At 30.3% G+C, this 43,776-nt stretch carries 39 protein-coding genes, 1 tRNA gene, 1 other RNA gene and 1 pseudogene; 34 read left to right on the forward strand and 8 right to left on the reverse strand.

Features of this window, described 5'->3' with window-relative positions:
• The coding region (locus HMPREF1984_RS11495; protein ID WP_021766502.1) for a hypothetical protein at positions 1 to 271 on the forward strand (271 nt) is incomplete at its 5' end.
• Positions 272 to 404: 133 nt separating this feature from the next.
• On the opposite strand, the gene HMPREF1984_RS03420 is transcribed toward HMPREF1984_RS11495, so the two are convergent.
• From HMPREF1984_RS03420 to HMPREF1984_RS03430, 3 genes are read right to left on the reverse strand one after another with little or no spacing between them, the layout of a single operon-like run.
• Complete coding sequence (locus tag HMPREF1984_RS03420; protein WP_021766503.1) at positions 405 to 995, reverse strand: hypothetical protein; 591 nt, start codon at positions 993 to 995, stop codon at positions 405 to 407.
• Positions 996 to 1,046: 51 nt separating this feature from the next.
• Positions 1,047 to 1,718: a YoaK family protein gene (locus HMPREF1984_RS03425; protein WP_021766504.1), complete on the reverse strand. Its 672-nt coding sequence runs from the start codon at positions 1,716 to 1,718 to the stop codon at positions 1,047 to 1,049.
• Between the two features lie 18 nt (positions 1,719 to 1,736).
• Entirely contained in the window at positions 1,737 to 2,261 is a 525-nt protein-coding gene (locus HMPREF1984_RS03430) for a nitroreductase family protein (RefSeq protein WP_021766505.1), read from the reverse strand.
• 131 nt (positions 2,262 to 2,392) lie between these two features.
• Here HMPREF1984_RS03430 and ssrS point away from each other — a divergent pair.
• Positions 2,393 to 2,596: non-coding RNA, 6S RNA (gene ssrS, locus HMPREF1984_RS11125), on the forward strand.
• Positions 2,597 to 2,906: 310 nt separating this feature from the next.
• On the opposite strand, the gene HMPREF1984_RS03435 is transcribed toward ssrS, so the two are convergent.
• Positions 2,907 to 3,569, reverse strand: a complete 663-nt coding sequence (locus HMPREF1984_RS03435) for a Crp/Fnr family transcriptional regulator (RefSeq protein ID WP_021766506.1) — start codon at positions 3,567 to 3,569, stop codon at positions 2,907 to 2,909.
• Between the two features lie 190 nt (positions 3,570 to 3,759).
• Between HMPREF1984_RS03435 and HMPREF1984_RS03440 the strand changes: the two genes are divergently transcribed.
• The 11 genes from HMPREF1984_RS03440 to HMPREF1984_RS03490 all read left to right on the forward strand — a co-directional run bounded on the left by HMPREF1984_RS03440 (position 3,760) and on the right by HMPREF1984_RS03490 (position 18,933).
• Positions 3,760 to 4,827: an asparaginase gene (locus tag HMPREF1984_RS03440; protein ID WP_036099622.1), complete on the forward strand. Its 1,068-nt coding sequence runs from the start codon at positions 3,760 to 3,762 to the stop codon at positions 4,825 to 4,827.
• Positions 4,828 to 4,996: 169 nt separating this feature from the next.
• Positions 4,997 to 5,347, forward strand: a complete 351-nt coding sequence (gene rplS / locus HMPREF1984_RS03445; RefSeq protein WP_036099624.1) for a 50S ribosomal protein L19 — start codon at positions 4,997 to 4,999, stop codon at positions 5,345 to 5,347.
• A 49-nt stretch (positions 5,348 to 5,396) separates the two neighbouring features.
• The gene (lepB, locus tag HMPREF1984_RS03450) at positions 5,397 to 6,914 is read left to right on the forward strand and encodes a signal peptidase I (RefSeq protein ID WP_021766509.1); all 1,518 of its coding nucleotides are present in this window, start codon (positions 5,397 to 5,399) and stop codon (positions 6,912 to 6,914) included.
• Positions 6,881 to 7,360: a ribosomal protein S18-alanine N-acetyltransferase gene (gene rimI, locus HMPREF1984_RS03455; protein ID WP_021766510.1), complete on the forward strand. Its 480-nt coding sequence runs from the start codon at positions 6,881 to 6,883 to the stop codon at positions 7,358 to 7,360. Before lepB ends, rimI begins: the two co-directional genes overlap by 34 nt.
• Before the next feature lie 90 nt (positions 7,361 to 7,450).
• Positions 7,451 to 10,102 (forward strand): valine--tRNA ligase, encoded by a 2,652-nt coding sequence (locus HMPREF1984_RS03460; RefSeq protein WP_036099636.1) that lies wholly within the window; start codon positions 7,451 to 7,453, stop codon positions 10,100 to 10,102.
• A 184-nt stretch (positions 10,103 to 10,286) separates the two neighbouring features.
• Positions 10,287 to 10,709 carry an NfeD family protein gene (locus HMPREF1984_RS03465; RefSeq protein WP_021766512.1) on the forward strand — a complete coding sequence of 141 codons (423 nt, stop codon included), beginning with the start codon at positions 10,287 to 10,289 and terminating at the stop codon, positions 10,707 to 10,709.
• 42 nt (positions 10,710 to 10,751) lie between these two features.
• The gene (locus HMPREF1984_RS03470) at positions 10,752 to 11,654 is read left to right on the forward strand and encodes an SPFH domain-containing protein (RefSeq protein ID WP_021766513.1); all 903 of its coding nucleotides are present in this window, start codon (positions 10,752 to 10,754) and stop codon (positions 11,652 to 11,654) included.
• 135 nt (positions 11,655 to 11,789) lie between these two features.
• Positions 11,790 to 12,557 carry a triose-phosphate isomerase gene (gene tpiA, locus HMPREF1984_RS03475; RefSeq protein ID WP_021766514.1) on the forward strand — a complete coding sequence of 256 codons (768 nt, stop codon included), beginning with the start codon at positions 11,790 to 11,792 and terminating at the stop codon, positions 12,555 to 12,557.
• A 37-nt stretch (positions 12,558 to 12,594) separates the two neighbouring features.
• Positions 12,595 to 12,798: a preprotein translocase subunit SecG gene (locus HMPREF1984_RS03480; RefSeq protein ID WP_021766515.1), complete on the forward strand. Its 204-nt coding sequence runs from the start codon at positions 12,595 to 12,597 to the stop codon at positions 12,796 to 12,798.
• A 194-nt stretch (positions 12,799 to 12,992) separates the two neighbouring features.
• Entirely contained in the window at positions 12,993 to 15,764 is a 2,772-nt protein-coding gene (locus HMPREF1984_RS03485) for a PD-(D/E)XK nuclease family protein (RefSeq protein ID WP_036099627.1), read from the forward strand.
• Entirely contained in the window at positions 15,757 to 18,933 is a 3,177-nt protein-coding gene (locus HMPREF1984_RS03490; RefSeq protein WP_084408405.1) for an exodeoxyribonuclease V subunit beta, read from the forward strand. The genes HMPREF1984_RS03485 and HMPREF1984_RS03490 overlap by 8 nt, the downstream gene beginning before the upstream one ends.
• A 63-nt stretch (positions 18,934 to 18,996) precedes the next feature.
• Here HMPREF1984_RS03490 and HMPREF1984_RS03495 read toward each other — a convergent pair whose 3' ends face one another.
• Together HMPREF1984_RS03495 and HMPREF1984_RS03500 are read right to left on the reverse strand one after the other, a co-directional pair.
• Positions 18,997 to 19,686 carry a hemolysin III family protein gene (locus HMPREF1984_RS03495; RefSeq protein ID WP_084408403.1) on the reverse strand — a complete coding sequence of 230 codons (690 nt, stop codon included), beginning with the start codon at positions 19,684 to 19,686 and terminating at the stop codon, positions 18,997 to 18,999.
• Positions 19,687 to 19,776: 90 nt separating this feature from the next.
• A complete protein-coding gene (locus tag HMPREF1984_RS03500) occupies positions 19,777 to 20,196 on the reverse strand; it encodes a MarR family winged helix-turn-helix transcriptional regulator (protein WP_021766519.1) in 420 nt (139 codons plus the stop codon).
• A 238-nt stretch (positions 20,197 to 20,434) separates the two neighbouring features.
• Between HMPREF1984_RS03500 and HMPREF1984_RS03505 the strand changes: the two genes are divergently transcribed.
• The 11 genes from HMPREF1984_RS03505 (at position 20,435) to HMPREF1984_RS03555 (ending at position 30,730) form a co-directional block, all read left to right on the forward strand.
• The gene (locus tag HMPREF1984_RS03505) at positions 20,435 to 21,094 is read left to right on the forward strand and encodes a MotA/TolQ/ExbB proton channel family protein (RefSeq protein ID WP_021766520.1); all 660 of its coding nucleotides are present in this window, start codon (positions 20,435 to 20,437) and stop codon (positions 21,092 to 21,094) included.
• Between the two features lie 50 nt (positions 21,095 to 21,144).
• Positions 21,145 to 21,564: a biopolymer transporter ExbD gene (locus tag HMPREF1984_RS03510; RefSeq protein WP_021766521.1), complete on the forward strand. Its 420-nt coding sequence runs from the start codon at positions 21,145 to 21,147 to the stop codon at positions 21,562 to 21,564.
• Between the two features lie 66 nt (positions 21,565 to 21,630).
• Positions 21,631 to 23,700 carry a TonB-dependent receptor gene (locus HMPREF1984_RS03515; RefSeq protein WP_232219680.1) on the forward strand — a complete coding sequence of 690 codons (2,070 nt, stop codon included), beginning with the start codon at positions 21,631 to 21,633 and terminating at the stop codon, positions 23,698 to 23,700.
• On the forward strand, positions 23,690 to 24,688 hold the full coding sequence (locus HMPREF1984_RS03520) for an iron ABC transporter permease (protein ID WP_021766523.1): 999 nt from the start codon (positions 23,690 to 23,692) through the stop codon (positions 24,686 to 24,688). Before HMPREF1984_RS03515 ends, HMPREF1984_RS03520 begins: the two co-directional genes overlap by 11 nt.
• A 3-nt stretch (positions 24,689 to 24,691) precedes the next feature.
• Complete coding sequence (locus HMPREF1984_RS03525; RefSeq protein ID WP_021766524.1) at positions 24,692 to 25,477, forward strand: ABC transporter ATP-binding protein; 786 nt, start codon at positions 24,692 to 24,694, stop codon at positions 25,475 to 25,477.
• A 12-nt stretch (positions 25,478 to 25,489) separates the two neighbouring features.
• Positions 25,490 to 26,383: an ABC transporter substrate-binding protein gene (locus HMPREF1984_RS03530; protein ID WP_021766525.1), complete on the forward strand. Its 894-nt coding sequence runs from the start codon at positions 25,490 to 25,492 to the stop codon at positions 26,381 to 26,383.
• 31 nt (positions 26,384 to 26,414) lie between these two features.
• On the forward strand, positions 26,415 to 27,335 hold the full coding sequence (locus tag HMPREF1984_RS03535; RefSeq protein WP_021766526.1) for a TonB family protein: 921 nt from the start codon (positions 26,415 to 26,417) through the stop codon (positions 27,333 to 27,335).
• A gap of 55 nt (positions 27,336 to 27,390) precedes the next feature.
• Positions 27,391 to 27,681, forward strand: a complete 291-nt coding sequence (locus tag HMPREF1984_RS03540; protein WP_036099630.1) for a DUF2470 domain-containing protein — start codon at positions 27,391 to 27,393, stop codon at positions 27,679 to 27,681.
• A gap of 58 nt (positions 27,682 to 27,739) precedes the next feature.
• Positions 27,740 to 29,863, forward strand: a complete 2,124-nt coding sequence (locus tag HMPREF1984_RS11130) for a radical SAM protein (protein ID WP_198011750.1) — start codon at positions 27,740 to 27,742, stop codon at positions 29,861 to 29,863.
• Positions 29,808 to 30,323, forward strand: coding sequence for a flavodoxin family protein (locus HMPREF1984_RS03550; RefSeq protein WP_021766529.1), 516 nt, complete (start codon positions 29,808 to 29,810; stop codon positions 30,321 to 30,323). Before HMPREF1984_RS11130 ends, HMPREF1984_RS03550 begins: the two co-directional genes overlap by 56 nt.
• A gap of 332 nt (positions 30,324 to 30,655) precedes the next feature.
• Positions 30,656 to 30,730: transfer RNA gene (locus tag HMPREF1984_RS03555), tRNA-Cys, on the forward strand.
• 197 nt (positions 30,731 to 30,927) lie between these two features.
• Here HMPREF1984_RS03555 and HMPREF1984_RS03560 read toward each other — a convergent pair.
• Positions 30,928 to 34,548: a hypothetical protein gene (locus HMPREF1984_RS03560; protein WP_021766530.1), complete on the reverse strand. Its 3,621-nt coding sequence runs from the start codon at positions 34,546 to 34,548 to the stop codon at positions 30,928 to 30,930.
• A 37-nt stretch (positions 34,549 to 34,585) separates the two neighbouring features.
• Positions 34,586 to 34,928, reverse strand: a pseudogene (locus tag HMPREF1984_RS11135) (ribonuclease HII); the annotation flags it as partial.
• A 346-nt stretch (positions 34,929 to 35,274) separates the two neighbouring features.
• Between HMPREF1984_RS11135 and HMPREF1984_RS03570 the strand changes: the two are divergent.
• The 10 genes from HMPREF1984_RS03570 to HMPREF1984_RS03615 all read left to right on the forward strand — a co-directional run.
• On the forward strand, positions 35,275 to 35,466 hold the full coding sequence (locus HMPREF1984_RS03570) for a hypothetical protein (protein WP_021766532.1): 192 nt from the start codon (positions 35,275 to 35,277) through the stop codon (positions 35,464 to 35,466).
• Positions 35,467 to 35,488: 22 nt separating this feature from the next.
• Positions 35,489 to 35,773, forward strand: coding sequence for a hypothetical protein (locus HMPREF1984_RS03575; RefSeq protein WP_021766533.1), 285 nt, complete (start codon positions 35,489 to 35,491; stop codon positions 35,771 to 35,773).
• Positions 35,774 to 35,803: 30 nt separating this feature from the next.
• Complete coding sequence (locus HMPREF1984_RS03580) at positions 35,804 to 36,484, forward strand: dTMP kinase (protein WP_021766534.1); 681 nt, start codon at positions 35,804 to 35,806, stop codon at positions 36,482 to 36,484.
• A gap of 1 nt (position 36,485) precedes the next feature.
• Entirely contained in the window at positions 36,486 to 37,721 is a 1,236-nt protein-coding gene (gene hisS / locus HMPREF1984_RS03585; RefSeq protein ID WP_021766535.1) for a histidine--tRNA ligase, read from the forward strand.
• Positions 37,722 to 37,770: 49 nt separating this feature from the next.
• The gene (locus HMPREF1984_RS03590) at positions 37,771 to 38,385 is read left to right on the forward strand and encodes a DarT ssDNA thymidine ADP-ribosyltransferase family protein (RefSeq protein ID WP_021766536.1); all 615 of its coding nucleotides are present in this window, start codon (positions 37,771 to 37,773) and stop codon (positions 38,383 to 38,385) included.
• Between the two features lie 11 nt (positions 38,386 to 38,396).
• Complete coding sequence (locus tag HMPREF1984_RS10880) at positions 38,397 to 39,428, forward strand: macro domain-containing protein (RefSeq protein ID WP_021766537.1); 1,032 nt, start codon at positions 38,397 to 38,399, stop codon at positions 39,426 to 39,428.
• A 27-nt stretch (positions 39,429 to 39,455) separates the two neighbouring features.
• Positions 39,456 to 41,231: an aspartate--tRNA ligase gene (gene aspS, locus HMPREF1984_RS03600; protein WP_021766538.1), complete on the forward strand. Its 1,776-nt coding sequence runs from the start codon at positions 39,456 to 39,458 to the stop codon at positions 41,229 to 41,231.
• 44 nt (positions 41,232 to 41,275) lie between these two features.
• On the forward strand, positions 41,276 to 41,494 hold the full coding sequence (locus HMPREF1984_RS03605; RefSeq protein ID WP_021766539.1) for a zinc ribbon domain-containing protein: 219 nt from the start codon (positions 41,276 to 41,278) through the stop codon (positions 41,492 to 41,494).
• Between the two features lie 41 nt (positions 41,495 to 41,535).
• A complete protein-coding gene (locus HMPREF1984_RS03610; RefSeq protein ID WP_021766540.1) occupies positions 41,536 to 43,053 on the forward strand; it encodes a PTS transporter subunit EIIC in 1,518 nt (505 codons plus the stop codon).
• A 191-nt stretch (positions 43,054 to 43,244) separates the two neighbouring features.
• The coding region (locus HMPREF1984_RS03615; protein WP_021766541.1) for an AAA family ATPase at positions 43,245 to 43,776 on the forward strand (532 nt) is incomplete at its 3' end.

The following is a 43,776-nucleotide window of genomic DNA, read 5'->3' on the forward strand; positions in this document are numbered from 1 at the left end:
GGCAGTAAGAACAACATTTGTAACTACTTTAGGATTAGGATATGAAAACGAACTTGGAAGAGTAGGAAATGCAAAAAATATGGCAAGGGTAGCATATACTAATGCAGACTGGTTTAACATAAGAGGAGAAAAGGATGACAGAAGAGGAAACTTCAAGGCAGACTTGAATCTTGGAATAGAAAATCAGAGAGTAGGAGTAACATTTAATGCCGGATATGATACAAAAGGTCACAATGTAAGAGGTGGAATAGGATTTAGAGCTATTTACTAATAAGATAAGAAAAAAGGCAGTGAAACTTAGGTTTCACCGCCTTTTTTTAAGAGAAAATCTCAAATTTTGTATAAGTTTAAGACACAGTAAAGGATAATACGGGTGTGTACAAAATTTTGTGTATCTATAACTTCTACTTACTGTCATTTTTATTGTCTTTATTTATTTTTTCCAGTATGGAAGCAAAGCCTAAGGTTAGACCATCAATAAAATCTTTATTTTTAGGATTTTCTTCATCAAATTTCCATTCATTTCCCTCTTTTTTAAACACAACTTCTACATTTTTTTCAAAATATTTTAAATCTTTCGAATTTAGTTTTTCTTCAAAGAATTCTTTTGAAAGGTTTTTAATTTTTGCTTCTGTATCTTCCTCTTTTCCATTTAACGCAGAAAAACTTAATTCCATTGCCTTCTGAAAATATTCAGGGAAATAACTTGCTAATTCAGGAATTTTTAAGTCAACATTCATAGTTGTAGTATCTCCTTCAACTTTTGCATTTGTAACTTTATAAGTTAATTTTTTATATGCATTTGCAAAAGCTTCAGACATTTCATCGTTAGGATTCGAAAAATTCTTAGTATTAGAAATAATTCCTGTTATATTGGTTGTTTCTCCAGATTGTAACGCATTTAAATCCTTTTCAAGGATTTTCTGTGCTTCAGGTTTACCGCAGCTAACAGTTAACAATAATGTTAACATAATAATAGTTAATATTTTTCTCATTTAAATCACTCCATTTATTAGTTTTATTATTTTTTATTTTTCAGGTAAAAATCATATATTATCTTTAAACATTACAGTAAAGACTATAAATAATATTCCACAGCATACTAGAAGGGCTTTTTCTGCAAGAAGTTCAGAAAAAAATGAACCTGCGATTGCACCTATCATAAAAAAGACTATTAGGCCATAATAAATTAAAACATTATGCTTGAAGTCACTATCTTTTGTAGTTAGATAGTGGTATAAGTTTTCCGTTCCGCTTCTGAGGTTTCCAGTGCACATTGTTGTTGCAGAAATATTTCCCCGAATCTTTCTGAAGGCCTGTACCTGAAGGGAACAGACAAAAGAAATCGCAATATTTACATAGACATTAAGTTCACCTTTAGGAACAAAGGAAGAAACAAGAAGAACCACTATTTCCATAAGGATTATAATCTGTCTCCAGTGGATTTTGCTATATTTAAATTTTTCTTTTATGTATTCGGCAATTAAAATACCAAGTCCAAAAGCTGCAATTGGAAGGAAATAAAATAGTGCCTTCATCCATTTCATTTCAATAAGCCTGAGGGCGAAAAATACCATATTTCCTGTCTGGGCATTTGCAAGAACCTTTCCTCTTATAGTAAACGTGTAGGCGTCAGTAAAACCACCTACAAGGCACAGCAGTAATCCAAGTCTGAAGGTTTCAGCTATCTTTTTTTTATTTTCTTTTTTATTTTCCATATGAATAATCTCGCATTATTAAAGAATAATTCTTACAAAATCATTTTTTCTAGGTTTAGGAGAAGGAAGCTCACAGTCACGATAGCCTAAAATACAGAATCCTATTCCAGCATATTTATCTTCCACTCCCCATTCACGAGCAAGATTTCTACCTTCTTCAGATTCAAAAATTTGTCTTGCCCTGTGAATCCAGCATGAATCAACTCCAAGAGCATAAGCGGCATTCATAAGATTTCCCATTACAAGACTTCCGTCTTCAACAAATGTATGTGAAGTAGTGTCTCCAAAAACAACAACTACTGTAGGTGCATTATAAAATGGCTTTGCATCCGGATTTCCCATTACTTTTGCATTCATTACTTCCAGAGTTTTTATAAGTTCGGCATTCTGTATGGCAACAATGGATGTTCCCTGAATACCTCTGCCATTTGCGGCATATGTTCCTGCTTCAAGTATTTGATTTAAAAGACCTGTGTCAATCTTATCATTTTTATATTTTTTTATGCTTCTTCTTTCAATCAGATTTTTCAGTGTTTCATTCATAAGATTTCCTCCTGCTGATAAAAATGTTTTTATAATATTATAACAGAAAATTTTAAATTTTAAAAGATTGACAATATGAAATTTAGAGTATATAATGTATATGTAAAAAATAAGGAAATAATATAAAATTTATATTTCTGGTCTATTTGTTACCGACAATACAATTTTTGGGCTTTACTCTATTATAATGGGGTCATCTCTTTATATGCTGAATCAGGAAAATCACGGCGGTCAAGACTTAGCACGGATTCTGTACATCATTATAAACATGACTACCACCTGTACACTTTTACAGGCTACCAAAAATTAAGTCGAAACGGTAGATCGGATTTTTTTATTAAAATTTTTATTGAAAAATAACAAAAAAATTAATGTTAATATTTTCTTTTAAAAGTTGAAAAAGGATAAAGATAATAGAAATCCAGTTTTATCAATGGTAAAAGATAAGAAAAAAGGATTTAAAATAACAGTAAGTTGAAAAAGGTAAAAAATTTTTTTTAGGAGAGTATTGCTTTTTATCAAAATCAGGGTATATTTTATTAGTACTTATTTTTAAAAAAGATTTTATCTTTTTTGTCTTTTCATAGCGTTACTTGAAGAGTGGATCCCCAACCACTCTTCTTCTTTTATTCAAATATTTTAATTTTATAGATTTTCACAATTCAATTTATATTTGCCACTTTTGATTTTTGTAAGAATTCCTTTGTCACATAGGAAAGAAATTTCTCTCGATAGGGAAGGACGTGTAACTTCAAATTTTTTAGCTAGTTCAGAAATACTAGGCTTAAATGAAATATATCCATTTTTCTGGTTTTCCTTAATATAGCTGAGGACTTTTTCATTTATAGTTTTATTCATAAAGTTAAACCATATTCTTTTAGAAAGAAGCTGCCCCTTATTTGAAATTTCATCCAGAAAATTAACAAGAAGCCTTTCATCCTTCTGCATGGCATTCAGAAAATTATCCTTATTTAAAAATAAAAATTTTGAATTTTCCGTAGAAATAAGATCTACAGGGAAAGTTCTGCTGCTTCCAAAAATAAAGGCGGGAGCAATAAGCTGATACGGAGTAATGTAGTCAATAGTTATAGTATCCCCGTTAAATTTCTGCATTTCTCCTTTGGAAGTTCCTGACAGAATAATGATAATCTGTTCAAGTGCATCTCCCCTAAAAAAAACAGTTTCCCCCTTTTTGTAGTTTTTAATCTGAAAATTCAGAGTTTTCAGAATTTCTTTGATTTCTTCTATATTAAAACCTTTAAATAAAGGTATTTTAGACATTATTTCATAAAGTTCCTGAGGTTTCATAAAGTAATCACTCCCTGCATTGAATTTATATAAAATATTTTTCAGTTATCAGATTATACCATAATATTATGTAAATTTTACATTTTTAGGAAAAAATGATTTTTTCTATTTAAAAAAGATACAATGTAGGTTATAATTACTATGTAAAATTAAAAAGTAAACCGGAATTTTAAGAATGGAGGAAATGGAAATGGAGGATGAAAAAGTTCTCATAATAAATACCGGAGGAACAATAAGCATGGTTCATTCAGATAAAAATGATCCTGAAAGTGCCTTAAGACCTTCAAAATCATGGAGTGAAGTTGTGAAAAACTATCAGTTTCTGGAAAATCTGAATGTAGGATACGCACAAATAAAGGATGTTATAGATTCTTCAGATATGAATTGTGAAGTATGGAAGGAAATTGCTGAAATAATAGATGAAAATTACTATAAATATAAGGGATTTGTTATTCTGCATGGAACAGACACAATGTCCTATACTGCAGGGATGCTGTCCTTTATGCTGAAAAATTTAGGAAAGACGGTTATTCTTACGGGAGCACAGAGACCTATTCAGGAAGTCAGAAGTGATGGGCTTCAGAATCTTTTAACTTCCATTGAAATAATAGAAAGACAGAATAGAATTCCGGCTGGAAAAAGTGAGTATGGATTACCCATAATACCTGAAGTATGTGTTTTTTTCAGGGATTATCTCTTTAGGGGGAACAGGTCGCGAAAACTGAATACATCAAACTATTTTGGATTTTCTTCTCCAAATTATCTGTTTCTAGGGGAAGCCGGATCAAAAATAAAAGTATATGAAGACAGGCTTTTAAAAATGCCAAAACCTGAAGAAAAATTTTATGTAGATTATGAAATAGACACTAATGTGATAATTCTTGATATTTTTCCTGGTTTCAATCCGGAAGTTCTTCTGAAAATTTTTTCAGGAAATGGAAATATGAAGGGACTTATCCTGAAAACATATGGAAATGGAAATGCTCCGCAAAATAAGGAATTTTTAAAGGCGTTAAAATTTGTAATTGATTCAGGCGTAGTAGTGCTGAATGTTACCCAATGCAATGAAGGAAGTGTGGAAATGGGAATTTATGAAGCAAGCTCAGAACTTGTGAAACTTGGTGTGATAAGTGGATATGATATGACTCCTGAAGCTGCCATTACAAAATTTATGCATATTTTAGGAAAATATAATGATGTGGAAATAATAAAAGAAAAGCTGAATGAGAACATTGCAGGGGAAATTTCAGGAGTATAAAATAAAAGAAGTAAAAAAATAAAAAAAATTTAAAATTATACTTGTTTAATTAAAAAAAATATGTTAGAATATCACGTACATTTAAAAAGGATATTCCGCTTTTATTGTTGCTGCCGAAGAATATCGGTATAGATGAAATGAATATCGCGTAAAGAAGGGAGTGGATTTCTTGAAAGAGAAATTAATCGAATTAGTAGAAAAAGATTATCTTAAATCTGATATTCCTCAATTTAAAGCAGGGGACACAATAGCTGTTCACTACAGAGTAAAAGAAGGAAACAAAGAAAGAATACAGGTTTTTGAAGGTGTAGTTATTAGAGTTTCTGGAGGAAGCGTAGCTAAAAACTTCACTATAAGAAAAGTATCTTCAGGTATAGGTGTTGAAAGAATAATACCTATCAATTCTCCTTTAATCGAAAAAATAGAAGTTAAGAGAATAGGAAAAGTAAGAAGAGCAAGATTATATTATTTAAGAAACTTATCAGGAAAAGCTGCTAGAATTAAAGAAATTAGAAAGTAGCTATAAGCTAGCAATTGCTAGCTTTTTCTGTTTATAGGAAAGGAAAAAGATGAATATATTGTTATGGGGAATATTTTATTTAGTAACAGCTGTATTTCTTGTATATTTCTTTTTTAAGGAAAAGGAAGTTATAGATTTTGTAAAAGCTAAAGAAGATTTGCTACTGAATAAAATTTCATTAGAAGAAAATGATAAAAATGTAATGAGAGGAAATATCATTACTATAATAGGATTATTAGTGACAGCTTTATTTTTTTATATTTCAGACAGGACACCTGATCCTAATGTAGGAATAAAAATAATAGGTATATATGGGATGTTTATATTAAACGTTGTATTTCTTGTACTTCGTGCACAGCATGAATGGATATTTATGGGAAATATAGTAATGCTTATACTTGGTCGTCTAATGTTTAATATAATGGATGTTAAATTTTATATATTTTTAGTAATAAATGCAATATTAGCCGTAATTCTAATCTTTTTATTCAGACGTCCTACTAAAGAGGAAATTACAGAAAGAACTCTTCTGGAGGAAATGAAGGAAGATAAAAATAAAAGCAATGAAAAGGTTACGATAGAAAATCTTGAGGAAAAAATAGAAGTTGAAAAGAAACGTAGAAGCAGTTTTGGAAAAGCTCTTCACAGGGTTGATATGTCGGTAATGGCAGTAGTGCTTGTACTTCTTATACAGACTTTCTATATTGGGAATTATGTAATTCCTACAGGATCAATGGAAGAAACAATAAAGATAAAAGACAGAGTTTTTGCAAATATGGTAAAATATAAATTTACATCTCCAAAGGTAAATGATATTGTGGCATTTAAAGAACCTGTTACAAATAAGCTTATGTTTACAAAAAGGTTGGTAGGGGTAGCAGGGCAGACTTTACAGATTAAAGATATACAGGAAATGAATCTGACAGATCCTTCAATGGTTGATGAAGACACAGGAAACGTTACAGTATCAACTGTTGATGCTGGAAATATTTATTTAGATGATAAAAAAGCTGAAAAACTGAATAGACCATATACTAAAGAAGGTTTTTTATTAGACAGCAAAATATATATTCCTAAAAAAGGTGATAAAGTAAAAATTGATAAAATAGTTATAATTCCTAAAGGAAAAGCAAGAGTGAAAAAAACAGATAACTTTGTTACCGGAACTTACTGGTCAGGATATGGTGACGGGAATTACAAATATCTGACTCCGGAAGAATTTTTAGCTAGGGTAGGTACAGATAAAGGATTTAAGGATATAATAGGAAATGAAGATCATTATGAGGAAGGTAATCCAAAATATGATGTATACTATACATTCTTTCTTAAAGTGGAAGGAAGAGATGAACTTGTACTTCCTATAATGGACTTTAAATATGATGATGCCCTGTTCCTGAAACTGTTAAAGGGAGAAACTTTGACTCTTGATAAGAACTATTATATCGCTATGGGAGATAACACTACAAACAGTCTTGATTCAAGATTTTTTGGATATGTTGCAGAAGACAGGATAAAAGGGAAGTTACTATTAAGATGGTGGCCATTAAACAGACTGGGATTAATATAATAAAAATTGGAGCAGGGATTGAATCTCCTGAAATAGTCGAAAAGCTTACAAAAATTCACAATGAAAATTTTGAAGAAAAGAAAAATGAAAGTTATTTTTTAGAAATTCTGAATAATGACCTGTATGATGTTTATTGTTTATCTGAGGAAAAAACTTCAGAAATATCAGGGTATGCAGTATTTTATGATACCTTTGACAGTACGGATCTTTTTGAAATAGCTGTTTTGAAGAAAAAACAGGGGAAAGGATACGGCAATGCATTGCTGAAGTATACAGCTGATATTTTTTGTAAAAATGGAAGGAAAATATTTCTGGAAGTTAATGAAAACAATGAAAAAGCAATAAAACTCTATGAAAAAAATGGGTTTGAAGAAATATCAGTAAGAAAAAATTATTATGGAAATAATCAGAATGCAGTAATTATGATGAAAAATGAAGATATATAAAAAAGATGTTGTGGTAGAAAATATAATATAAAAGGATTGGAGGTAAGGAATTTTCCGGTATGCAGTTAAATTATGGAAAATTCCGGAAATATGAAAAAAGAACTGGATAAAGTTTATTCGCCAACTGAAATTGAAGACAAGTGGTATAAAATATGGGAAGAAAATGGATACTTTAGTGCACAGCATAATGATGAGAAGCCAGGTTACTCAATAGTAATCCCACCTCCTAACGTAACAGGGATACTTCACATGGGACATATGTTGGATAACACTATTCAGGATGCAATAATAAGATATAAAAGAATGAGCGGATTTGATACTTTATGGGTTCCCGGAATGGATCACGCAGGAATTGCAACTCAGAATAAAGTTGAGAGAATGCTGAAGGAACAGGGAACTTCAAAGGAAGAAATCGGAAGGGAAGAATTCCTGAAAAAAACATGGGAATGGAAGGAAAAGCACGGTGGACTTATAACTAAGCAGTTAAGAAAACTGGGAGTTTCTCCTGACTGGTCGAGAGAAAGATTTACAATGGATGAAGGGCTTTCAAGAGCTGTAAAGGAAGTATTTATAAAACTTTACAATGATGGTCTTATTTATAGAGGAGAATACATTGTAAACTGGTGTCCACATGATAAAACTGCCCTTGCAGATGACGAAGTAAACCACTTTGAAAAAAATGGAAAAATATGGGAAATAAAATATCCTATAAAAGATAGTGATGGATATGTTGTAATTGCTACAACAAGACCTGAAACGATGCTGGGAGATACAGGAGTAGCTGTAAATCCTAACGATGAAAGATATAAGGATTTAATAGGAAAAAAGGTAATACTGCCATTAATGGACAGGGAAATACCTGTAGTTGCTGATGAATATGTAGATATGGAATTTGGAACAGGAGTAGTTAAAATGACACCTTCCCACGATCCTAACGACTTTGAAGTGGCAAAAAGAACAGGACTTCCTTTCCTGAATATATTTACAGAAGATGCAAAAGTAAATGAAAATGGTGGAAAATACTGCGGGCTTGAAAGATTTGAAGCAAGAAAGGCTATCCTGAAAGATCTTGAAGAACAGGGATACCTTGTAGGAGTGAAGGAACATAAAAATGCTGTTGGTCACTGTTACAGATGTGACTCAGTAATTGAGCCAAGAGTTTCTACACAATGGTTTGTAAAAATGAAGCCTCTTGCTGAAAGAGCTCTGGAAGTAGTAAAAAATGGTAAAATACAGATAACTCCAAAAAGATGGGAAAAAGTGTACTATAACTGGCTTGAAAATATAAGGGACTGGACAATTTCAAGACAGATCTGGTGGGGACACAGAATACCTGCCTATTATGCGGAAGACGGTTCAATATTTGTAGCTAGGGATTTAGAGGAAGCAAAAGCTCAGGCAAGGGAAAAGTTTGGGAAAGATGTTCCTTTAAGGGAAGAGACAGATGTACTTGATACATGGTTTTCATCAGCTTTATGGCCTTTCTCCACAATGGGATGGCCTGATAAAACAAAGGATCTTGAAAAATTCTTTCCAACAAATGTACTTGTAACAGGGGCAGACATACTGTTCTTCTGGGTAGCAAGAATGGTAATGATGAGTTTATATATAAATGATGAGATACCTTTTGATTATGTATATTTACATGGTCTTATAAGAGATGAACAGGGAAGAAAAATGAGTAAATCCCTAGGAAACTCACCTGATCCTCTAGATCTTATAGATAAATACGGAGCTGATGCAATAAGATTCAGTTTCCTTTACAATACATCACAAGGCCAGGATATACATTTTTCAGAAAAACTTCTTGAAATGGGATCAGCTTTTGCAAATAAAGTATGGAATGCATCAAGATTTGTGTTGTCTAACCTTGAAGATTTTGATGATAAAGTGTCTGTAATGGATTTGGAATTCAAGCTGGAAGACAGATGGATACTGTCAAAACTTCAGTCAGCATCAAAAGCTATAAATGAAAGCATGGAAAAATATGAGCTTGACAGTGCGGCAAAAATAGCCTATGAATTTTTCAGGGGAGATTTCTGTGACTGGTATGTGGAAATTGCTAAAACAAGAGTTTACGGTGGAGAAGGTACAGATAAAGCAACTGCCCAGTGGGTATTGAAACATGTGCTTGATAATGGTCTGAAAATGCTTCATCCATTTATGCCATTTATTACAGAAGAAATATGGCAGAAACTTGAAATAGATGAGCCTACTATAATGCTTTCAGATTTCCCTAAGGAAGACAAGGCTTTAGTAAGTGTTGAATCAGAAAAGGAATTTGACTATCTGAAGGAAGTAGTAACAGCTGTAAGAAATATAAGAGGAGAAAATAATGTTTCCCCTTCAAAGAAAATAGAAGTAATATTCAAGACAGTAAACGAAGGTGAAAAGAAAATACTGGAGCACAATCCTAAAATTTTAGATAAGCTTGCAAATGTTGAAAAATATGACTTTACACCTAATGTTGAAATTCCTGAACTTGTAGGATTCAGACTAGTTGAAACTACTGAAATATATGTTCCGCTTGCTGATCTTATAGACAAGGAAAAGGAAATTGCAAAACTTGAAAAGGATATAGAAAAAACTCAGAAGGAACTGGATAAGGTTTTAGGAAAGCTTTCAAATGAAGCATTTTTATCGAAAGCACCTCAGGCTGTTGTTGACAAGGAAAATGCAATTAAGGAAGAACTTGAAACTAAAATTGCAAAATTCAGGGAATCAATAAACCTGTATAAATAATTTGTGTAAAATAATGAAATTCTGATAAAATTTTATATTTCTGCTACTGGATGAAAAATTTATTAATCTTTAAAAAAAGTAAAAAATGTAGTATAATATAAAAAAGAAATTTTATACATGACATATTAAATGTATAAAAACAAAAAACTTACGAATGGATTAATTTCCGGGAGGGAGAACTTTAATGGGAGCTATGTTTTGGGCAATTGCTACGGCAGTATTTGCAATACTTGAAATTGTGATACCTGGTCTTGTTACAATATGGCTGGCTCTTGCCGCTCTAATTGTGACGGTATTTGCAGGATTTATAAATAATCCTACTGTGGAATTTGTTATTTTTGCGGTATTTTCATTGATTTTTGTAATATTTACAAGACCTGTTTTGAGAAGATACATTCAAAAGGCAGACAAAAAATTCAGTCCTCAAATGAAAGGTTCTGAAATAAAAATCGAAAAAGTTGTAAATACTGACAAACAGAAAAAGGAATATGAAGTAAAATTTAAAGGTTCCATATGGACAGGAACTAGTGATGAATTTTTTAAGGTAGGAGATATTGTCAAAATTAAAAATTTTGAAGGAAATAAGATTATACTTGAAAGAAAATAGTATCAGAAAAATATTTTAAATAAAACTTAGGAGGAGATTACAATGTTTCTTTTATTACCATTTGGAATAATAGTAATAGTAGCTGCGTTAATAATAATATTTAAGGCTATTAAAATTGTTCCTGAATCAAGAGTTTACATTATTGAAAAATTAGGAAAATATGACCAGTCGCTGTCATCAGGTCTGAATTTTATAAATCCGTTTTTTGACAGAGTTGCAAGGGTTGTTTCATTGAAGGAACAGGTTGTGGATTTTCCACCTCAGCCTGTAATTACAAAGGATAACGCCACTATGCAAATTGATACAATAATATATTTTCAGATAACTGATCCAAAGTTATATACTTATGGAATTGAAAGACCTATATCAGCTATTGAAAATCTTACTGCAACAACATTGAGAAATATAATCGGGGATATGACTGTTGACCAGACATTGACTTCGAGAGATGTAATAAATACAAATATGAGAGTTGAGCTTGATGAAGCTACAGATCCATGGGGAATTAAAGTAAACAGGGTTGAGTTAAAGAGTATAATTCCACCGGCTGACATAAGATCTGCCATGGAAAAGGAAATGAAGGCGGAAAGGGAAAAAAGAGCGAATATCCTTGAAGCACAGGCTAAAAGAGAATCTGCAATATTAGTGGCTGAAGGGGAAAAACAGGCGGCAATATTGAGAGCGGAAGCTAAAAAGGAACAGGCTATAAAGGAAGCTGAAGGGGAAGCGGAAGCTATTCTTTCAATTCAGAAGGCAAAAGCAGAGGCATTGAGACTTCTGAATGAAGCAAAACCTACGCCTGAAGTACTTTCATTAAAAGGAATGGAAGCATTTGAAAAAGCGGCTGACGGAAATGCCACAAAAATCATCGTTCCTGCAAATTTCCAAAATCTTGCAAGCACAATAACTGCATTTGCAGAATTAAATGAAAAAACTGAAAACTAATATAGTTCAGAAGTTAAGGAGTACTTTTAAAGCTGATATTTTTTCAGAATGTAGTAATGCTAAATAAATATTATTGTTAAATACAACAAAGTATGCTAAAATATTTAGGAAAAATAAAAATATGGAGGAAGAATAATGAGAAAAGTAATCGTAGCGGGAAACTGGAAAATGAACAAAACTGCAAAAGAGGCAGCAGAATTTTTTGCAGAATTTAAACCTTTAGTTGCAGATGTTAAAAATGCAGGGATTGTTATAGGGGTACCGTTTACAGCTTTAGAGACAGCAACAAGAGAAACAGCAGGATCAAATATTAAAATAGCTGCTGAAAATATGAATGCAAATGACAGTGGGGCTTATACAGGAGAAGTTTCTCCATTAATGTTAAAGGATTTAGGTGTTGAATATGTTATTTTAGGACACTCAGAAAGAAGAGAGTACTATGGAGAAACTGATGCCATAGTTAATGAAAAAGTAAAAGCGGCACTTAAACATGGATTAAAACCAATTTTATGTGTTGGAGAAAAATTGGAAGAAAGAGAAAATGGAACTACTGAAAAAGTAGTTGAAGAACAAGTAGTAGGTGGATTGAAAGATGTATCTGCTGAAGAAATGACAAATGTAGTAATAGCTTATGAACCTGTATGGGCAATAGGAACAGGTAAAACTGCAACTCCGGAACAGGCTCAGGAAGTTCATGCATTTATAAGAGGATTACTTGGAAAACTTTACAGTGCTGAAGTGGCTGAAAATGTAACAGTTCAGTATGGTGGATCAATGAATGATGCCAATGCGGCTGAGCTTATCGCTCAAAAAGATATAGATGGTGGATTAGTTGGAGGAGCAAGCTTAATTCCTGAAAAATTCACTGTAATAGTAAAAGCGGGAGATTCTGCAGTTAAGTAGTTAATGTATAATTTGCCGTAAATTCATAGGAGGAATAATGTTAGAAAATTTACTGGTAATAATTTTAGTAGTTTTAGCTATAATCATGATAGCTGTTATCCTGTTACAGCCTGACAGAAGTCAGGGACTTGCTAAAAATGCCAATATAGTAGACGAGGAAAAAGAAGGAATCGAAAAGTTTACTGAATGGATAGCAACAGCATTTCTAGTTGTAGCAGTATTGTTTCAGATAATAAGATAATAAAAAAATAATCAACTTGGTTTTATAAAGTTCTTTTTAGGAATTTAAAAACTGAGTTGATTTTTTATATGGCCAAAAATCCAGGAAAATGAGGAAATAGTGTAAAAGTAAAAATATTCACAGCAATTTCAGTTGTAAATAATCATATAAAGAAGTATAATATATAATATTAGAAAAGGAGTGTGGGAGTTATAATGAAACTAACTTATCTTGGCTTAAAATCTGACTTGAAGGAAATCCTTCCGGAAGAATTTAATAGGAACGAAGAAGTTTTATATGTATTTGAAAATACATCTTCGTTTTTTGAAATAAAAAGGGAGTACTTACAAACATTTCAGAACATTTTCAATAATTTTAAACTGATGAACAGCTATGATTTTTATGAGAAACTTTTTGAAACGGATAAAATTGTCATAAAGGAAGAAAAACAGGCTGTACTATTCTATAATTCATTGGATAAAAGTATAAAAAGAGAGCTGAAAATAAAGAATTACTATGATGCAATAGACATTGCATATAATTTTTATACACTTTTTTCTGAATTACAGGAATATAAAGTGGATTATTCAAATAAAGAGGAATTAGGACTTGAAAAATGGCAGGAAAAAACATTTGATGAGCTTGTTAAAATAAATAAAAATATAGAAAAAAAAGTACAGGAAAAAGGACTTATTTTACCTTATATGCTTAGAAGAAAAGAAAATATATCAGATGTTTTCATAAAAAAATATAAGAAAATATGTTTTATAAATAAGATTAAATTTACTCCATTTGAGAAAGAAATGATTGAAATTCTTGAATCAAAGGGAATAGAAATTGAAAATAAGATTCAGCTTGGGAAAAATGATTTTGATGAGGAAAAACTCCAAATAAAAGATAGTTTTTCACTACCTGAAAAGGAGGAATTTGAGAGGGATTTTGGTGTAAATATTGAAATTCATGAATATGAAAATAAATTTACACAGCTTCTGGGAATGATAAAAAAGCTTTCTTCCGATGATATTTCAGGTGAAGATGTAAAGGAATGTAAAATATATGATTTACAGGGAAGTATTGAAAATAATGAGGCAGATTATCATCTTCTGAATCAGTCTAAAATAAAATATAATCTTGAAATAACAATGCAGAAAACAAAAATTTATAAGGTTCTGGAACTTTTATACAATATTCTGGAAAATGTAAGGCCGGTTCATTTAAAAAATGGGGATGTACATTACATGTTTAAAGTTAAGGAATTTTATAATGCGTATAAATCAGATAATTTTTTAAATACTTTTGATCTTGGAAAAACTTATTCCTATTTCCAATCTTTTGCAAGGGAGGATTATAAATATATTTCGAAGGAGCAGTTAAGTAATTTTGTCAAAGAAAGTGAAGATGGGGAAAGTTTCCTATATAAAGATGAAGTTAAAGTACTTGCAGAATTTATGGGGGAATTGGAAAGAATATTGAATTTTTCCACTTTAAAGGATTTTGAAGATTATCTTTCGGAGCTCTTCAATAAAAATGATATTGAAGGAAGCAATGTCCGTGATAAATATTTTGAAGCACTTTCAGAAATGACAGTTCTGGAAGAATTTGATTTTGATGATTTGTGGGAAGGATTTTTTGGGAAAAATATATCTGCAAGCCTGCTGAAATTATTTTTGAAATATCTGGATAAAAAGGCTATAAGTCTTGATCTTGAAAAAATAAGTGAAGAAGATGTGGAGCAGTACAGTATAAATGATTTTTCCTCAATTTCAGAAACTTCTAAAAAAAATCTGATATTTTTAAATCTTCAGGATACGTTTCCTGAAGTAAAGGTAAATAATTTCTTTTTTTCAAAGATACAGAGGGAAAAAATAGGACTTCCTGTTTCAGAAGAAGAAAAAAAGGTTGAAAATTTTAAACTTATTAATAATATTTTGAATGCAGAAAATGTGTGTCTGTCGTATATTAAAAATATAGATGAAAATAAAGACTGCTCAGGAATTATTGAAGAAATAAGGCTGAAATACGGTAAGGAAGTAATAAAAAATGAAATACTGGAAAAGGATGAACTTGAATTTGTAAAAAGATATTTTACAGAAGATAAGTGGAAAAAGAGAAAAATAGGGAAATTTATAAAGTCTAAGCTGAAAAAGGATCTGGAAAGATTAAAGGATGCAAAATTGAATTTAGGATATTATTCATTTGAGAAAATAGAAAAGTTTGAATATGGATATTATCTTGAAAATATGATAGGAAAAACTGAAATAGAGGAAATTGATGAAAAGATTAACCCTCTGATGTTTGGTAGTATAATTCATTCTGTTTATGAAAAAATTGTAAAGGAAAATAAGGAAAAGATAGAAAAGTTTGAATATGATGCAGATATTAATGAAATAAGAAAAATACTGAATGAAGTACTTAATTCCTATGAATATAAAATGCCACAGGAATTTATTAAATTTTATAGGGAAATATCATTTGAAGAAATTGCAAAATCTATCAAAAAGTTTTTCAGGCAGTTAAAGGAGGAAATGCTGAATCAATCTGAAATAGAGATTTATTCTGAAGAAAAAGTAAGACTTGATAAAGAAAAAAATATTTATAAAAATGTATATATAAATGGAAGAATGGATTTATATATAAAAACAGCTATAGAAAAAATATTTGTAGATTACAAGTCAGGAAAATTAGATAAAAAGGAAAAAATAGAGGAGGCCCAGAGACAGCTTGACTATTATTCGATAATGCTGGAAGAAAATGATGGAAAAGAAATAAAAAAATGGATAGTAGATACATGGAATGGTGAAATAATAAAAGATGGGAGGGAAACTCCTTCACTGACTGAAGACGATATAAAAAATGTTTTAAAAAGATATTATGAAAATGAATATTACAGTATTGGAGAAGGAGAAAAAGAACCAGAAACGTTTAATTATAGAACATATAAAAATATATGCAGATGGAAAGATGAGGTGGATGGAGAAAATGAATAGGACAGTATTGAAGGCAAGTGCCGGAACAGGGAAAACGTACAGACTTTCCCTGGAATTTATAGCTAACCTTATAAAAGGAACAGATTATAGAAATATAGTTGTAATGACTTTTACAAAAAAAGCAACTGCTGAAATAAAAGAAAGAATATATGATTTTCTTTATCAGATTGCCTTTGAAGAATATAACTGGCAGGATCTTGAAAAAAATCTTAAGGAAATTTATGGATTAAAAGATTCCCAGATAAATAAGGAAAAACTTCAGGAAATATATTTTAATATTATAAGAAATAAGGATGAAATACGTATCTATACAATTGACGGTTTTACAAACAAAATATTTAAAAATACGATAGCACCTTTTTTTGGAATATATAATTTTGAGACTCTTGATGAAGAGGATGAGGAATTTTATGGAAATATACTTGGACAAATTTTAGAAAATGAAGATTATTTTGAAAAATTTCTATTTTTAGTAGAAGAGAAAAATGAAAAAAAGAAAATAACAACATATATAGATTTTATAAAAGATATACTAAATATACAGAATTATTTTATTTTGTCTGAGGAAAAAACTGATTTTGGTGAAAAAAAGGAAGATACAAGTTTTGTAAATTATCTTGAAGAGACATTTAAACATATTGAAGTGGTAGCGGAAGTAAAAAATAAAGGGAATAAAAGTGAGTATAATCCAGTAACATATTATATAAACAAGGATTTTCATAATATTTATAAAAAATTTAAAAATATTGATGAAATAATAAAGGATAAAATTGAAAATAAGAGGGAAAAGATAGATATAATAATGCAAAATTGGGGAGCTTTTTATGATAAGGGAGGCTTTAAAGTAAAAAATGGACAATCTGTAAAAGGAAAAAATGTAGAAGATTATATTGAAAAGATAGATAACTTAAAAGAACCTTTCATGAAAAGTCTGTCAAAAAATATATTTACACAAAAAGTAATTCCTCTCCATGAAAAAATGACAGAAATGGCAGAAATAATCTACAGTATTGCTGAAAATGAAAAGAGAAAGTCAAAGAGATTTACTCATAATGATGTTTCAGTTTACACATATAAATTTATTTATAACAAGGAACTTAGCTTTATTCAGGGAAACGGTGTTACAAAGAATTTCCTTGAACTGATTGGTGGAGAAATAGACACCATAATGATAGATGAGTTTCAGGATACAAGTGTTCTGCAATGGAAAATCCTGAGTTTATTAATGGAAAGTGCCAAAAATATAATTTGCGTTGGAGATGAAAAGCAGAGTATATACGGATGGCGTGGCGGAGAAAAAGAGCTGTTTGAAAAACTTGATAAAATAATAGATGGAAAAGTTGAAAATCTTGATAAATCCTACAGAAGCTATAAACAGGTTATTGAAAATGTAAACAGGATCTATGAAAACTATGGTGAAAACTGGGAATATTCACCTGTAAAATATAGAGATGATGAAGAATATCAGGGAGGATATTTCAGTTACTGTTTAAGAGAAATTCCTGATAAATCTGAAGTTGCCAAAACATACGAAGATATAGTAGACATGATTAAGAAAGGGAAAATAAAAAATCTTGGAAAAAGCTGTATTTTATGCAGAACAAATACCCAGATACAAAAAATTGTTGAAAGACTGAATGAGGAAAATATTCCTTATACATTAAACAATAATGCATCTATACTGAATCATGAAGCTGTAAACCCGTTGTATAAGCTGATAAAATATTTTGTATTTCATAACTTTGTATATTTTCTGGAATTTATGAGATCTGATCTTATAGGCTGTTTAAATGACCATGTGGGATATCTTCTTGAAAATAAATCAAAAATAGAAGAGTATATGAGGGATGAAAAAAATGAAACTTTTTCAGAATATGTTAACAGGCAGGAAGAAATTACAGCAGTAAGCCTTAAAAAATATGAAGAAATAGATAAAATGGAAAGAAATAATCTTCTTTTTTCAGATGTACTGTATAAAGTAAAGGAATTGAAAAAGTTGGCAAAAAATCTGAACAGTAAATATGAAAAGGAAAATTTTTCTCAAAAAATAATAGAAAATTTCAATGTGATAAATTTCTATTCAACAAACAGTGATATAAAAAATATATTCAATTTCTTCAATATACTTAAGGAAAATGATAATTTATTTGAATTTATAAGTTTTATGGAAGAAAAAAAGGATAAAATAACTCAGATGAGCAGCAGTGACTTGGAAGCAATAAATCTGATGACTATACACAAATCAAAAGGACTTGAATTTGATACAATATTTTATTATAAAAGTAAGAAAAATATAAGTGGATCCAATAATCTGGAAATCTATTTTGAATATGATGAAAAATTTACAAAGTTGAATAAAGTTTTATTAACTTTTGGAAAGTACAATAAGACCTTTATTGAGGGAGATTATAGTGATATCAGGGAAAACAGGGAATATAAAAAGGAAATGGAAGAAATAAATGCTGATTATGTGGCTCTGACAAGGGCAAAGAAAAATCTGATGCTATTTTTTGACACAAACAAAACAGTAGAAAAAGGTCTTGCTAAAAGGCTTATAGATGTTTATGGAGAAAATGAAGGATATGAATGTGGAGAAATTACTGAAAGTGAGAAAAAAATAGAGGATAATTTATCTGAAAATAATCAGCAGACAGATGAAAAGCTTAACAGAATAATGCCTTATTTTTCAAACAGCAAAGTAAATTTCCCTGTGAAAGATTTTAAAATAACACTGAAGGAAGAGTTTAAGAGAAAGAAAGGTCTTGCTATACACTATTATTTTGAACATATTTTAAATAATATTGAAGAAGATAAAAAGACAGCAAAATCAGCTCTTTTAAGCAGATATGGAAATATGCTTGGAAAGACTATTTTAACAGAAATCATTTCCAGACTGGAAGAGTTTATTTCTAAAAATAGGGATATCTACGATAAAAAATATAAAGTATATACAGAATTTGAAATATATGATTCAGAGGGAAATAAGAAAATTATGGACAGAATAAATATTGATGAAGAAAATAAGAAAATATATATTTTTGACTACAAGACAGGATATGAACCGTTAGAAAATGAAACATATATCCAGCAGATTGAAAATTACAAGCAAATACTGGATAAAAAACTTGATGGAGAATATGAAATTTATACAAGAATACTGGAAGTGTAAAAAAGAAAATAATCGTTACGAATCAGACTATGGTTCATAACGATTATTTTTTAATTTCATCTTTTATACAAGAAGAAATACAGCAAAGAAATGTGCTATACTTCCCATAAGTACAAAAAGATGCCATATCATATGGTTATATTTACAGATTTTCCACATATAGAAAATAGTTCCCAATGAGTAAAGAATTCCTCCTGCAATAAGAAAAGCCAATGAGATATTACTTATATTTGCACGCAATTCCCCCCATGAAAACACAATCATCCATCCCATAAACAGATAAAGGAGGGTGGAAAACAATCTGAATCTTCCTGTAAAAAAGGCTTTAAATGTTATACCTACTATACATATAATCCACTGAATCCAGAGTACAAGCATTCCTGTTGGAGATTTTACAACTAGAATCAGGAAAGGAGTATATGTAGCCGCTATCAAAATATAAATGGCTGAATGGTCCAGTATTTCAAAAACCATTTTTGCAGTTCCAGGCTTTAAACCATGGTAAATAGACGACATAGTGTAAAGTGTTATTAATCCAAGACCAAAAATGATAAAGGAAATAATGGCTGGAATACTGTTTACCCAGCTGGCCCTTATTATGAGAAGAATAAATCCAAGGATTGAAAGCCCTGCCCCGACAGTATGACTGACAAAATTGGCAATTTCTTCTTCATGGGAAGTTCCTTTTTCCAGACCCATTTCATTTTTTTGACAGCTTTTCTTTTTTAGATTTATATTATTTGAATTTTTCATTTCAGCTCCTTTCATCAGATATACACATATATCCGAGCTCTTTATCTTCTAATATTTTATACCTTTTAAAAGAAAAAATCAAATTTAAAATTAAAAGTTAAATTTTTTCATCAAATGGTTTAAACTGACAAGATCTTCCTTTGAAAAATTAGAAAATATTTCATTAATTTTTTCTATCTGTAAGGGCAGAATTTCAAAAATAGCTTTTCTTCCTTCAGCTGTCAATCTTATATGGGTAATACGTTTGTCAGTTTCAGATTTATTTCTGCAGATAAGGCCCATTTTTTCAAGTTTGTTTAATATATAGGTAATACTTCCGCTTGTAACTAATATTTTTTCCCCTATTTTCTGGGTTGTCTGCTCACCTTTCTGAAACAGCAGATCAAGGACAGAAAAATCAGTCAGGTTTAATCCAAATTCTGAAATATTTTCATTTAAAACTTTTGTGAAATAGCTGTTTACCTGAGTAAGTGTAATAACGGTATCTAGAAGCTCTTTATATTTTAGCATTTACATCACCTTATTATCTTAATTTCAAGATAATATTAGCAAATTATATTTTTTTTGTCAAACTATTATATATGAGCAAATATATTTAAAATCAGAAAAAATAGAATGTTGTGAAAGACAAAAAATAATTTTTAAAAAAATTAATTTATTTTTATGAGAAATAAATTTGACTAATATAAGTTTATACGATAAAATATTATCATTATCAAAATAAATTACTTTGAAAGGAAAAATAAAAATGATGATACATTATTTTATTGCAGGTGGGATTTTTATGTGGGGAATATTGCTGGCATCAATCTGTGGATTTGCAATAGTCCTCGAGAAATTATGGCTTTTTTTCACAAAGGAAAAAGATTATACAAATGAGTACAGAAGACAGCTATTTAAACTACTGCTGACAGAAAGCAAGGATGAAATAGTAAAAGTTACTGAAACAAAAAAGGATTCTGTATCGACGGTTATTACTAAAATAATGAAAAGTATAGATTTAGATTTAGATAAAATGGAAGATGTGGAAAGGGAGTATATTGAGGAAATAATACGTGAAGCTGTTCTGGCACAGACAGGGGAACTGGAAAAAGGAATGTGGCTTCTTGGAGCAGTTGTAAATACAGCTCCACAGTTGGGACTTCTTGGAACTGTTACAGGAATGATTGCTTCATTTTCTGCATTGACGGCAAATAACGCCGACAGTGCAAAAGCTGTTGCGGCTGGAATATCTGAAGCACTTTATACAACTGCTTTTGGACTGATTGTAGCTATCCCTTCCCTAGTTTTTTATAATTATTTTAACAGAAGGATAGATGCAATAATTCTTGAAATGGAAAGGGCGGCCCTACATTTTCTTACTAGAATTAAAAAGCATGAAATTGTTTGTAAAGGTGCTCAATTATAGAGTGTGTCATTAAAGAAAAGAATATTTCTATTTGTGAAAGGAATTAAAAAATGAAATTTGTAAACCGTAGAAGTAAGCAGAATACTGAAATATCAATGTTAAATCTGATAGATGTAATATTCATGCTTCTTATATTCTTTATGATTGCCACTACATTTAATAAATATTCGCAATTTCAGCTGTCAATACCTAAGTCTGATGCGAAATTTGATAAAAAGGAAGAAACCAGGGCAGAAATAGTAGTAGATAGAAATAGGAACTACTACATAAAAATAGGAGATAATGTAAAGCAGATTTCTCTGGAAGGTATTCCGGCTGAACTGGACAAGCTTCCAAAAGAACTTTTAGGAAATATTACAGTTACTGCAGATGAACATCTGGAGTATGGAACTATAGTGGAAACAATGGCAAAGTTAAAAAATAAGAATATAAAGAACATCAATCTTAATATACAAAAAAATAATAAATAAAATACAACAAATGAAGAAAGGAGAAGTGTGACAAATGTATATTAATGTCACACATAGGTGAAACTTATGTTAAAAAAAATTGCAATTTTCAGCTTGATTTTAGCTGCTTTTTCTCTATATGCAGAAGGGGAATATGAAGGAAAACTTCAGGAAACAGTTGTTACAGCGACAGGATTCAGCGATAATATCGAGAATCAGATAAAAAATATTACTGTTATTACATCTGAAGATATTCAGGAAAAGGGTTATAACAATGTGGAAGATATATTGAAACAAGCTCCTGGAGTAAACATAACTCAGACAGGATTTGGATCTGCTGTTGATATAAGAGGACAAGGAAGATTTGGACTTGGAACAAGTGGAAATGTTTCTAAGGCAGTTTCTTCAGTAAAGGTTCTTATTGATGGTGATATTGCAATGGATACAATAGATGCTTCCCATGCCTATATTCCTTTAAACACAATATCAGTTAATGATATCGAAAGAGTTGAAATAATAAATGGTGGTGGAACTGTACTTTACGGAAGTGGAACTAGAGGTGGAGTTGTAAATATTATTACTAAAAATAGAACGAAAGAAGGAGCTTCAGGAAAAGCTTATTATCAGAACAGTTCTTATGGAACAAATAAGCTTGGATTTGATGCGGGAATAAACTTTAACAATAAATTTATTATAGATTTAGGATATGAAAATACTAATGGAAAAGGTTATAGAAAAGGGGAAAAGGAATCATATGATTATTTAAAAGGTGGTTTAAAATATAATATAACTGATAACCATAGTTTAAAATTTAAGGCTGCAAGATATAATTCAGAGGAAACTTTTGCAGGAGCATTGACTGAATCACAGCTTTTAAATGACAGAAAACAGTCTGGGGATTTAAGCCACATGGAAGTTGAAAGAAAAGAATACAGTTTAGGTTATGATGGTAAAATTACTGATGCTTTTAGACTTTCATTGTTAGGTTATAGACAAAATACAGATAAATTATCACCAGGAACTCCTACAACATTGTTTAAAGATACAAAAAAAGGGATAAACTTTAAAGGGAATTATGAACTGGAAAATGGAAATATAATTTTTGGATATAACTATATTGACCATGAAGGAAGCAGAAGACAGACTATATTTGGAACTCCTATAATAAGTGTAGATTTATCTAAAAAAACAAATTCTTTTTATCTGTTAGGACGTCATAAAATAGCTGGTAATTTAGAAGGAACAGCCGGATACAGATATGAAAGGGCAGAATATGAAACAAATAGAAAAGTTCCTGCTTCTGTTATGAGAATGGGAGGAAGAGTAATTAATATACCTGGAAGAGAAACAGTAGGAACTAAAAAGGAAAGTAACAGCGCTTATGAATTAGGTCTTAATTATAAATATTCTGATACAGGAAATGTATATGTAAAATATGAAAGAGGATTCAGATCTCCGGCGGCAACAGAATTTGTTGACTATGCACCGGGAGCGAGAACTTATACATTAAACAATATAAAAACAGAAAAATTTGATACATATGAAATAGGATTTAAAGATATGTTATGGAATTCATTTGTGAGTGCAACAGCATTTTACACAAAAACAAATAATGAAATCTATTTAAATATGGATCATGGAGTTACATCAGGACCGGCTACAGCAAGATGGACTTTCCATAATTTGAAGGCAACAGAAAGAGCAGGAATAGAATTGTTTGCTGAACAGTATTTTGGAAAATTAAGAGTAAATGAATCCTTCTCTTATGTAAATGCTAAAATTAAAAAGGTTGGCGATGATACACTGGCATCAGCTACTCATAAATTTACAGATGGTCAGAAAATACCAGGAGTTCCTTCAGTAAAAGCAACACTGGGAGTAGATTATGAAATAGTTGATGGGCTAAGAGCAACAGCTGATTTAAACTATTATTCAAATGCTGTTGATAACTACAATAAAAAAATACCTTCTTATTCTACAACTGATTTAGGATTAAAATATAAACATCAAAGTGGATTTGGATTAACAGCAGGAGTTAAAAATGTATTTAATAAAAAATATAATGTAAGTCAGACAACAAACACTCTTACAGGCCTTACAACTTATTCACCTGCAGATGAAAGAACATACTTTATAGGAGCAAGCTATGAATTCTAGCATAAATATGAAAAGAATATATTTAGCATTGTCACTGCTTCTGATTATATTCATATTTATAGCACTTTCCCTTGGAGATACAAAAATATCAATAAAGGAAATAATGGGTCTTTTGACAGATAAAAATTTCATAGATGAAAGAAATATAAGATCAATACTTTTTGATGTGAGATTACCTAGAATATTTATGGCAATCCTGATAGGAATGCTGCTGGCAAGTTCTGGGACAGTCGTACAGACTGTTTTCCAGAACCCTCTGGCAGACCCTTATATAATTGGAATATCTGCAAGTGCCACTTTTGGTGCAGTAATTGCATATATGCTCAATTTATCTGATGTAATGTATGGAATATTGGGATTTGTAACTTCAGTAGTCGTTTCCCTTATTATATTCAGGCTTTCAAAATCTAAAACAAAAACTGATATAACAACATTGCTGATTGTAGGAATAGCTATTTCCTCCTTTCTGGGAGCCTTCACCTCCTTCAGCATGTACATGATAGGCCAGGATTCCTTCAGGATAGTGGCATGGATGATGGGATATGTAGGAGCCGCATCGTGGATGAAAGTTTCTATTCTCATAGTTCCCCTTGCTATATCAATTATGTACTTTTATCTGAAAAGACACGAACTGGATCTTTTACTGAGTGGAGATGAGGAAGCTCATTCCCTGGGACTGAATGTAGGAAAATTAAAGAAAAATATGCTTATTGTTTCATCCCTGATTGTGGGATTTTCAGTAGCATTTACTGGAATGATAGGTTTTGTAGGTCTTATTGTGCCTCACACTATAAGATTGATAGCAAAAAGCAGCAGCAATACAAAGCTGATTCCATTATCTACATTAGGTGGAGGACTATTTTTACTTGTATGCGATACAATCGGAAGAACGGTGCTGAATCCTGTTGAAATTCCAATAGGAGTTGTAACTGCATTTTTTGGAGCTCCTTTTTTTCTGTATCTTGCAATAAGAAGAAGAGGTGTATAAAAAATGAAAAGAGATATTTCAATAGAAAATGCCAGTTTCAGTTATGGATTAGGTGAGGAAAATCTTCTTGACAAGATAAATTTAAATATAGAAAAAGGAAAATTTATAGGAATTTTAGGGCCTAATGGCTGTGGAAAATCAACACTTTTAAAGGTGATATTAAAATATCTGAATCCAAAAGAGGGAATTATTAAAATTGAAAATAAGGAACTGAAGGAATATACCCAGTCGGAGCTTGCTGAAATATTAAGCTTTGTTCCCCAGAAGTCATCCCTTACAATGCCTTTGACAGTGGAAGATGTTGTCTATATGGGAAGAGTTCCTTATATGAAAAATAAGTGGACAGGATTTGACAGGGAAGACAGGGAAAAAGTGGAAAAAATAATGCAGATGCTGAAAATAGATAAATTTAAAAATAGAGTTGTTTTTTCACTGTCGGGAGGAGAATTTCAGAGGGTTCTTCTGGCAAGGGCATTAGCCCAGAATACAAATATAATGCTGCTTGATGAGCCTACTTCAGCTCTTGATATGAATTATGCACTGGAAATAATGAGACTTACTTCATATTTTGTAAAAAATGAAAGCCTTACAGCAGTAATGGTGCTTCATGATCTGAATCTGGCTTCAATGTACTGCGACAGCATAATATTACTGAAGAATGGAAAAATAGCATATGAAGGTACTCCAAAGGAGCTTTTCAGGCCTGAAATTCTGGAAGAGATATATGGATTTAACTGCGAAGTGATAGAAAATAACGGTTTTTCTTATGTAATACCGAATAAGATTTAGGAGGCAAAAGCAATGAAAAATATTAAAATAGGAAAATTGGCAAAATATAGTTTATTTATTTTAGTCTTACTATTTGCAGTTTTTTCATGCGGTAAAAAGGAAAATGAAAAAGCCAATGCAAATACTGAAACCAAAGTAAATGATAAAAGTGGGAAAAAATATGACAGAATAGTTGTTCTTGATCCGGCAGTTATTGAAATGGTATATCTTCTTGGAGGTGAAGATAAACTTGTAGGAATTGCCAGACTGGAAAATTCTAAAATCTGGCCTGAAGAAAAAACAGAAAAACTTGAAAGTGTCGGAACATTTATAAATCCGTCGCTGGAAAAAATAATAGCATTGAAACCGGATTTAGTAATTACAGCTTTTCATTCATCAGATGCCATTGATAAAAATTTAAATTCTAATAATATTGAAGTTATAAAAGTACAGGCAAACTCAATAGAGGATATATTTAAGAATTTTCAGAAAATAGCAAAAATTCTTGGAAAAGAAGAAGAGGCGGAAAAAATAATTGCTGAAAAAAGACAGAAAATAGAAGAAATTAAAAAAATGGTCAAAGATGAGCAAAAAGGTTTATTTATACTGGCACCTACACCAATGAGAGTTTTTGGTAAAGGAACATTGCCTAATGATATTATGGAAATGCTGAAAATTAAAAATATTGCGGCGGGAATGGAAGGAATGAGTCCTACTTTGACACCGGAATACATAATAAAAGAAAATCCTGATATAATTCTGACATTTGTAAAGAATCCTCAGGAAATAGTGAAGGCAAATCCTCAGATAAAGGACATCAATGCAATAAAAAATAGTAAATTCGTTGTTTTGGAAACAGGTCAGATATTAAGGGGATCGCCTAGAATGATAGATTATATAGCTGACGTTTATCAAAAGACGAAATAAATTTTTTAAAAGTTGTAAAGAAGGGGAAAAAATGAAATTTTATATAATTTCAATAATTTTAAATATAATAGCTCTTTTTATTCCGGTAGTTTACTATACTTCCGGTGGCGGAGGAAAAGGGAAGGAACAGGATGAAACAGTAACTGTAAATTTAAATGAAAATATATTTAATGATACTTCCCAAGGAGCAGGGCAGAAAAGCGACGGAGCGGGAATTTCTGCTAAAGGTAATGATAATACAGGAATTCAACAGACAAGTCCAGTTTCTCAGCCACAGGAAAAAATAAATACAGTTAACAGCCAAAATAATCAAAAGGTTGATACTGTATCACCAGTTTCGCAAAATAAGACAGAACAGCCAAAAGCTTCAAAGTCTGATAATAAACCACCAGTTTCACAAGGTTCCTCTCTATCAGCGGTTCAGCCTTCAGGAAATACTGGGAAAGCTGTACAAAGTAGCGGAAATACATCAGGAAATGCAAAAAGTTCAGCTTTGGCAAGTGGAAGTACGGCAGGTGCAGGTCATTCAGGAGAAGGAAGCGGACACCATACAAATGCCGGTAGTGGAAATGGTCACGGAAGCTCAGAAACTGGAAAAACTTCAGGTGGCTCTGGAGGAGGTTCAGGTGGAGGCCGAGGAACAGGGACAGGTAGTGGGGAAGGTAAAAATACAGATGTATGTAATGAAGGAAAAGATTTTACAGTATCATATAATCCAAACCTGAAATATCCTGTTGCTGCACAAAGACTTGGGAATAAAGGGGTTGTTGTAGTTATGGTAAAACTACGTTTCAATAGCAGCGGTTCAGTCAGTGTAATTTCAGCTTCAGGAGGAAGTGGAGTATTTCAACAGGATGCAAAAAGTGCGGCAAGCAGAATAAAAGTAAATATAAAAAATCCTGACACATTAAAATGTACAATATCAAAGCCGTTTAAATTTGAATTGAAATAATTGGATATTTAAAAAATAAAAAATACAATAAAAACAGAAAATGGAGGAAAAAATAATGATGAAAGAAATTTTAGAACATATGAACCATGAACATAAGGATGTACTTCCGCTATATGTACGTCACTTCAATAACAGGGGGGAAGAAGTTAAGGAAGCGGAGCTGCTGGATGTAAATGAAGAGGAAATGACTTTAAAAGTGAATGGAAGTGAAGAAGTAAAAGTAAAACTTACTAAAAAAACAAAGCTTGAAGAGTTACATATGGAACTTGTAAAAATGGCTAAAATGGCAAGAGAAGCATTGGGAATACCGAGAGAAGTTCCCTGTAAACATGCAGAAGAAAAATAGCAGTATCTGGAGTGGGAAAATACATCCAGGAGCGGTTAAAAAACAGGAGAGAAAAAAGATGTTGAATAAAATTTTAGATCATATGAATAACGATCATAAAGATATACTGCCATTGTATGTTAAGCATTTCTGCAAGAGGGATGATGTAACAGAAGCAAAGCTTACAGATGTAAATGAAGAAGAAATGACCCTTCTTGTCAATGGAAATGAAACAGTCAGCATAAAATTTACCCAAAGGACAGAATTAAAAAATATTCATCTTGAAATGATAAAAATGGCTAAAATAGCAAGAAAAACTCTGAATGTTGATACACCTGAAAAATTTAAGGAAAAGGGGCATTCTGAAGAAGAAAGAAATAAGCTTGAAATAAGTGGATTTATTGATAATTTTAGTTCTGTTATATTAGGGACAGTATCTCCGGAAGGAAATCCTATTGTGGGTTATGCACCATTTTTCAGATATCAGGGGGATAACTATATTTTTATCAATGAAACGGAAGAATATTTTACAAGCTTGAAAAATAATGGAAAGGTGACTCTCCTGTTTATAGAGGATGAGTCTTCTGCAGTTATGATTTCAATGAGAAAAAGGCTTACATATAAAGCAGAAACAGAGTTTGTGGAAAAAGGTAAAGGGTATGAAGAAATTTTAGATAACTTTCAGAAGGTGGATATGGCAATTCAGATGACTAGAAATATACCTGTCTTTCATCTTCTGAAGGTAAAGTTTTTGAACGGAAGGTATATAAATGGACCAAGAACAGCCTTTGACATAAGTGAAGATAGAAAAGTTACAGAAGTACAGCTTGGAGCTGTAGGACATCCCAGTGAAAAACAGGATGAGAATATAACTGAGGATGAAGAAAAAGGGAATTTTACAAAAAGGTTTAAATCCCATGCAGATTCAAGTGGGCTAGTTTCAAATCATTTTAGAAAAAATAAAAAAATGATAACAGAAACTGAACTTTTCAAGCTGTTGGAAAATCCTGCCAAAGAAAAGGAAGGAGTAATATATGTACACGTTCCTTATTGTGATAAAATATGTTCCTTCTGTAATCTTAATAGGAAAAAATTAGATAATGATCTGGAAGATTACACAAATTTTCTTGTATCAGAATTTGAAAAGTATGGAAAAACTCCGTATATGAAAAGTAAGGAAATAAAAGTAGTCTTTTTTGGTGGAGGAACTCCTACAATATTGAAGGAACATCAGCTTGAAAAAATATTTAAAAGCATACATGAAAACTATAATCTGTCAGATGATTGTGAATTTACCCTTGAAACGACCTTACATAATCTGAATTTGAATAAAATAAAAATTCTGGAAAAATACGGAGTAAACAGATTAAGTGTAGGGATACAGTCATTTGCTGAAAAGGGAAGAAATATGCTGAATAGGACATTTACTAAGGAAGAAGCAATAAGAAGGCTTAAGGAGCTAAAGGAAAACTTCAGTGGAATGGTCTGTACAGATATTATATACAACTATCCTGAAGAAACTGTGGAAGAAGTTATGGAGGATGCAAAAATTGTAACTGATTTGGAAATAGACAGTACAAGTTTCTATTCACTTATGATTCATGAAGGTTCAAAAATGTCAAAAGATATAAAGGAAAATACATTTGAACTGAATTATCAGCTGGAAACCGACAGAAAACTTCACCATGCTTTCCTTGAAACATTGCTGGCAACAGGAGAATATGAAGTAATGGAACATACAAAAGTTGTCAGAAAAGGAAAAGACAGGTATAATTATATAAGATTTACACATAAAGGAGCCGACATACTGCCAATAGGAGTCGGAGCCGGTGGAAAGATTGCCGATACTGATATTTTCAGGATAAATAATGAAAAGGCATTTTATATGCTGTCAGAAAATACAGAAGAGGAAAATAGATTTAAAAGAATAAGTGGATTATTTCAATATCCCAAAGTATATTTTACAGACTTGAAAAAATATGTTTCAGAAGAAGTATTTGAAGGGCTTTATAAATTATTTAAAAATTTTGAAGCCAAGGGATATATGAAAGTATATGATACACACACGGAACTCACAACAGAAGGGATTTTCTGGGGAAATAATATAAGTAGTGTTATTTTGAAAAAATGTCTGGGAGGAAACAGAAATGAAAAAGCTGGTAATATTTTCCACATTGACGGGAAATACAGAAAAAATAGCTAATGCAATATTTTCAGTAATTGAAGGAGATAAGGAATTATTAAATGTAAAAGATTCAGATAAAATAAATCCTGATGATTATGATAAAATAATAGTTGGATACTGGGTTGACAAAGGTGATGCTGATGAAAAAATGAAAGCCTTTATGTCAAAAATAAGAAACAAATCAGTGTCGGCATTTGGAACACTTGGAGCAAAATCTGATTCTGAGCATGCAAAAAAATGTATGACTGCAGTGCGGGAATTTCTTGAATCCAATGGGAACAAAGTTGAAAGGGAATTTATTTGCCAAGGTGCTGTTTCTCCGCAGCTGATTGAGAAATTTAGAAAAATGACTAAAGAAGGGATCCTTACAGGTCATCATGCTGCAACTCCTGAAACTGAAAAAAGATGGGCAGAAGCTGCAAAACACCCTGATGAAACTGATATTGAAAATGCGAAGAAAATATTTGCAGGATTGTAATTACTAAATTTTAAATAAAAAGGCTGATTTAAAATAAAAATTTGAGAATAATATGAAAAATTATATTTATGAGTTTTCTATAATTTCACAATGCAAAGCAGGAAATGAATTTAGAAAAAGTCATCTGTTCGAGTCTTTAGACGAGTTTTTGACTTTTCCTTAATAAATGACTATTTTATATAAGTGAAATTCTAGTAAATGAATAAATATATTTTTCATATATATTTTCTTTTATGGTAACCTTTTTTCTTAAAAATTTATGAATTTAGAAGAATGAAAATTTTTCTAGTTGACAATTTCAAATATTAGTGGTATACTTTTAAAGTAATTTTGGCGACATGGTCGAGGGGCTTAGGCAGAGGTCTGCAAAACCTTGTACACCAGTTCGAATCTGGTTGTCGCCTCCATATTTTTTTGAGGATACTAACATTTGATTAGTATTTTTTATTTAATAATATTATAAAAAATGTACTGACCCCAAAAAGTTGGACACAAGATTGGGGGTACAGTACATCGACAACCTTAAAAAGCTTATTCAGCTTGGAATCTCTTAAGGTTATCGAACTTTTTTCACCCATACTCTCGGCAAAGAGCCATTAATTTTTTAACTATTCCAATTTTCTAATTTATAAATTTTTTTATCGTTTTTATTCTCAAATTTGTTCGTATCATAATCTTTTTTATCTAACTCTATCTTTTTAAAAATATCTAAAGCTACATCTCTTTCAAATATCTCTTCAATTTCATAATTTTTTTCTATAATTTCTATTTTTTCAGCGATTTTTTTTATGAAAAAATCATATTCCTGAACAACTTCTTTTTTTAAATATTGAAAAAATTTATTCCATAATTCTCTTCCTATAAAAAATATTATATTAATTTTATTTGTAACTATTAATTGTAATAATTCTTCAAAAATTTTTTCCCTTTTTTCTATATTTTTATATATTTCTAAATCATAAATTCTTAAAAGGCCTTCTACATCTTCCCTCTTATCTTCATTTATCCAATTAATAAATTCTCTTAATGAAATATCATATGGCTTTTTCAATTCATTTCTTTTTAAAACTTCCAAAATAACTTCATCCCATAATTCAGAATTTTGATGATGATATCCCATCCAATATAAAGGTTGTGAGTAACCGCAATATATATTTAAACATTCTTCTAAAATATTCTCTTCTATTAACTTATCTACAATTTCAGGTATATTCTGATTTATTTCTATTCCTAATACTTCTTTTTGTATTTCATTTGGAATATTATCTATATTTAATGAAATTGCTTTTATCCATTTCACATCATTCCTATCGCTTTTTAATAAATTTAATATCATATTTTTTTCATCATCATATAAATCATTCCATCTATTAACAGCTATCCAAATACTTACAGTTAGTATAAATGTGGACTCTGTTTTTAAAATTTTTTGAAATAGTTCTTTTCTACACTCGTCCTTCTTTTCTATTCCTTCTAATAAATAAATCATAACCCAAAAATGATGTTTATATGGTTCTGCAAATTTCTTTGATTCCTCTAAAAAATCATAAAACTCTTCAGTATTGGGGATTTCAAACTGCTCTAACCAAACAAGCCATTTTTCTGCAAATTCAATAACTTTCTTTTCTTCTGTTATATAATCTAATGAAAAAATTGCATCCTTTGTTAAAGTAATATTATTCATAGTTGCATATTCAAAAGAACAATTGTCAAAATAAAATTTTAAAATTCCAAACCATCTTTCCCACATTTTTTTCTTTAAATCTTCTTCTGTTTCTGAAATTTTTAATGAATAATCTGATAAAAAATAACGTATTCTTAATACTAAAACTATGTTTGATAAATTTTTTAAAATTAAACTTCTAATTTTATTTTTAAATTCAAGAGTATATTTATCCCAAATTACAACTGCATTTATAAGTATACTAAAAATATAATCAGGATGTTCATAATTAACTAAATATTTATCAATTTCATTTAAATTATAAGCATATCTTTCAAAAATTTTCCCAATTGCAATACTACGAATAAAAATTTCGTCATATTCTAGACCTTTTTCTAAAATTTCTAAACTTGCTTGTGGTTCATTTATCAAACCAAATATTTCTTCAGAAGAAAGATTATCATTTAAATTTTTACTATTAATATTATTTGATTGGGAAATATTCCAATTAAAATACTTTTCAAATTCTTCTCTTGTATTTAAATCATAATATGCTATCCCTTTATTCCATCTAATTTGTCTATTAACAGAAATCTTATATATAAAATCATACTGCTCTTCTTCTGATAATTTTGACAAAATTTCAAAATTATTACTAAAAAAAGTTACCACTTCTGCCTTTACACTTGGAAAAATATCATCTAATCCGTTTAAAATAATACTTTTTAACTCCTCATCTAAAGTTTTTTTATATAATTTTTCAATAAAATCTAATGTACAAAGATTCATATCTGAAAACGGAAAATATAAAAGCTTTTCTATTTTAACTATTAATAATTCCTTTTTTTCTCTCGTTTCCCTATATTCTTCTTCAAGTAACATATAACTTGCATAATGATATATTGGGTGTGTAAAAGTTAGTTCACCATTGTAATCTTCTTTTATCAATCCTCTTTTTTTTAAATAATCAAACTCTTTTTGATATTCACTATCCCATTCATCATTAATATTACTTTCTAAATTTAAAAATTTTTTTAATTTTTTTTCATAATTTTTAATATCATTTTTAGTGTTCAAAATATTTTTTAATCTTTTTTTTGAAATGGATTTATTAGTATTACAAATCATTCCTAATTTAATAAAAAATTCTATTGCTAAATCTCCTCTTTCTCTTATTATTCCTGCAATTGTTTCAGAATCAATCATTGCCATTTTAACAATTTCTTCTAGAGATTTTTCTTTTAATTCTTCTTTTTCTATACTATTAAAAATATTTGTAATATGTCCAAATTGCAAATTTTTTTCCTTTTTATTTAGTTCTCTTGAAATTTTATTATACATCTCTTCCATTTCTATTGAATTATTAGTGTGTAATTTCCATAATTTCTTTACTTCATCGCTATTTTTATTTGTCAAATCAATCCATTCATATTTATTAATTTTACAATCTTCTATTTTATTTTTTTTCATTGTTTCAAACAAAATATCTTTACGAGTTGTAACTATTAACTTTCTGTTATTCATTTTACTAACTTCGTTTACTAATTCTCGAAATTTTGATAAAATATTATTCTTATTTGTAGAAACTTCTACATTACCGAATGGATCCTTTAATATTAATAACTTATTTTGTATTTTTCTGTCATTAATACCAAAAGAAAAAATTTCTTCATTTGAATCAATTATTTCATAATTTTTATCTTGACGATATTCTTGAGCAATCTCTTCTGCTAACTTGGTTTTTCCACAATATGTAACACCAGTCAAAAGTAGGACTTTATTTTCTTCTAATATATCTATACATCTACGTTTTTCTACTCGTTCTATATAGTATTTTGGCCTTTGAAAATATTTATTCGTTCTATACTTATCAATTATTTTAATTATTTCTTCTGTAATTGAATTGTCAGTTCCCATATTTTCAAACATTAACTTTTTCATTTCATCTACAATTAAATTTATACTATTTTCAGGAATATGAAAATTCTTTTGAAAAAGTTTAGTTATTTCATCTTTTAATTTCTCTTTGTCAAAATTTTCTTGTATTTCCACTCTACTTAGTGCTTCTTTCAAATTATTATCTTCTAAATTCTCAATATACTCTCTCTGAAATTTTTCTCTTTCTTCTTTTAATTTCACTCCGTCTGCTTTCACTTTTTTTAGTTTTTCTTTAATTTTTGTTAATTCTTTTTTTGTTAAATTTTTTTTACCTTTATCGGTAAAAATATAAGTATCATCTTTACATCTTCCTGAAGTCATAAAAATTATTTTTCTATTTTTACCTTCAACTAATTTTTTTAATAAGTGAATATCTAATTTATTGCCTTCAAAGTTACTTAACCATTTACAAAATTCTTCTATAGTTATTTGTTTTCCAATTTTATTTTTAGACTGTAAATCTATTATGTGATTCTTGTCTAAAATAATCTGAGCATCTTCTTCATTTTGTTTTTCTATATATATTTCCAAATCTTTTTCATTAATATATTTTAATATACAATATATTGTTGCTATTTCTTGATACTTAAATCCTTCTAATAAATGTTTTATTTTGTTTCCCATACTTTTTACCTTCTTTATTAAATTATATTTTTATTAACTAACTTCCATCCAATATCTTCTTCAAAAACGTCTTCCTATGATACCTACAAGCCCCTTTTTCAAGTAAAATCTCCCTATGTTTCTTAGTCCCATATCCTTTATGTTTCTCAAATTCATACTCAGGAAATTCTTTTGCTATTTCACAAAGCATTCTATCCCTTGTAACCTTTGCCACAATCGAAGCTGTCGCAATAGCTAACGATTTTCTGTCTCCTTTTAACAATAAACATCCGCTCTTCTTGATATTCTCTGATTAAATAGTTGCCATCAACTAAAACTATATCAAAAGCTTATTTTGTAACTGTTTGAAGAATTGTACATCTCATTGCAAGAAATGTTTTATAAAAATATTTACTCTCATCAAATTCTTAACTTTTCTGATTTATATACTAATGTTATTATATTCTAAATAAAAAACAATAGCAATAAAAAAATTCATAACATGCTTTAAATTCAGTTTTGGCATTTTTTTATAGAAAAAAATTGAAAAGTTTGGTAAAATATAAATTGATAAAGTTTCTAGAGAGAAATTTAATACATGGGAAATCCTAACAAAAAAGTAGAGAAATTATAAGAAAAAATAGCATAAATACAGAAAAACTGAAAGCAGTTCTGCTTACAAGGAAATTATCATATGATTTAATTTTAGCCATTTGGGTAGGTATAATTGGAATAGGTGGAATCATTGTGTATTTTTTAAGCCTTTCTGATAAAAATTCTGAACAGACACCTATTCCTGAAGCTACTTTACTGATGTTTATATTATGTACTATAATTTTTATTTTTAATTTAGTAGTTTTTATAGAAAAACCAACTGTTTATCTTTATGAAGACGGTTTTATGACAAGCAGGGAAAAAGAAAAATCAGGAAATACTTGAACTTATAACTGGAATTGCTTCAATGCTTCCACTTATAGGAGCGGTTTTTGAAAAAATTATTCCGGAGAATTCTGAAAAAATATATACTTCTTTAAAAAAATGTGAAATACTTTTGACAAAAAATTATATAAAAATAGAAGATAAGATTTACAGTTGTTCAGAAAACAGGATTTTTATAAATAAATATAGAAATCTCATAATTTCTGACTTAAATGACAGAATAGTCGAACAGATATTTCTTAATTCAATTACAAGACCTGATTTATTAGCTGCACTGGTAAATCATTTCTATTTCGAAGAAAAGTAATAAAAATAAAAGAAAACAGGTAGGATAAAAATGGGAAGACTTATAATTATAGAAGGTACTGACGGTAGCGGAAAACAGACACAGACAGGACTTTTATATGAAAAATTGTGTGAAATAAAGGGTAGGGAAAAAGTAAAGAAGATATCTTTTCCAAATTATGAAAGCAAAGCTTCTGAGCCTGTAAAAATGTATCTTGCAGGAGAGTTTGGGGAGAAGGCTGACAGTGTGAATGCCTATGCGGCTTCAGTTCTGTTTTCAGTAGACAGATTTGCTTCATTTAAGATGGAATGGGAAGAATTCTATAACAATGGAGGTGTTGTACTGAGTGACAGATACACAATTTCCAATATGATTCATCAGGCGTCTAAAATTAAGGACAGGGAAGAGAGGGAAAAATATCTTGACTGGCTGGTGGATCTGGAATGGAATAAAATAGGAATTCCAGAGCCTGATTTAGTATTTTTTCTGGATATACCTTTTGATGTCAGTCAGAAACTTATGAAGGACAGAAGAAATAAGATAACAGGTGAAAAAGTAAAAGATATACATGAGCAGGATGCAGAATATTTAAGGAATGCCTATAACATAGCAAAGGAACTGGCTATGAAATATAAATGGAATATTGTGGACTGTGTGGAAAATGATAAACTGAGAAGTATTGAAGAAATAAATGGCAGAATGATGGAAATTATTCTGGAGAAAGGGATATAATATGATAAGTGTTTTAAAGGGAATGAAGGATAGACATTCTGATGATGTTAGAAAATATGATTTTATAGTTGATACAGCAAAAAAGGTTTTTTCAAAATATGGATTTGAGAGAATAATAACTCCAATCCTTGAGGAAACTGAGCTTTTTAGAAGAAGTGTCGGAGATGAAACAGATGTGGTGTCAAAAGAAATGTATGAATTTAAGGATAAAGGAAACAGAAGCGTGTCAATGCGTCCAGAAGGAACAGCGGGAGTTGTAAGAGCCTATCTTGAGGCCGGTCTGCACAAATCAGATCCAATTGTAAAATGGTTCTATAACGGGCCTATGTATAGATACGAAGCGCCTCAGAAGGGAAGATACAGGGAATTTCATCAAGTTGGAGCAGAAATATTTGGAATAAGAAGTCCTTATCTTGATGCAGAAATAATAAGAATGGGATGTGAATTTCTGGAAAAACTGGGAATAACAGGATTGACAGTTGAAATAAACAGTCTTGGAAATATAGAATCAAGAAAAAAATATATTGAGGATTTGAAGGCTTTCATGGCTGAAAGGCTTGATAAACTAAGTGAAGATTCAAAAAAAAGATATGAGAAAAATCCTTTGAGGGCATTAGATTCCAAAGATAAGGGAGATCAGGAACAATTTAAGGATGCTCCGAAACTGTATGATTATCTGGATGAAGAAAGTAAAAAGTATTTTGAAGATACAAAAAAATATCTTGAACTGCTGAATATAAAATATGTTGAAAATTCTAAACTTGTAAGGGGACTGGACTACTATTCAGATACTGTATTTGAGATAAAATCTGATAAACTTGGAGCTCAGGCGACTGTTCTTGCAGGTGGAAGATATGACAGACTTCTTGAAATTCTTGATAATGTGAAAATACCTGCAATAGGATTTGCGGCAGGAATGGAAAGAATAGCAATGCTTATGGATGAAAAACTTGTTGAAAATAAGGAAAATGGAGTATATGTAGTATATTTTGATGATACGAAGGAATATTTTATAAAAACTCTGGAAGAATTAAGAAAAAATGACATTAAAGCAAGTTTTGACTATAATCCAAAAAGTTTTGGAGCCCAGATGAAAAAAGCAAATAAAATCAATGCGGAATATGTGCTGATTTTAGGGGAAGATGAGCAGAAGGAAAATGTTGTCACATTGAAAAAATTCAGTACAGGGGAGCAGGAAAAGTATTCCCTTGATGAAGTGATAGAAATAGTTAAATAGAATTAATAAAAGTTGGTATACCTGAAAATCATAAAAAGGGGGGGATTTTATGTGGATACACCACTTGACACATATAGAAAATTTGGGAAGTATATTAGAAAAAGGATTGAAACCTAGAAATGAACTGAATCAAAATGAATTTAGAAATACTGCTAATGATGAAATAGTCAATAAGAGAGGAAAATATCAGTCAAATAATGATAATAATAAAATAAAAAATTTAAATAATTATATTCCATTTCATATTAATGAACTACATAAAAAGTATAGAATACCTTATAATTATGCAGTTTGTAAAAAAGAAGGAAATAAAAATATGATTATTTTATCTTGTAAAACAGAAAATTTATTATTTAAGGAAATTGTATATCAGCTTTATCATCCAGTTTCAAATTATAAATGCGAATATATTACTAATAATGAAGAAAAATTTATAAAAAAATTCAAAAAAGAAGAAAGAAAATTAAAAAATGAATACAATTTTGATTATAGTAATCAACGTGTAAAGGAATTTTTAATGTCAGAAATTTTAGTGAAAGGTATTCTTTATTTAGATAACAAATGGAAGATATATGTGTATTCGGATGAAATAAAAAATAAAATAGAAAATTGCATAGGAAATAAAAAAATTGATGTTATAGTTAACTCATCTATTTTTTCATAAAGGAGGCTAATATGGAAATTAGAAGGGGAAATATATTTGAAAGTGAAACACAGGCTTTAATAAATCCAGTTAATATAGAAGGAGTTATGGGAAAAGGTTTGGCTTATCAATTTAAAAAAAAATATCCAGATAATTTTGAAAAGTATAAGCAAGCCTGTTTAGAAAAAAAAATTGATATTGGAAAAGATTTAATATATACTGAAGAAAAAAATAAAATAATTATCAATTTTCCAACAAAAAGGAGTTGGAGAGAAAATTCAAAAATAGAATACATTGAAATAGGTTTAAAAAAACTGGAGGAACTGCTAAAAAAATTAGAAATAGAAAGTGTATCTCTTCCACCAATTGGAGCAGGAAATGGTAAATTAGACTGGAATAATGTTAAAAAGGAAATTGAAAAATTTGATGAGAAAGTTTCAAAAGATGTTAATATTATTGTTTATGAACCTACTCTGGAAGAAACAGAGCTAAATAAAGGTCATTATTTAATAGCATATACTCTTATTAAGTGTAAGGAAATGAAGTTAAAGAATGAAATTACTGATTTAGTATTGCAGAAATTAATTTACTTAGGAGATAAAAAAAATTATTTTAAATTTAGAAAAGATCTGAAAGGACCATTTTCAAAATTAATAAATATACAATATCAAAAATTGAAAGAGTACACTAAAATAAATAATAAAAAACTTTCTGAACTTGAAAAAGAATTATTAAAAAGTAAAATAACTGACAGCTTACAGGAAGAAAAGAATAATATAAAAAAAGCAATTAGATTATATATCAATATGAAAGATTTTTATTTAATATCTTCAGAAGAAAAGAAAAAAATAGAAGATAAAATAGAATTACTGGCAACTATTATTTTTATCTTAAAAAATGAAAGTAGTAGTATAACAATTGAAGAAGGTTATGAAAAACTTAAAAATTGGAATAAAAGAAAAGAAAAGAAATATTCACAGGAAGATATAGAAGAAATGTTTTGCTTTTTGGAGAAAGAAGAAATTTTAAAAAGAGATATTTTTAATAAATATTTTATTAATTAAAGTAAACATAGGAAAGGAATTTTAAAAATGTATAGAAATTATAAACTGAATGAACTGAGAATTGAAAATGTTGGAGAAGAAGTAGTACTATCGGGATGGATTTCCAAGATAAGGGATAAAGGGCATTTTGTATTTATTGATTTGAGGGATAGATACGGAGTTACACAGATATTTGTAAATGAAGAAGTTTCAGGAAAAGAAATGCTTGAGAAAGTAAAAAAATATAAAAATGAATGGGTAATAAAAGTAAAAGGAACTGTTGTGGAAAGAAGCAGCAAAAATCCTAATATTCCTACAGGAGATATAGAAGTACAGCCTAAGGAAATAGAAATTCTGAGTCAGGCAAAGCAGCTTCCGTTTGAAATAGATGAAACAGGGAATCTGAATGAGAATATAAGACTTACTTACAGATACCTTGATATAAGAAGACCAAAAATGCTGAATAACATAATAAAGAGAAACGACATGCTTTTCTCAATAAGAAAATTTATGAATGAAAACGGATTTCTTGATGTAGATACTCCAATACTGGCAAAGGCTACACCTGAAGGAGCAAGAGACTTTGTAGTTCCAAGCAGAACAAATAAAGGGGATTTTTATGCATTGCCTCAGTCACCTCAGCTGTTTAAACAGATTCTGATGGTTGCAGGAATTGATAAATACTACCAGCTTGCAAAATGTTTCAGGGATGAGGATTTGAGGGCAGACAGACAGCCTGAATTTACTCAGCTTGATGTTGAAATGTCTTTTGTGGAGCAGGAAGATGTAATAACTGCAATGGAAGAACTGGCAAAAAGAGTGTTCAAGGATGTGACAGGTCATGAAATAACAGAAAAATTTGAAAGAATGTCCTATGATGATGCAATGAATAACTACGGTTCTGATAAACCTGACCTGAGATTTGATATGAAGCTTATTGATTTGTCTGAAGAAACAGCAAATGCAGGATTTTCAGTATTTGAAAATGCAGTAAAAGAAGGTGGGAAAGTAAAAGCTATAGTGGCACCTGAAGGAGAAAAATTTTCAAGAAAGCATATAAAGGATCTGGAAGATTATGTAAAAACCTACTTTAAGGCAAAAGGTCTGGCTTATATAAAAATAGATGAAAAAGGAGAAATAAACTCACCGATAGCTAAATTTTTCAGTGAAGAGACAATGAAAAAGATTATTGAAAAACTTGGTATAAAAAATAATGAAATTGCACTGATTCTGGCAGACAGCTATAAAACTGTGCATGACGGGCTGGGAGCATTGAGATTGAAACTTGGAGAAGATTTAGGTCTGATAGATAAAGATGCATTTAAATTTTTATGGGTAGTGGATTTTCCAATGTTTGAATGGAGTGAAGAAGAAAACAGATATAAAGCACAGCATCATCCGTTTACTTCCATAAAGGCTGAAGATAGAAAATATCTGGATACAGATGAATTGGAAAAAATAAAGACAGATTCCTATGATATGGTATTAAATGGTTATGAAATCGGTGGTGGAAGCATAAGAATTCATGATGAGGAATTACAGGAGAAGGTATTTGAAAAACTTGGACTTGGGAAAGAAGAACAGCAGGAAAAATTTGGATTCTTCCTTGAAGTGCTGAAATATGGGGTGCCACCTCATGGGGGACTTGCATTTGGTATAGACAGATGGCTTATGGCAATGCTGAAGGAATCTTCCATTAAGGAAGTAATACCATTCCCTAAAACAAATAAAGGACAGGATCTTATGACAGGGGCACCTGCAGGAGTTGAAGAAAAAGTACTTGAAGAAGACTTGAGACTGAAACTGCTGGAAATAGAAAAATAGAATTTATGGTTAGAGATAAATAACTTAGAAATATAGGAGGAAATATGATAATTATTTTTGGAAGCAAAACAATGTATAAAAATCTTGGAACAGTTGGTTCTTATTATTGTGAGAGATGCCATAATACTTCCGAATGGCAGTTTATGCAACATAGAACATGGTTCACATTGTTTTTTATACCTGTATTTCCTATAAGTGGGAAACATGAATATTTACAATGTCCTATTTGCAGTCAGGCATATAAAGTTCCTGAAGGGAAATAGACTGCTGACACTTTTTAAAATATAAAAAAAGAGGAGCAAAAATGGATAATATTGATATAGCAAGGCGGATAGTGGAGCTTTCAGGCGGAAAGAGAAATATAGTGTCAAATTCCGTCTATAAGACAGAACTTATTATAAAACTGAAAAAGCTTAATAAAGTTGAAATAACCAATTTTATGGAAATAGGGGAAGCTCTTGGGGTTTCTGCTGAAGAAGGAAATATAATTAAGATACTTTTCAGGGCGGACAGAGTAAATCTTATAGGAGAAGAGCTTTCTAAAATAACAAGAACAAAATTGAATGAAGTAACAGAAGAGGAAAGGGAAAGAAGCAGGGAGCAGAAGGAATCGCAGGAAATACAGAAAATAAGCTCTGAAATTTCCCAGAAGATTGAAAAAATTGAAAAGGAAAAAATTAAGGAGGAAAAGAGGAGGGAACTGGAAGAACTTAAGAAAATAAGTCCATTTTCCAGATTTCTGAGAAAAATTCTGAATATATTCCTTCCTTTACTTCCTGTACTTGTTGCGGCAGGATTTATACAGGGAGTTACAAATATAGCTGATGTTCTGCCTGAGGGGAAAATCTTTATAGACACATGGTGGTATCAGGTTTTAAAGACAATAGGCTGGATGGCATACGCATATCTTCCAGTTTTCGTATGTATGAATGCCACAAAGGAATTTAAAGGAAATAAGATTTTAGGAGGAGTTATAGGGCTGCTGTTTGTCGGTAATTCAGCTATGCCTTTACTGGGAATGGTTAACAGATTACCGATAATACTTCCCTTCAGCAATAAGCCTTATTTCCCTGAGATAGGTGGTTTACTGATTGCTTTAGTTGCGGGAATAACAGCAGCTTTTGTAGAAAGAGGGCTACGAAGAATAATACCTGGAATATTGAAGGATTTTTTTGTTCCTTTGCTGACATTAATTATTTCAGCATTTGTGGTTATTTTTATTACACAGCCATTTGGAGGACTATTAATAAAACAGATATATGGAAGTCTAAATGTCTTGTTTGAACAGAAGGAAATTTTGGGAGGACTTGTGCTGTCTGTTTTGTATTTTCCTTTATCGCTGGTTGGTTTGCAGGGAGCACTTATTTCAATAAACAGCATATTAAATGATCCTGAAGGGCCTACAAGAGGATTGAACTATATTTTACCGATTCTTATGATGGCATCAGGAGGACAGATAGGTGCGGCATTTGCAATATTTATTAAAACCAAAAATAGAAAAATGAAAAAAATAATAAGAGGAGTTCTTCCGGTCAGTATACTTGGAGTGACAGAACCTCTTATATATACAGTGACATTGCCTTTGATACGGCCATTTATTATGGCATGTATAGGGGCAGGAGCTGGAGGAGCTCTGGCCGCATTTTTTAACCTGAGTACAGAAAAAGCAAGTATATTGGGATTCTTTGGATTTTTAACAGTTGCAAAAGGAACTCACTTCTTTTTTATCGCCGCAATGATGGGGGCATATCTGGGAGGATTTATACTGACCTACTTTTTTGGAATAAATGAAAAAAGAATAAATGAAGTGTATGGAAAGTAGAAAAACAATGACGGGGGGAATATTCCCCCTATTGTTTTAGAAAAACTTTTAAATGGAAAAAGAAAAGTGAGAAATCCAATGGATATCTTCAAAACAGAACATTTAAATAGCTTTATTTTAAATCTTAGATTATGATATAATTAACATATATTGAAATTATTTATAGGAAAATAAAAGAGGGAGTGAATTTTATGAGAAAGAAAGCTGTTCCTGTGGGGATTGAAGACTTTGAAAGAATAGTAAGGGAAGATTATTACTACGTAGATAAAACCCAGCTGATAGAGGAATTATTAATAAACAGGGCTCCTGTAACCATTTTTACAAGACCTCGACGTTTTGGAAAAACATTGAATATGTCAATGATTAAATATTTTTTTGATGTAAAAAATAAAGAGGAAAATAAAAAACTTTTTGAAAATTTGAAAATATATAATAGTGAATATATGAGTGAACAGGGTAAATATCCTGTAATTTTCATTTCACTGAAGGATTTAAAGGGAGATACTTGGGAAGAATGTTTAAAAAGATTGAAGTTATTTATTTTTGATTTATATGCTGAATTTGAGTATATTAGAGAAAAAATGAATGAATGGGATAAAAGAAAATTTGAAAAAGTGCTTTATGAAAAAGAAGATGCAGACTACATAATGTCTTTAAAATTTTTGTCAGATAGCCTTTATAAGTATTATGGAGAAAAAGTAATAATTTTAATTGATGAATATG

It is taken from the genome of Leptotrichia sp. oral taxon 215 str. W9775 (genome assembly GCF_000469505.1).
Taxonomy (GTDB): domain Bacteria; phylum Fusobacteriota; class Fusobacteriia; order Fusobacteriales; family Leptotrichiaceae; genus Leptotrichia_A.

Bases quoted from the DNA above. Each gene is read 5' to 3' on its own strand.
- HMPREF1984_RS03580 (WP_021766534.1), top strand. From the start codon at position 35,804: ATGGGAAGACTTATAATTATAGAAGGTACTGACGGTAGCGGAAAACAG.
- HMPREF1984_RS03540 (WP_036099630.1), top strand. From the start codon at position 27,391: ATGATGAAAGAAATTTTAGAACATATGAACCATGAACATAAGGATGTA.
- HMPREF1984_RS03610 (WP_021766540.1), top strand. From the start codon at position 41,536: ATGGATAATATTGATATAGCAAGGCGGATAGTGGAGCTTTCAGGCGGA.
- HMPREF1984_RS03490 (WP_084408405.1), top strand. From the start codon at position 15,757: ATGAATAGGACAGTATTGAAGGCAAGTGCCGGAACAGGGAAAACGTAC.
- HMPREF1984_RS03470 (WP_021766513.1), top strand. From the start codon at position 10,752: ATGTTTCTTTTATTACCATTTGGAATAATAGTAATAGTAGCTGCGTTA.
- HMPREF1984_RS03460 (WP_036099636.1), top strand. From the start codon at position 7,451: ATGAAAAAAGAACTGGATAAAGTTTATTCGCCAACTGAAATTGAAGAC.
- HMPREF1984_RS03520 (WP_021766523.1), top strand. From the start codon at position 23,690: ATGAATTCTAGCATAAATATGAAAAGAATATATTTAGCATTGTCACTG.
- HMPREF1984_RS03480 (WP_021766515.1), top strand. From the start codon at position 12,595: ATGTTAGAAAATTTACTGGTAATAATTTTAGTAGTTTTAGCTATAATC.
- rimI (WP_021766510.1), top strand. From the start codon at position 6,881: ATGGTGGCCATTAAACAGACTGGGATTAATATAATAAAAATTGGAGCA.
- HMPREF1984_RS11130 (WP_198011750.1), top strand. From the start codon at position 27,740: ATGTTGAATAAAATTTTAGATCATATGAATAACGATCATAAAGATATA.
- HMPREF1984_RS03425 (WP_021766504.1), bottom strand. From the start codon at position 1,718: ATGGAAAATAAAAAAGAAAATAAAAAAAAGATAGCTGAAACCTTCAGA.
- HMPREF1984_RS03430 (WP_021766505.1), bottom strand. From the start codon at position 2,261: ATGAATGAAACACTGAAAAATCTGATTGAAAGAAGAAGCATAAAAAAA.
- tpiA (WP_021766514.1), top strand. From the start codon at position 11,790: ATGAGAAAAGTAATCGTAGCGGGAAACTGGAAAATGAACAAAACTGCA.
- aspS (WP_021766538.1), top strand. From the start codon at position 39,456: ATGTATAGAAATTATAAACTGAATGAACTGAGAATTGAAAATGTTGGA.
- HMPREF1984_RS10880 (WP_021766537.1), top strand. From the start codon at position 38,397: ATGGAAATTAGAAGGGGAAATATATTTGAAAGTGAAACACAGGCTTTA.
- HMPREF1984_RS03510 (WP_021766521.1), top strand. From the start codon at position 21,145: ATGAAATTTGTAAACCGTAGAAGTAAGCAGAATACTGAAATATCAATG.
- HMPREF1984_RS03515 (WP_232219680.1), top strand. From the start codon at position 21,631: ATGTTAAAAAAAATTGCAATTTTCAGCTTGATTTTAGCTGCTTTTTCT.
- HMPREF1984_RS03525 (WP_021766524.1), top strand. From the start codon at position 24,692: ATGAAAAGAGATATTTCAATAGAAAATGCCAGTTTCAGTTATGGATTA.
- HMPREF1984_RS03420 (WP_021766503.1), bottom strand. From the start codon at position 995: ATGAGAAAAATATTAACTATTATTATGTTAACATTATTGTTAACTGTT.
- HMPREF1984_RS03535 (WP_021766526.1), top strand. From the start codon at position 26,415: ATGAAATTTTATATAATTTCAATAATTTTAAATATAATAGCTCTTTTT.
- HMPREF1984_RS03605 (WP_021766539.1), top strand. From the start codon at position 41,276: ATGATAATTATTTTTGGAAGCAAAACAATGTATAAAAATCTTGGAACA.
- HMPREF1984_RS03550 (WP_021766529.1), top strand. From the start codon at position 29,808: ATGAAAAAGCTGGTAATATTTTCCACATTGACGGGAAATACAGAAAAA.
- HMPREF1984_RS03465 (WP_021766512.1), top strand. From the start codon at position 10,287: ATGGGAGCTATGTTTTGGGCAATTGCTACGGCAGTATTTGCAATACTT.
- HMPREF1984_RS03435 (WP_021766506.1), bottom strand. From the start codon at position 3,569: ATGAAACCTCAGGAACTTTATGAAATAATGTCTAAAATACCTTTATTT.
- HMPREF1984_RS03505 (WP_021766520.1), top strand. From the start codon at position 20,435: ATGATGATACATTATTTTATTGCAGGTGGGATTTTTATGTGGGGAATA.
- HMPREF1984_RS03575 (WP_021766533.1), top strand. From the start codon at position 35,489: ATGCTTCCACTTATAGGAGCGGTTTTTGAAAAAATTATTCCGGAGAAT.
- HMPREF1984_RS03440 (WP_036099622.1), top strand. From the start codon at position 3,760: ATGGAGGATGAAAAAGTTCTCATAATAAATACCGGAGGAACAATAAGC.
- HMPREF1984_RS03590 (WP_021766536.1), top strand. From the start codon at position 37,771: ATGTGGATACACCACTTGACACATATAGAAAATTTGGGAAGTATATTA.
- HMPREF1984_RS03530 (WP_021766525.1), top strand. From the start codon at position 25,490: ATGAAAAATATTAAAATAGGAAAATTGGCAAAATATAGTTTATTTATT.
- HMPREF1984_RS03495 (WP_084408403.1), bottom strand. From the start codon at position 19,686: ATGAAAAATTCAAATAATATAAATCTAAAAAAGAAAAGCTGTCAAAAA.
- HMPREF1984_RS03485 (WP_036099627.1), top strand. From the start codon at position 12,993: ATGAAACTAACTTATCTTGGCTTAAAATCTGACTTGAAGGAAATCCTT.
- HMPREF1984_RS03560 (WP_021766530.1), bottom strand. From the start codon at position 34,548: ATGGGAAACAAAATAAAACATTTATTAGAAGGATTTAAGTATCAAGAA.
- HMPREF1984_RS03500 (WP_021766519.1), bottom strand. From the start codon at position 20,196: ATGCTAAAATATAAAGAGCTTCTAGATACCGTTATTACACTTACTCAG.
- lepB (WP_021766509.1), top strand. From the start codon at position 5,397: ATGAATATATTGTTATGGGGAATATTTTATTTAGTAACAGCTGTATTT.
- hisS (WP_021766535.1), top strand. From the start codon at position 36,486: ATGATAAGTGTTTTAAAGGGAATGAAGGATAGACATTCTGATGATGTT.